Origin of the sequence: Pseudomonas sp. SMN5 (genome assembly GCF_052041925.1) — a bacterium.
In the GTDB taxonomy this organism is placed as follows: domain Bacteria; phylum Pseudomonadota; class Gammaproteobacteria; order Pseudomonadales; family Pseudomonadaceae; genus Aquipseudomonas.
In genome coordinates this window covers 1-43,807 of record NZ_JBKGGX010000037.1, presented here as the reverse complement: position 1 = coordinate 43,807, position 43,807 = coordinate 1, and the positions used below count along the sequence as shown (strand labels likewise).

Sequence of the window (43,807 nt, the reverse complement as noted above, 5' to 3'; positions counted from 1 at the left end):
GGAGATGTGTAGAAGAGACGGGGGTCAGGCAATGACCAGTTGCCTGACCGGGCCTCATCGCGAGCAGGCTCGCTCCCACAGTGGATAGGTGGCGTTCCTGAGACCGAGACAAGACGCGGACCCTGTGGGAGCGAGCTTGCTCGCGATAGCGGTCTGTCAGTTGATATCGATATGACTGATCTGAAACCATCGCGAGCAAGCTCGCTCCCACAATGGTGGAATCCAGCGCTGCTTAGAGCGGCGCAGGCTGGATGATTTCGACCCAGTAGCCATCCGGGTCCTTGATGAAGGCCAGGCTCTTCATGCGTCCGTCGCTCAGGCGTTTCTGGAAATCGCAGCCCAGCGCTTCAAAGCGCTCGCAGGCGGCGACGACATCCGGTACGGAGATGCAGATGTGACCGAATCCGCGTGGGTCGGTGTTGCCGTTGTGGTAGGCAAACGCCGGATCGCTTTCAGTCCCGTGGTTGTGGGTCAATTCGAGGATGCCCGGGATCGATTTCATCCATTCGGTACGAGCTGCTGCATCCGCCGGGATCTGCTTCTTGTCCACCAGGGCCAGGAAATACAGGCTGAATTCGGCTTCCGGGAAGTCGCGTTTTTCCACCAGAGAAAAACCCAGCACGCGAGTGTAGAAGTCCAGGGACCGGTTGATGTCCTTGACCCGCAACATGGTGTGGTTGAAGACGAATTGCGCGGTTGCAGCATCAGGTTGAGCAGTGACGCCAGGGACAGTGTCGAGTTCGTGCAGGCTCATGGGCCCTCCGGAAAATAAGTGGGGCAAACGGCGTCGCAGCCAAGTGCGACGGTTCCTGGGCTTGCGTAAACGGCTTCCTTGCAGCTGCGCCCATGATACGCAAGGGGCGCGGCATCGCCAAACCGTGTGTGGCTATTGCCTGGTGCTGCCCGGGGCTTCAGACTTTACGATTCATCCTTGAGTGCCCGTGCAATGATTCGACCGTTCCTTTGGCTGTTTGTCTCGTCGTTTGCCGCAGTCGCCAGTGTTGGCGCCTGGGCAGATGAGCCGCAGGTTGCCTGGCCGCAGGGTTGGTTCGTCGAGGCGCTGCCTTCCGGCGTGTCGGTCTCGACGCCAGCGACAGCGACCCAGCGCCAGCGCGCGACCAAGAACGACCCGGCGGGCAACGCGCTGATGGTCATGGAACTGACGACGACAACGGTCGAGCCCGATCACCAGGTCAACTTGCAAGGTGTGTTGCTGGAGATGCGTAAATCAATCCAGAAGGATTTTTTCCAGAGCGGTTACCAGAGTGTCTGCAATAAGATTCATGCATCCATGTTGGGCGGGGTAACTGCACTGGAAACCACTTGCACGATCACGCAAAACGGAAGGCATGTTCTGTCGCAGACACTGGTCGCGGCACTAAATGGCGGCAAGGCCTACGTGCTGTCCTATGCCGGACAGGCACAGGTGTATGTTGAAAGCCAGAATGAAATACAGTCGGTACGAAACAGCCTGAAACTTTAAGGCCTTCGGCGTAATACCTTCGGACTAATCCTGAAGTTCAGCCCATAAAAAAGCCCTGATCCAGTCAGGGCTTTTGTTTCATCGAAGTGACGTCGGCTCAGCCGCGCAGCCAGGAATCAACAGTCTTCGCGCCGTATTGTTCTTTCCAGGCTTTGAGGCCGCGGTGGTTGCCGCCCTTGGTCTCGATCAATTCACCGGTGTGCGGGTTCTGGTAGACCTTCACCACGCGCGCGCGGCGGGTTTTGACAGGCTTGCCCGACTGCTGGCCAGCCTTGGACGGGGTCGGCTCGAGGATCGCGACGATGTCGCGCAGGCTCTTGCCGTAGCTTTTCATCAGGCCCAGCAGCTTTTCTTCGAATTCGATTTCTTTCTTGAGCCCGGCATCATTCTTCAACGATTCCAGCTGCTTGAGCTGTTCTTGAAGGGCCTTTTCGGCTGCGCGAAATTCAGCGAGTCTGGACAAAATCGTTACTCCAATCAGATTATTTGGCTGATATCACCGCTAACAAAGCAATAAGCCAAGCGCCTTGAAGCGACTCGGTGATAATGAATCACCTGCTATCCAGCACAGGTAAAAAAATTGTAGTAGTTAAAGCGAAAAGTGTAAATCGTAACTTTTGCGTTATGTAACAACAGCGACTGTTCTTAACAGCGCAGCTGTGATCGTCAATTGGCCGGCGACGGGTAATTGCCATTAGTGCGGATCAGCAGCTGTATGAAGTACGAACCGCTATTGCGGTAGAACAAGTAGAAAACTCGCTGGAAAGTTCAGCGCTTTGACTGGCAGGCCAGTTCAATAAACGCTCGGGTGGCGGGGGAGGCCTGACGGCTGTCCAGCACCGCGAGGCCAATCTGGCGCGGCACCGGCGGCGCCAAGGGCCGGGTGATGAAGCCCGGATGATCATTTTCCGGCAGCGAACCCTCGGAAACGACGCTCACCGCTTCGCCGCGTCGGACCACATCCAGTGTGCTGAGCAATTGTGAGCAACGATAGCGCACGTTGGGTGTGAGCCTGGCGGCGTTGAACAGGCGCGTGACCAGTTCCGACGATCCGGCCTCGGTGAGCACGAAAGGGTCGTTGCACAGTTCCGCGAGGCTCAAACTGGCCTGGTCTGCGAGGGGATGACGTTCGGGCAACAGGGCGACCATTTGGTCTTCCATCAGTGCGAACGTATCGAAACGGTCCTCGGGCAATACCACGAAGCCAACGTCAATCCGCCGTTCATCCAGCCATTGGACCACCTGCCTGTCCGGTCCTTCGTCGATGTGCACTTCGATGCCTGGATGCAGGGCGCGGTAGCGTTGCAGGATGGCGGGTAGCAGTTTCATCGACGACGTCGGCCCGAACGAGCCGATGCGCAAGGTGCCACGGCGCATGCCCCGGGCATCGGCGGCTTCCTGGCGCAAGGTGTTGGCCAATCCGAGCATGGCCCTGGCCCGCAGCAGCAGGCGTTCACCGATGTCGCTGAGCTCCACCTGGGCCTGATGCCGGCGAAGCAACTCGACGCCGAGCTCCTGCTCCAGGGACCTGATGGCATGGGATACCGCCGACTGGCCGATGCCCAGTCGCGTTGCCGCGGCGGTGAACCCGCGTAGCTCGGCGACCAGGGAAAAGATTTCCAGTTGGGTCAGGGTCATGAGTGTTTGCTCATTTTACGATGAATGATCATGAGGCAAACAATACGCCAACCCAACCCTACGCGATACCGTGGCAGGGGAGCTTGCTCCCGCTGGGTGCGAAGTAGCCCCTCGATTGTCGGGCCCGCTGCGCGGTCCAGCGGGAGCAAGCTCCCTCGCCACGTCCCATTGACCTTCAGGTGAACCATGAACGCTTTGGAACAAACCGCACCAACCCCATCCGACCTGCCGGTCTACCTGAAGCTCGCCATGGTCACCATGATCTGGGGCGGGACCTTCGTGGCCGGCAGGATGCTGGCCGACGCCCTGACGCCGTTGTTCGCCGCCAGCCTGCGGTTCCTGCTGGCCAGCCTCGCGCTGCTGTTGTTCCTGACCATGGTCAGGATTCCCCTGGTCAGGCCCAGCCTGAAGCAGGGCTTGCAACTGGCCGCGCTGGGGTTCTTCGGCATCTTTTTCTACAACCTGTGTTTCTTCTACGGTCTGCAGCACATCAGCGCGTCACGGGCCTCATTGATCGTGGCGCTGAACCCGGCGGTGATCGGGCTGGCATCCTGGTGTCTGTTCAAGGAGCGCCTGGGCCGGCTGAAAGTGGCGGGCATCGTGCTGTGCATTGGCGGGGCGGGGCTGGTGATCGTCAGTCGCGACCCATCCCTGTTGCACGATGCCCCGCAGAGTTGGATCGGCGATCTGTTGATATTCGGATGCGTGCTGGGCTGGGGCATCTATTCGCTGTTTTCCAAAGGCCTGAACGCAAGCCTTGGCCCCTTGCAGACGGTGACCTGGTCGATCCTGCTGGGCACCTTGATGTTGTGGCTGGCCTGCGCGGTCTCGGGTGAGGTGCGCGTCGAAGCATTGCGCGGCCTGGACCTGCGGCAGTGGCTGAGCCTGGGGTATCTCGGCGTGCTCGGTTCGGCCCTGGCCTACATCGCCTGGTACGACGGCATCCGCCGGATTGGCGCGACGCGTTCCGGGGTGTTCATCGCGCTCAATCCACTGACAGCGGTATTGCTGGGGGCACTGTTATTGGACGAACGGTTCACCGCGCTGATGTGCGTGGGCGGCGGGCTGATCCTGACGGGTATTTTCCTCTGCAACAAACCTCTTGCGCGGGCCCCAGGAAGGGCGGTTTGATACAGAAGGCGGACAAATCCGGTTACGCTGTGTAGAATCGATTTACGCATATAAGAATAACGTCTTCTGGCAGCAGAAGCCTCGCCCGCAAGAGCCTTGGGTCGACAATGAAGATACTTGGGTTTCAACTGATCTACGGCGATTACCTCGCCCGCAGCGTTCGCGGTATTTCCTGCGCGCCACCCTGTGCCTCCAGCATCGCCAGCAACTAACGTTTCCTGTTAATTGATACGCATGATGAGGCGCCGACATGGCAGATCTATACGAAAATCCCATGGGCCTGATGGGCTTTGAATTCATCGAATTCGCATCCCCGACCCCTAATACCCTGGAGCCGATCTTCGAGATCATGGGCTTCACCAAGGTGGCGACCCACCGCTCCAAGGACGTGCACCTGTATCGCCAGGGCGCGATCAACCTGATTCTCAACAACGAGCCCCACAGCGTGGCTTCGTACTTTGCCGCCGAGCACGGTCCGTCGGTCTGCGGCATGGCGTTCCGAGTCAAGGATTCGCAGCGGGCCTACAAGCGTGCCCTGGAACTCGGCGCGCAACCGATCCACATCGAGACCGGTCCGATGGAGTTGAACCTGCCGGCGATCAAAGGCATCGGCGGCGCGCCGCTGTACCTGATCGACCGCTTTGGTGAGGGCAGCTCGATCTATGACATCGATTTCGTGTTCCTCGAAGGCGTCGACCGCCACCCGGTGGGTGCCGGCCTGAAAATCATCGACCACCTGACCCACAACGTGTACCGCGGCCGCATGGCCTACTGGGCGGGCTTCTACGAGAAGCTGTTCAACTTCCGCGAGATCCGTTACTTCGACATCAAGGGCGAATACACCGGCCTGACGTCCAAGGCCATGACCGCCCCGGATGGCATGATCCGCATCCCGCTCAATGAGGAGTCGTCCAAGGGCGCCGGGCAGATCGAAGAGTTCCTGATGCAGTTCAACGGCGAAGGCATCCAGCACGTGGCCTTTCTCACCGATGACCTGGTCAAGACTTGGGACGCGTTGAAGAAGATCGGCATGCGCTTCATGACCGCCCCGCCAGACACCTACTACGAAATGCTCGAAGGCCGCCTGCCGAACCACGGTGAACCAGTGGCCGAGCTGCAATCGCGCGGCATCCTGCTGGACGGCGCTTCCGAGCAGGGCGACAAGCGATTGCTGCTGCAGATCTTCTCGGAGACCCTGATGGGACCGGTGTTCTTCGAGTTCATCCAGCGCAAGGGTGACGATGGTTTTGGCGAAGGCAACTTCAAGGCGCTGTTCGAATCCATCGAGCGCGATCAGGTGCGTCGGGGTGTGCTCACCACCGAGTGATCGTCGAATGATGAAAAAGCCCGCCCGGCAGTGATGCCGGGCGGGCTTTTTATTGCCGACGTTTTCAAGACCCTGTGGGAGCGAGCCTGCTCGCTCCCACAGGGGAAAGGGTGCTGTTCAGGTGCGGCGCTGTTGCCGCATCAGGTGCTTGAACCCTTCGAACACCAATACCGCCACGGCCAGCCAGATCGGGATGCAGGTCAACCACTCGCCGGCCTTGATGCTTTCACCCAGCAACAGCGCCACACCCAGCAGCAACACCGGTTCGACATAACTCAACAACCCGAACAGACTGAACGGCAGCAGACGGCTGGCGATGATGTAGGACACCAGCGCCGAAGCACTGATCACCCCGAGCAACGGGATCAGCAGCGCCAGCCATGGGTGCTGGTCGAATACATTGAAACCTTGTTCGCCGCTCTGCACGAACCAGAGCGCCACCGGCAGCATCAGCATCATGTCGAGCCAGAGCCCGCCCAGGTTGTCGGTCTTGATGCGTTTGCGCAGGATGAAATAGATCGGGTAACCGATCACCACCAGCAAGGTTGCCCAGGAAAAACCCCCGACCTGGTACAGCTCGTTGAATACCCCCAGGGTGGCGAGGAACACTGCGATCTTTTGCAGGTATGACAGGCGTTCGCGGTAGACGATGCGCCCGGTCAGGACCATCGACAGCGGCAGCAGGAAATACCCCAGCGATACATCCAGGCTATAGCCATTGAGCGGCGCCCACATGAACAGCCACAGTTGCGCGCCCATCAGCGCCGACGAAGCGATCGCCGCGAGCAACAGCCAAGGCGTGGCGAGCAGGCGCCCGAGTAGCTGGGTGACGAGTTTCCATTCGCGGGTCACCAGCATGAACACGGTCATGCAGGGCATGGTCAACAGCATGCGCCAGCCAAAGATTTCCACGCCGGTCAGCGGTGAAAGCAGCGAGGTGTAGTAGTACATGACAGCGAACAGCGCAGAGGCCGAGACTGATAGAGCGATGCCTTTGGACACTGAGGCCTCTTATTAGCAGGGTTGATGCACGATGGGGCAAGGTATTACCTGTGGCGAGGGAGCTTGCTCCCGCTCGGCTGCGAAGCGGCCGCCAATGAGGTCCGCTACGCGACCCGGCGGAAGCAAGCTCCCTCACCACAGGATTTGCACTTCAATGAGGCTTATGACGTACGCGGCACGCGTCCCGGCACGAAGTGGCTCACATCATTGAACCCTGGCGTCGAGGCGTGTCCCGGTGTCACCAGCGAATCGATGAAAGCTTCATCCTGCGCCGTGATCTCCACCGCCTGCGCTTTGGTATAAGTGTCCCACTGTTGCTCGGTGCGCGGGCCGACGATGGCCGAAGTCACGGCGCTGTTGTTCAGGACCCAGGCGATGGCGAATTCGACGATGCCCACGCCCCGACCCTGGGTGTACTGCTGGATCTGCTGGGCGATGCGCAGCGACTCGACCCGCCATTCGGTTTCCAGGATGCGCTTGTCCTGCCGTCCGGCGCGGCTGTTGGCATCCGGTGCGACGTCGGGCGCGTACTTGCCGCTGAGCACGCCACGGGCGAGGGGGCTGAAGGGCACCACGCCGAGGCCATAGTTCTGCGCGGCAGTGATCTGCTCGGTTTCGGCCTGGCGGTTGACGATGTTGTACAACGGTTGGCTGATCACCGGCCGGTCGATGCCCAGGCTGTCGGCGATCCGGATCACCTCGGCGATGCGCCAGCCACGGTAGTTCGACAAGCCCCAGTAGCGGATCTTGCCCTGGCGAATCAGATCGCCGATGGCCGACACGGTCACGTGCAATGGGGTGCTGTGGTCTTCGCGGTGCAGGTAATAGATGTCCAGGTAATCGGTGCCCAAGCGCGTCAGGCTGGCCTCGATGCCGTTGAACAGATGCTTGCGGCTCAGGCCGCTGCGGTTGGGCATGCCGTCCGGCGGGCCGAAGCCGACCTTGGTGGCGAGCACCCATTCGTGACGATGGCGGGCGATGGCCTCGCCGACGATTTCTTCGGAGCGACCACCGGTGTAGACGTCCGCGGTGTCGATGAAATTGATGCCCTGGTCCCAGGCCTTGTCGATGATCCGCAGCGATTCCTCGGTGCTGGTCTGTTCGCCAAACATCATCGTGCCCAGGGTCAGTGTCGAGACGTGCAACCCGGAATGGCCTAGCGTGCGGTAGCTCATGACAAGATCCTTTTCATCGAGGGGAAAGGCCAATCAAACCCCAGAACCACCGCATGGATCAAACAGATTTATCAAACACCCTTAATCCCTGTGGGAGCGAGCTTGCTCGCGATGACGGCAGGTCAACCGACATTGATACCGACTGGTCGAACGCTATCGCGAGCAAGCTCGCACCCACAAAAAGCTTTCCATAGGGAATCGGCGTCAGGCCCTTAGGGTACGCGTCATGCGCAACGCCAGCAGGCTGCCGGCCACGATCACCCCGGCCAGTACGTACAGCGCGGCGTCGGTAGAACCGCTGGCATCCTTGACCCAGCCCACCAGGTACGGACTGAGAAAACCGGCCATCTGTCCCATGGAATTGATCAGCGCCAAGCCGCCGGCTGCGGCGCCGGCGCTGAGCAGGGCGGTGGGCACCGGCCAGAACATCGGCAGGCCGGTGAGGGCGCCCATGGTGGCGATGGACAGGCCGATAATCGCGACGCTCGGGGTGCTGGCGAAATTGACCGCGATCAGCAGCCCGGCCGCGCCCATCAGCATCGGCACTACCAAGTGCCAGCGACGCTCCTTGCGCAGGTCCGCCGAGCGGCCCACCAGCAACATGAACAGCGCCGCCAACAGGTATGGAATTGCGCTCAGCCAGCCGATCACCAGGTTATCGGCAAAGCCCAGGCTCTTGATGATCGACGGCAGCCAGAAGTTGATCGCGTACACGCCGCTCTGGATACAGAAATACACCAGGCCAAACGCCCAGATCGCCGGGTTCCTGAACACCGCAAGCAAGGAATCGCTGCTGGTCTTCGGTTTGTTCGCCAAGTCTTCGGCATGGTCGGCGGTGAGCACGGCGCGTTCGTGGTCGGTCAGCCACTTGGCGTTGGCGAAGGTGTCGCTGAGCAGGAAAAACGCCAGCGCCCCAAGCAGCACCGTCGGCAGGCCTTGCAGCAGGAACATCCACTGCCAGCCCGCCAGGCCGCCCTGGCCCGCGCCGAAGTGGTTGAGGATCCAGCCGGAAAACGGGCTGCCCAACAGGCCCGAGACCGGAATGGCGGACATGAACAGCGCCATGATCCGGCCCCGGCGAAACGTCGGAAACCATTGCGAGAGGTACAACACCACGCCCGGGAAGAACCCGGCCTCGGCTGCGCCGGTGAGCAGCCGCAGGGTGTAGAACCCGGTGGGCGTGGTGACGAACAGCAGGCAGGTCGACAATGTGCCCCAGGTGATCATCATCAGCGCGATCCAGCGCCGTGGGCCGAACTTGTTCAGGGCCAGGTTGCTCGGTACGCCGCACAGCACGTAGCCGATGAAGAATATCCCGGCACCGAGGCCGTACACGGTTTCGCTGAACTTCAGCGCATCGAGCATCTGCAACTTGGCGAAGCCAACGTTGACCCGGTCAAGGTAGTTGAACAGGTAGCAGATGAAGATGAAGGGGATCAGACGCAGGGTGATGCGTCTGTAGACGCTGCTTTTTTCGTCGGGAGTAGCCAGGAGGGCTGTTGCGCTCTGGGACATGGCGGGTCTCTCTTTATTATGATTTTTGCGAGCCAGGGGGTAACGTTGACCGCCCCTTGAGTCTCGGCCAGCCCAAGGGTCCGTGTCTTTGTGCCGGCGCACAGGGTTTGGTCGAAGAGCCTGTGCGTCTGACCAACGTTCGGGCATGACGCTCAAAAATAACCATCAACGCCGCTGCAAGGAACCCGCTGATGTTCGAACTCGATCACGACCTGGCGCAGGACATCGTCGACCGGGCGATGGCGATCCTGCCGTTTAACGTCAACGTCATGGACAACCAGGGCCTGATCCTCGGCAGTGGCGAGCGTGAACGGGTCAATACCCGGCATGAGGGCGCGCAACTGGTGCTGGCCAACGGTCGGGTGGTGGAGATCGACGAACACACGGCGCAGCACCTCAAGGGCGTGCAACCGGGAATCAATCTGCCGCTGATGCTCGATCAAAGGCTGATCGGCGTGTTGGGCATCACCGGCCAGCCTGAGCAGCTGCGCACCTACGCCGAACTGGTGCGCATGACCGCCGAGATGCTGCTGGCTCAGCGCAACCAGCAGGCCGAGCAGCAATGGCGCCGCCAGCGCTGCGATGATTTGCTGGCGTTGTTGCTGGGCGATGCCGGTGACTCGCCGCGGCTGTTGGACGAAGCGCGGCAGATGGGCCTCAAGCCACAATTGTCGCGGGTGCCGTATCTGTTCGAACTGGGCCTGGAACACGGACCAGGGCAGACCGTCGAGACCTTGAGCGCCTGGTTGATGTCCCGCTACCCGGACAGCTGGTGCCTGACCTCGTCGAAATCCTCGTTGCTCTGGTGCCGGCCGGTCAGCGCTTCGGTGGAGAACGAGCGGTTGCTGAGCAAGCTCGATGGGTTGGGTTGGAGCATTCTGCGCATAGCGGTAGGTGGGCAGGCTGAGGGACTGGCGGGGCTGCGCCGGTGCTATCGGCGGGTGGCCGACCTGCTGGCCTACGGACGCGATGTATTGCCGCAATCACGGCTGCTGGCCCTCAGCCGTTATCGCTTGCCGGTGCTGCTCTGGCGCCATCGCAGCGACGATGCCCTCGATGAACTGCTGACACCGTTGCGCAAGGTCATCGCCAAGGACAGCAACGGCCAGTTGCTCGCGACCCTGCGCTGCTGGTGCGACCACGACGGCCAGAGCCAGGCCTGCGCCGAAGCCCTGGGTATCCATCGCAACAGCCTGCGTTATCGCATGGAACGCATCGCCGAACTCAGCGGCGTCGACCCGTTGCGGCTGGATGGAATGCTGGCGTTGTACCTGGGGGTGCAGTTGTTGCCGCAAACCGAAAGCCCACCGCTATGACCCTGTGGGGGCGAGCCTGCTCGCGACGGCGGAGGTCCATTCAACCGGGGAGTGCCAGCCATACCGCTATCGCGAGCAGGCTCGCTCCCACAGTGGATCGGCGTTGCACGCAGGACCGGAGTTCACAACAGTTCCCCTGTGGGAGCGAGGCTGCTCGCGATGAGGCCTTCGGCAGCACAACGACTCCCGCGACCGAACCCACCCTTTGTAAAATTGAACAATAATCCCCCCAGTCTTTTGTGCGGCAGACCGGCGTCACGGTGGCGGTCAGCTGGCAGCATGCTGTGCATCGGAACCGGAGAATAAAATGAAGATAATCATCGCCCCCGACTCGTTCAAGGACAGCCTCAGCGCCCAGGGCGTGGCCGATGCGATTGCCCGGGGGCTGGCCCAGGTCTGGCCCGATGCGCGGTTGGTCAAGTGCCCGATGGCTGACGGCGGGGAAGGGACGGTGGAATCGGTACTGGCTGCCTGCAACGGCCAGTGGCGACGCAACCGGGTCCAAGGTCCGCTGGGTGTCGCCGTCGAGGCGCGCTGGGGCTGGTTGTCCGAGAGTCGCACCGCGATCATCGAAATGGCCGAGGCCAGCGGTTTGCAGTTGGTGCCGCCGGGGCAGCGGGATGCTTGCATCAGCAGCACCTACGGCACGGGTGAGCTGATTCGCGCCGCGTTGGACGCGGGCGCCGGGCGGGTGATCCTGGCCATCGGCGGCAGCGCCACCAACGACGGCGGAGCCGGTGCAATGCAGGCGCTCGGCGTGGCGTTGCTCGATGAACAGGACAACCCGCTGCCACCCGGCGGCCTGGCCCTGGCAAAACTGTCGCGCATCGACCTGAGTGGCCTTGACCCGCGCCTGGCCCAGGTCAGTTTCGAGATCGCCGCCGATGTCGATAACCCGCTGTGCGGGCCCCACGGTGCCTCCGCGGTCTTCGGTCCGCAGAAAGGTGCTTCGGTCGAGCAGGTGCGGCAACTGGATCAGGCCTTGGGCCACTTTGCCGAACATTGTGCCCAGGCGTTGAACAAGGATGTCCGCGACGAACCGGGCAGTGGCGCCGCCGGTGGCCTGGGCTTCGCGGCCAAGGCTTTCCTGGGGGCGCAATTTCGCACCGGCGTCGATGTGGTTGCACAACTGACCGGCCTGGCCGAAGCGATCAACGGCGCCGACCTGGTGATCACCGGTGAGGGCCGTTTCGACGCCCAGACCCTGCGTGGCAAGACTCCCTTTGGCGTGGCCCGCATTGCCCGTGAGCACGGCGTACCGGTGGTGGTCATCGCCGGCACGCTGGGAGAGGGCTATAACGCACTGTATGAACACGGCATCGACGCGGCCTTTGCCTTGACCAGCGGGCCGATGACCTTGCAAGACGCCTGCGCCGAGGCCCCACGTCTGCTAGCCGAGCGCGCCCGGGATATTGCCCGGCTCTGGCGGATCGCGGCGCAATAGCCCGCCTGGCGCAAATCCCCGTGGCGAGGGAGCTTGCTCCCGCTTGGTTGCGCAGCGACCGCAAGGATGGGACTGCTGCGCAGTCCAGCGGGAGCAAGCTCCCTCGCCACAAAAAACGTCTGTGAAATATATTTTTAGAGCCCCCTGCAAAAACGTGAAGCCCAGCCGATAACGGGTTAAGCGCACAAACAAATATTTCAACCAACGCGCCTTCCTGCATGGATGCTCGACCCCAACGCCCGAGGTCTCCCATGTCCCTACGTAGCCTGAACATCGCGCCCCGAGCCTTTCTCGGCTTCACCGTCATCGCCCTGCTGGTGATCCTCCTCGGCGTGTTCGCCGCCAATCGCATGTCGGTCATCCGCCAGGCCTCGGTGGACATGGAACACACTCAGGTGCCCAGCATCGGCTACCTCGCCAATGTGATGGAAAACGTGCTGCGCATGCGTATCCTCTCGTTCCGGATCCTGGTCAACCGCGACCCGGCCAGCCTTGCCGAAGCCGAGACCCGCATTGGCGTGCTGACGGAAAAATTGAACAAGGCCAACAGCAGCTACGCCGCGTTGCCAACCACTGCGCAAGAGGCCGAACTGTATAAGACCTTTTCCGCCACCCTGGAAAAGTACCTGCAGGCCCAGCGGGACATGCTCGACCTGTCGCGCCAGAACAAGGTCGACGAGCTGCGTGCCCACATCAACACCAAAATCAAGGAAGGCACCGATCTGATGGGTGAGCAGCTCAACAAGCTCATCGCGATCAATGTGGACGGCGCGGGCGAGGCAGCGGCCAATGCCGGCGAACACTACGACAGCGCCATCACCGGCATCGTTATCGTCTCGGTCATTGCCGCCCTGGCCACCGTGGCATTGGCCTTGCTGCTGACCCGCAGCATCGTCACCCCCCTCAACCGCGCGCTGGAGGCCGCTCGCACCATTGCCGGCGGCAACCTGGTCCAGGTCATCACCGATGACGGCAAGGACGAACCCGGCCGCTTGCTCAAGGCGCTGGCCGATATGCAAGCCAGCCTGCGCAAGACCATCGAACAGATTGCCGGTTCTGCCACTCAGTTGGGGGCAGCAGCCGAAGAGCTCAGCGCGGTGACCCAGGAATCCTCACGGGGCCTGCAACAGCAGCACAACGAAATCGAACAGGCCGCCACCGCCGTCAACGAAATGACCGCGGCGGTGGAAGAGGTGGCCCGCAATGCCGTGTCCACTTCCGAGGCCTCGAACCAGTCGACCCAGGCGGCTCGCGAAGGCCGCACCCGTGTAGTGGAAACCGTCGATGCGATCCAGACCATGACCCATGACGTGCAAGCCACCGCTTCGATGATCGAAGGCCTGGCGGTCCAGGGGCGAGACATTGGCAAGGTGCTGGACGTGATTCGCGCCATCGCCGAACAGACCAACCTGCTGGCGCTCAACGCCGCCATCGAAGCCGCCCGCGCTGGCGAGGCCGGGCGCGGTTTCGCGGTGGTGGCCGACGAGGTCCGGGCGTTGGCCCACCGTACTGCGCAATCGACCCAGGAAATCGAAAAAATGGTTGCCGGCATCCAGAACGGCACCGGCGAGGCCGTGCAATCGATGCAGCAAAGCAACCAGCGTACCCAGAGTACCCTGGAGTTGGCTCGGGCCGCCGGCGTGGCCTTGGAGCAGATTACCCAGTCGATCCACCAGATCAATGAACGCAACCTGGTGATCGCCAGCGCTTCGGAGGAACAGGCCCAGGTTTCCCGCGAGGTGGACCGCAACTTGGTCAACATCCGTGACCTCGCCACCCAGTCGGCCAGTGGCGCGCAGCAGACCAGCGACGCCACTCATGAGCTGTCGCGTCTGGCGGTGGGTTTGAATGCGATGGTGGCGCGGTTTGTGATTTGAGATAGGGTTGAGGCTGGACCCCGCGCAATCAGGAGACGTACATGCGCTTTTCAGCCTTGACCCAACGCATCACCGGCGATGGCGCCGCCGCCTGGCAGATTCACGACCGGGCACTGGCCATGCGCGAGCAGGGCATGGACGTGCTGCTGTTGTCGGTGGGCGATCCGGATTTCGACACGCCGCGGGCCATCGTCGATGCGGCGGTGGGCAGTTTGCGGGCCGGGGAGACGCATTATTCCGACGTTCGCGGCCTGCACGGGCTGCGCCAGAGCATTGCCCGGCGCCACCGCGAGCGATGCGGCCAATGGGTCGAGGCCAGTCACGTGACGGTGCTGCCGGGGGCACAGTGCGGGGTATTCGCGGTTGCGCAATGCCTGCTCGATCCCGGCGACGAAGTGATCGTCGCCGAGCCGATGTATGTCACCTACGAAGCCGTGTTCGGTGCCTGTGGAGCGAAGGTGGTGCCAGTGCCGGTGCGCCCGGAAAACGGCTTTCGGGTCGAGCCGGCGGATGTGGCGCGGCTGATCACCTCGCGCACCCGGGCGATGTTGCTCAACAGCCCGAACAATCCGTCCGGTGCCAGTCTGCCGTTGCCAACCTGGCAAGGGTTGGCGCGGCTATGCATCGAACATGATTTGTGGATGATCAGCGACGAGGTCTACAGCGACCTGCTGTACGAAGGCGAGCACATCAGTCCGGCCAGCCTGCCGGGCATGGCCGAGCGCACCGCGACCATCAACAGCCTGTCCAAGTCCCATGCCATGACCGGTTGGCGGATCGGCTGGGTGATCGGGCCGCAATCGCTGGCCGGACATCTGGCGAACCTGTCGCTGTGCATGCTGTTCGGTTTGCCGGATTTCGTGCAACGTGCGGCGCAGGTGGCGTTGGATACGGATCTGCCCGAGGTGGCGCATATGTGCGAAGAGTACCGTCGGCGCCGGGACCTGGTGTGTGCCGCGCTGGGTGAGTGCTCCGGGCTCAAGCCGGTGCGGCCCGATGGCGGGATGTTCGTGATGGTGGACGTGCGCCCGACCGGCCTCGACGCACAGGCCTTTGCCGAACACCTGCTGGAGGGTTATGGCGTGTCGGTGCTGGCCGGCGAAGCCTTTGGTCCCAGTGCGGCGGGGCATATCCGCATCGGGTTGGTGGTCGATCAGCTGAAACTGGCGGATGCCTGCCAGCGGATCGTCTCGTGCGCGGAGGGCTTGTTGCAGGAGCGGCGGGCCTGAGGGGCGATGTGGGGGCTCGATGGCCTCATCGCGAGCAGGCTCGCTCCCACAGGGGATTTGTGACGAACGCAGGATTTGTGAACAGCCTCACCGGCTGTGGGAGTCGAGCTTTCTCCGCTCCCACAGCGCTTCAGGCATGCCTGCAAGACTTGAGCACACCACCGGCCCCCTGTGGGAGCGAGCCTGCTCGCGACAGCGGTGCATCAGTCAGCCTCAGGATCGACTGACCTGGCACCGGACCTACCCACCAGCCTCATCACCCCAACGAAAAACACCGGCACAAATATGACCGCCAAGGTAGCGCTGATCATCCCGCCAATCACCCCCGTCCCGATGGCCTGCTGGCTTGCCGAACTGGCTCCCGTCGCGATTGCCAGCGGCACCACGCCAAGGATGAAGGCCAGGGACGTCATGATGATCGGCCGCAGGCGCAGGCGTGCGGCCTGGAGCGTGGCGTCGATCAGGTCGTGGCCTTCATCGTAGAGGCTCTTGGCGAATTCGATGATCAGGATCGCGTTCTTCGCCGACAGGCCAATGATGGTCACCAGCCCGACCTTGAAGAACACATCGTTGGGCATGCCGCGCAACGACACCGCCAGTACTGCGCCAAGCACGCCCAGCGGGACCACCAGCAACACCGATGTGGGGATGGACCAGCTCTCGTACAGCGCCGCCAGGCACAGGAACACCACCAGCAACGACAAACCGAGCAGGATCGGTGCCTGGCTGCCGGACAGGCGTTCCTGCAAGGACAGCCCGGTCCATTCCTGGCCCAGGCCGAGCGGACCGAGGGCTACCAGCCGCTCGATCTCGGCCATGGCCTCGCCAGTGCTGTGGCCGGGCGCCGGTTCGCCGGAAATGGCGATGGCCGGGTAGCCATTGTAGCGAGTCAATTGCGCCGGGCCCTGGGTCCACTTGGCTCGGACAAACGCCGACAGCGGGACCATTTTCCCGGCGTCGTTGCGCACATGGATCTTCAGCAGATCCTCGACCTGGCTACGCTGGTCACCCTCGGCCTGGACCACCACCCGTTGCATCCGCCCCTGATTGGGGAAGTCGTTGATGTAGGCCGAACCGACCGCCGTCGCCAGCACATTGCCGACATCGGCAAAGGACACGCCCAACGCGTTGGCCTGTTTGCGATCCACCTCCAACTGCACTTGCGGTGCTTCGGCCAGGGCGCTCTCGCGGACGTTCGCCAGCACCGGGCTTTTTTCCGCAGCTGCGAGCAGTTCGTCGCGGGCCTGCATCAGCGTGGCGTGGCCGAGGCCGCCACGATCCTGCAAGCGGAACTCGAAGCCACTGGAAGTACCCAGGCCATCCACCGGCGGCGGCAGCACCGCGAAGACCATGGCATCCTTGATGTTGCCGAAGGCCATGTTGGCGCGCTCGGCAATCGAGCCGGCCGAGTCGTCGCTGCCACGCTCCGCCCAGTCCTTGAGCGTGGTAAAGGCCAGCGCGGCGTTCTGCCCGCTGCCGGAAAAACTGAAGCCCAGGATCACCGTGCTGTCACCCACGCCCGGTTCGCCGGCGTTGTGCGCCTCGATCTGCTCGACCACCTGCACCGTGCGGTTCTTGCTGGCGCCGGGCGGCAGCTGGATGTCAGTGATGGTATAGCCCTGGTCCTCCACCGGCAGGAACGAGGAGGGCAGGCGACTGAACAACAGGCCCATGCCCACCAGCAGCACGCCGTAGATCAACAGGTAGCGCCCGGTACGCTTGAGCGCATAGGTCACCCAGCCCTGATAGCGATCACCCAGTTGCTCGAAACGTCGGTTGAACCAGCCGAAGAATCCGCCCTTGGCGTGGTGCTCGCCCTGGCTGATGGGCTTGAGCAAGGTCGCGCAAAGGGCTGGGGTCAAGGTCAGCGCGAGGAAGGCTGAAAACAGGATCGAGGTCGCCATGGACAGCGAGAACTGCCGGTAGATCACGCCCACCGAGCCTTGCATGAACGCCATCGGGATGAACACCGCCACCAGCACCAGCGTAATGCCGATGATCGCACCGGTGATCTGGCGCATCGCCTTGCGTGTGGCTTGCTTGGGCGTCAGGCCTTCGCTGGCCATGATCCGCTCGACGTTTTCCACCACGACGATGGCATCGTCCACCAGGATGCCGATGGCCAGCACCATGCCGAACATGGTCAGCACGTTGATGGAAAAACCCAGAGCCAGCATGGTGGCAAAGGTGCCCATCAGCGCCACCGGCACCACCAGCGTCGGGATCAGGGTGTAGCGGATGTTCTGCAGGAACAGAAACATCACCGCGAACACCAGCAGCATCGCCTCGCCGAGGGTGTAGACCACCTTGGTGATCGAGACCTTGACGAAGGGCGAGGTGTCGTACGGGATCTTGTATTGCACGCCGGCCGGGAAATACCGCGCCAGCTCGTCCATTTTGGCCCGCACCAGCGTGGCGGTGTTCAGGGCATTGGCCCCCGGCGACAATTGCACGCCCACAGCGGTGGAGGGCTTGCCGTTGAGGCGGGTGGAGAATTGATATTCCTGGCTGCCGATTTCGACCCGAGCCACATCGCCGATGCGCACGGTGGAGCCGTCGGGATTGGCCTTGAGCACAATGTCGGCAAATTCCTCAGGCGTCGACAGCTGCCCCTTGACCATGATCGTCGCGGTGATTTCCTGGGTGGTACGGCTCGGCAGGTCGCCGATACTGCCCGCCGACACCTGGGCGTTCTGGGCGACGATGGCCGCGTTGACGTCCGCCGGCGTCAGGTTGAAGCTCAACAGTTTCTGCGGATCGACCCAGATCCGCATCGCCCGCTCGGCACCGTACAACTGCGCCTTGCCGACGCCATCCAGGCGCTTGATCTCGTTCATCACGTTACGCGCCAGGTAATCGCTGAGGGCCACGTCGTCGAGCTTGCCGTCGCTGGAGGTGAGGGTGATCAGCAACAGGAAACCGGCCGAGACCTTTTCCACCTGCAAGCCTTGCTGGGTGACTGACTGGGGCAGGCGCGACTCCACGGCCTTGAGGCGGTTCTGCACATCGACCTGAGCCAGTTCCGGATTCGTACCAGGTTGAAAGGTCGCGGTGATCGTGGCGCTGCCGAGGCTGCTCTGGGAGCCGAAGTACAGCAGGTGGTCGGCACCGTTGAGCTCTTCCTCGATCAGGCTGACCACGCTTTCGTCCACGGTCTGCGCCGAAGCGCCCGGGTAGGTGGCGGAGATCTCGATCTGCGGCGGCGCGACGTCCGGGTACTGCGCCACTGGCAGCTTTGGAATGGCAAGGGCACCGGCCAGGAGAATGAACAACGCAACCACCCAGGCGAACACCGGGCGGTCGATAAAGAACTGCGGCATAGGACGTTTCCTGGTTACTGGGCCGGTGCCTGGGCGAGTGGAGCGTCGTCGATCCGGACTTTTTCACCGGGACGGGCGTGTTGCAGACCTTCTACGACGATGCGGTCACCGGGCTTGAGGCCGTGAGTGACGATCCAGCGGTCGTCATGCACGGGGCCCAGTTCCACCGCTTGCAGGCTGATTTGTTGCTGGGCGTCTACCAGCAACACTTGGGCGATGCCCGCGCTGTCGCGCTGGATGGCCCGTTGCGGCACGCTGATGCCTTGGCGGTCTACGGCCTGCTCCAGGCGTACACGCACGAAACTGCCCGGCAGCAAATCCAGATCCGGGTTGGGAAATTCGCTGCGCAGGGTGATCTGGCCGGTGCCCGGATCGACGCTGATGTCGGTGAACAGCAGCTTGCCCGGCAGCGGATAGAGGCTGCCGTCATCCTGAATCAGCGTCGCCTTGGCCTGGCCCTGGCCGACCTGTTGCAACTGGCCGGAGCGCAGGGCCCGACGCAGTTCGTTGAGCTCACGGGTCGATTGGGTGAGGTCGGCGTGGATCGGGTCCAATTGCTGGATCAGCGCCAGTGGCGTGGTTTCGTTCTGCCCTACCAGAGCGCCTTCAGTCACCAGGGCGCGGCCGATGCGCCCGGCAATCGGCGCGGTCACCGTGGCATAGCCCAGGTTCAGCCGCGCCCGCTCCACGGCGGCCTTGTTGGCTGCGACGTCAGCGGCGGTCTGGCGTGCTGCGGCGCGGGCATTGTCGTAGTCCTGGGCGCTGATGGCGTTGTCTTCGGTCAAGCGCGCGTAGCGCTGTTCCTGCAAGCGGGCCTGGAACGCATTGGCCTCGGCCTTGCGCAGCGCGGCTTCGGCGCTGCCCAGGTCAGCCTTGAGCGGCGCCGGGTCGATGCGGAACAGCACGTCGCCTTTCTTCACATCGCTGCCTTCGCGAAAGACGCGCTGCAAGACCACGCCGGGCACCCGTGCGCGCACCTCGGCGATCCGCGGCGCGGCGATGCGCCCGCTCAGTTCGCTGCTGATGGACAGTGGTCGGGCCTCGATGGTCTCGACCGCCACAGTCGCCAGTGGCGCGGCGTCCTCTGGAGCCGACGGGCCATCGCAGCCGCTCAGCAGCAGGGCGCCGAGCAACAGGCCCAGGGTGGCGAAAGGGTTCTTTGGCATGGTGCTTCCCCAATAATGAACCGTGCCATGCTACGGGGGCGGGGCGGGGGGATCGGTAAAGCTTTGTAGGGGGTATGTGAAATTGTGTAAGGGGTTTGCTCGGGGGCGGGTGGGGGCGTATATCCTTGGCAGCTTGAGACTTCTGCGCCGGGTAGCGCCTCATCGCGAGCAGGCTCGCTCCCACAAGTCGTACGCAGATCAAATGTGGGAGCGAGCCTGCTCGCGATAGCGGTATCTCTGGCGCCACCGTACTTTCTGGAAACACCTATGCCCAACATCCTCCTGGTCGAAGACGACCCCGCCCTCTGCGAACTGATCGCCAGTTACCTGGAGCGCAACGGCTATCAGGTCAGCGTGCTCAGCCGTGGCGATCAGGTGCGCGAGCGGGCCCGGGTCGATCCGCCGGACCTGGTCATCCTCGACTTGATGCTGCCGGGCCTGGACGGCCTGCAGGTCTGCCGGTTGCTGCGGGCCGATTCGGCGACGCTGCCGATCCTGATGCTCACCGCCCGGGACGACAGCCACGACCAGGTGCTCGGTCTGGAAATGGGCGCCGACGACTATGTCACCAAGCCCTGCGAGCCTCGCGTCTTGCTGGCGCGGGTGCGGACCTTGTTGCGACGCAGCAGCCTCACCGAGCCGCAGACGGCCAGCGACCGCATATTGATTGGCAACCTGTGCATCGATTTGTCCGAGCGCACCGTGACCTGGCGCGGGCAAGCGGTGGACCTGTCCAGTGGCGAGTACAACCTGTTGGTGGTGCTGGCCCGCCATGCCGGCGAGGTGCTGAGCCGCGACCAGATCCTGCAACGTCTGCGCGGCATCGAGTTCAACGGCACTGACCGCTCGGTGGACGTGGCGATTTCCAAGTTGCGGCGCAAGTTCGACGACAACGCCGACGAAGCGCGCAAGATCAAGACCGTCTGGGGCAAAGGCTATCTTTTCAGTCGTTCCGAGTGGGAATGCTGAGCAGATGTGGAAGCTGCTGATCCGACTTTACCTGGTCACTATCGTCTCCTACAGCGCGGCGATGTATTTGATGCCGGAGCTGGTGATCCGCCTGTTCCAGGACCGTTTTGTAACCTACAACCTCGATTATTCCCGTGGCTTGCAAACCTTGTTGGTCAAGCAGTTCCACGCTGTGCCCAGCGAACAGTGGCCGGCGTTGGCGGCGCAGATGGACAAGGACTTCGAGCCACTGCGCATCGAGCTGGCGCCCATCGACGATCAAGGCTTCACGGCCAATGAGCAGGCGCGTCTCAAGCGTGGCGAGAACGTGGTGCGCCTCGGCGACTGGGCCTGGCGAACCCTGGCAGTTTCGCCGTTGGACGGTCAGACGGCGGTCAAGATGATCGTTCCGCCAGATCCGACCGACGTCAACTGGTTGTACTGGAGCATCAACGTGCTGATCGGCGCGACGATGCTGGCCTGCCTGCTGCTGTGGCTGCGGCCGCACTGGCGCGATCTGGAGCGGCTCAGGCGTACTGCCGAGCGCTTCGGTAAAGGGCATTTGAGCGAGCGCACGCACATCGCCTCCAGTTCGAATATCGGCAGTCTGGCCCACGTGTTCGATACCATGGCCGGAGACATCGAGAAGCTGCTCAACCAGCAACGGGACCTGCTCAACGCGGTGTCCCACGAGCTGCGCACGCCCCTGACCCGGCTCGACTTCGGCCTGGCGCTGGCACTGTCCGATGAGTTGCCGCCGGCCAGCCGGGAGCGCCTGCAAGGCTTGGTCGCGCACATCCGCGAGCTGGATGAGCTGGTGCTGGAATTGTTGTCCTACAGCCGTCTGCAGAACCCTGAGCGGCTGCCCGAGCGGGTCGATGTGGCGCTGGACGAATTCATCGACAGCATCCTGGGCAGCGTCGACGAGGACCTGGCGGCGCCGGACGTAGTGATCGATGTGTTGCTGCATGGCACGCTGGAGCGTTTCGTGCTGGACCCGCGTCTGACCGCCCGGGCCTTGCAGAACCTGTTGCGCAATGCCATGCGCTATTGCGAGAAACGGATCCAGGTAGGGGTGCTGGTCAGCGACCAGGGCTGTGAAATCTGGGTCGACGATGACGGTATCGGCATCCCCGACGACGAGCGCGAACGGGTGTTCGAGCCGTTCTACCGTCTGGACCGCAGCCGCGACCGCGCCACCGGTGGCTTCGGCCTCGGCCTGGCAATCAGCCGTCGCGCCCTGGAGGCCCAAGGCGGCACACTGACTGCTGAAACCTCGCCACTGGGCGGCGCCCGTTTCAGGCTGTGGCTGCCCACTCGCTTTTGACCTTGTGGCGAGGGGGCTCGCTCCCGCGGGGCCGAGAGTCGGCCTCCGTCACCCAAACAACCCTGCCGCAATATTGATCGAAAACCCTAGGATCGCCGTGTTGAACACAAACCCGATCAATGATTGCGCCAGCACGATCTTGCGCAACTGCCGTGTCGCGACCCCCACGTCGGAGGTCTGTACTGCGACGCCGATGGTGAACGAGAAATACAGGAAGTCCCAATAGTTGGGGCTGCTCAGCCCTTCGGCAAAGCGCAGCGCCGGTTCCTTGCCGTTCCAGGTGTAATACAGCTTCGCGTAATGGACGCTGAAGATCACCCCGATCAGCAGCCATGAGCCGATGACAGTCATGGCCGTGAAGCCGTAATGCAGCAATCTGGCGCTGGCATCCAGGTCGCGACTGCCGGCCAGTTCGAAAGTGATCGTCGCCAGGCTGGCCAACGCCGCGATGCAGACGGTCAGCAGTACCAGCCCGGCGTTCTCATCTTCGATTTCGGCGATGCGCCTGACATCGGGTGCCTTGGCCCGCACGGTCAGCCAGAACATCAGTGCCAGGTAACTCCAGACCCCGACGTTCCAGCCGATAAGGATTTTACTGAGGATGGAATCTGCCGGAGCCAGGACACCGACTGCCAGGCCGAGAACCGTGGCGATGGACAGGCGCGGATGGGTGCGGGTGAGCAAGGGCATCGGGATTAGTCAGCCAGGGCGGTGGTTGGAGCCGGCATGGGGAGATCCTGCCGGGCGCGATCGCCAGATAGTAGCCGAACAGCTGCAAGTGCGGAGATCTTCATGGCGGGTCCACCGCAATCGCGAGCAGGCTCGCTCCCCCAAAGGTATTGGGGGCCCATGGGCATGCAAGCCGGCTTCTGCAAGGACGCAAAAGTGTCTTTCGTCGTAAATATTCGCGCTTTGATGGCTTTTTGACATTTACCCCGTGATTCCATGACACGATTCAGTACAATCGCCGGCCCTCAGCCGGGCATGGAAGCAGTTCGGCTTTTCAGTTACGAGAAAAATTCCATGCTCATCGGCAGTTATTCCCCCGCCCTTGTTTCCATTTCCCTGTTCGTTGCTGTGCTGGCGTCCTACACGGCGCTGGACCTGGCCGGACGTATCGCCACGGCCCAGGGACGAGCCGCGCATTGGTGGATGGCCGGCGGGGCGTTGGCAATGGGGGTGGGCGTCTGGTCCATGCATTTCATCGGCATGCTGGCGTTCACTTTGCCAGTGGAGTTGGGCTACGACATTTCCATCACCGCACTGTCCTTGCTGATCGCCGTGCTTTCCTGCGGCTTTGCCCTGTGGCTGGTCAGCCAGCCGAAGCTCCCGGCCTGGCAGTTGGCCTTTGGCGCGTTGATCATGGGCGCCGGCATCAGCGCCATGCACTACACCGGCATGGCAGCGTTGCAGATGCAGCCGGGCATCGATTACGACCCGACCCTGTTCGGCGCCTCGCTGGTGATTGCTGTCGCAGCCAGCGCGGCGGCGTTATGGATCGCCTTTCGCCTGCGACAGAACACGCCCCACGTGCGACTCGCCCGCGCCGGGGCTGCGGTGCTCATGGGCATCGCAATTGTCGGCATGCATTACACCGGGATGGCCGGGGCGCAGTTCCGGGACGGTAGTTTCTGCGGCGCGCTGGACGGCTTGAGCGGCAAGGGCCTGGACAATCTGGTGTTGATCACCACCCTGGCGGTGCTGGCGATTGCCTTGCTGACGTCGATCCTCGATGCGCGCCTGGAAGCCCGTACCGCCGAGCTGGCCCAATCCCTGACCCTGGCCAACCGTGAGCTGACCCAACTGGCCCTGCACGATCCCCTCACAGGTTTGCCCAACCGCGTGCTGCTGGCTGACCGTATCGGCCAGGCCATGCACCGGGTGCAGGAGCAGGGCGGTTGCTTTGCATTGATGTTCATCGACCTGGACGGTTTCAAGCCGGTCAACGATGCCTTCGGTCACCACATGGGCGATCTGTTGCTGCGCGACGTGGCCCTGCGCCTGCGCGAAGACCTGCGCAGCCAGGACACCCTGGCACGGATCGGCGGCGATGAATTCGTGCTGTTGGTGCAACTGGCCGAGCCCGACGACGCCTTGCGGCTGGCCGCGCGGCAGGTCAGCCTGATCGCCCGTACGTTCCGGGTGGCCGAGCATGACTTGCAGATCTCCGCCAGCATCGGCATCTCGCTGTACCCGGGCAACGGTCACAGTGCCGAAGAACTGCTGATGAACGCGGACGCGGCGATGTACCACGCCAAAGGCGCGGGCAAGAACGGCCACCGGTTCTTCGATGTGTCGATGAACAACAATGCCCGTAAGCAACTGCAACTGCTGCAAGACCTGCGCATCGCCGTCGAGCAGCGGCAATTCAGCCTGCACTACCAACCCAAGTTCGATGCCGCCAAAGGCCGTCCGGTCGGCGCCGAAGCCCTGTTGCGCTGGACCCATCCGACCCAGGGCCTGCTGATGCCCGACACCTTCATTGACCTGGCGGAGAAGACCGGCCTGATCATCCCCATCGGCGAATGGGTGCTGAACGAAGCCTGCCGCCAGATGCGCGAGTGGTATGTGCTCGGCTATACCGACTGGCGCATCGCGGTGAACCTGTCGGCGTTGCAGTTCTGCCACGCGGGGCTGGTGCAGAGCGTGGCCAGGGCGCTGGAGACCCACCGTCTGCCTCCCAACAGCCTGACCCTGGAAATCACCGAAACCACCGCCATGAGCGATGCCGATGCGAGCATGAACGTATTGCAGCAACTGTCGGACATGGGCGTGGACCTGTCCATCGACGACTTCGGTACCGGCTACTCAAGCCTGATGTACCTCAAGCGCCTGCCGGCCAATGAGCTGAAGATTGACCGTGGTTTCGTCCGAGACCTGGAGCATGACAGCGATGACGCGGCCATCGTGTCGGCCATCGTCGCCCTCGGCCAGGCCTTGGGCCTGCGGATCGTCGCCGAAGGGGTGGAAACCAATGTGCAACAGAGCTTCCTGACGCAGTTGGGCTGCGATTCGTTGCAAGGCTATCTGTTGGGCCATCCGCTGCCCGCCGAGGGCTTTCTGCACAATATTCGCAAGGCTCATCGGGTGGAGATGGCTTGAGGGTGGCGATGCACAGGGAGTGCAGGGGTCCAGTAAACACTGATGCATTGCCCAGACACTAAAAGGAATGTTTCGCCGCCGCCGAAGTCCCAACTTCAGTACCTTGAATAACTGGAGTCTTCCCATGCGCAAACCAACCCTGATCGCCAGCCTGTTCCTGACTGCCGGTCTCGTCGCCCTCGGCCCTGTGGCGCAGGCAGCTCAAGCCACCGGCGATGCGGTGGAGCACTCGCCCAACAATGGTCGCCGGCTGGTCGAAGCTGACCGTACGCCAGCCGAATATCAGCGCGCGGACAAAGCGATCAAGAACTGGAAGGAAAAGGGCCTCGAAGCACCGGATGAGGGGTCGCAGTGGGTGCAGATCCATGACAAATACGTGATGGTGGTGATCGCTTCCGGCCGGATCCTCAAAATCACCCCTGCGACGCGCTGAGCTTCAGAGCACTTCACCTTTGTCCCACAGATGAACCAGTTCGCCAGGTGCCTGGTCCTCGGGCACCTGCAGCACCATTTCGTCATCCTGATCGTTGGCGCGGTAGCGTACTTCGATCCGGAAGAATCGCTGGTCGCCTCGACCCGAGGGGGCCGAGGCCAACGGCAGGCAACCTTCCAGCACTGAACAGATCCGCGAGCGCTGCGTGATATCGCACTGGGCGAATTCGATTTCCCGGGGGCGGGTCAGGGCGTGGATGGCTGCCACGCCGCCCTGGCGTGACAGGCGTACCACGGCGTTGTCGTCGAGGTCTGGAAGGGTTTTCATCAGCTCTCCTGTGTCAGGTCGACGCCCACTTTGCTCCAGGCACCTTGCACCGCTTGCACCTCTGGCGTTCCAAAGCGATGGCGGGCATGCTCGACCGTCAGGCGGGCGAAATCACTGAAGGACGCGTCGTTGGCCAATCTGCGGTCGCACAAGGTTTCATACCAGATCCGTCCGGCCTTTTCCCAGGCAAATCCGCCCAGCGTGGTGGCGACCAGATAAAAGGCTCGGTTGGGGATCCCGGAGTTGATGTGCACACCGCCATTGTCTTCGCGGGTGATGACGAATTCGCGCATGTGCGCCGGTTGCGGGTCCTTGCCCAGCAGCGGGTCATCGTAGGCCGTGCCGGGGTTGGACATGCTGCGCAGGCCATCGCCCTTGATCTTGTCCGTGAGCAGGTCGGCGCCGATCAGCCAGTCGGCCTGGTCGGCGGTCTGCTCGAGCACGAACTGCTTGACCAGCACGCCGAACACATCGGAGATGGATTCGTTCAACGCGCCGGACTGGTTGGCGTAGACCAGCCCGGCTTCGCTTTCGGTCACGCCATGGGCCAATTCGTGGGCCACCACATCCAGGGAGCGGGTGAAGCGCTGGAAGATTTCTCCATCGCCGTCGCCGAACACCATCTGCGCGCCGTTCCAGAAGGCGTTTTCATAACCCTGGCCATAATGCACGCTGCCCACCAGAGCCAGGCCTTTATTGTCGATGGAGTCGCGTCCCAGGACTTTCCAGAAAAAATCATAGGTGGCGCCAAGGGCATCGTAGGCTTCGTCCACGGCCGGGTCGCCGCTGGCCGACTGGCCCTCCACGCGTATCGGCTGGCCGGGCAGCTCCATGGTGTTCTGCGCGTCATGCACGCTGCGTTGCGGATGTCCGGCCTTGCCGCGCTTGGGCAGTCTGGCGGCGGCAGGTACGTTGTCGGGCGGACCGGGATTGTGCCGCAGGCTGCGCACATGGGTCAGGGTGCCGAGTGCGCTGGAACGCTGTTGTTCGGAGCCGTGGGCGATGATTCGGTTGAGGATATAAGGCGGGATGAAACCTGGGAGCGGGCGAGAGTCGAACATCAGAAAATCCTTATCTGAACGGCTGGGGACTATACCCATGTGAACCGAAACGCTCGCGCCGGTTCCATCCTGCAAAGACGCCTCGCAACAAGGCGGGACCGATCCCTTTGCTGAAGGATTGCCAGACGCTCGCAATTCTGCGAAAACCCCGCGCCTGGACCACAAGGAAATGCCCCATGAACGAAGAACTGCAAATCATCGACCTGGAACAGGGCGACGGTAAAAGCGTAGTCAAAGGTGCGCTGATCACCACTCAATATCGTGGCACCCTTGAAGACGGGACTGAATTCGACTCGTCCTACAGTCGCGGCAAACCCTTCCAGTGTGTGATCGGCACCGGTCGCGTGATCAAGGGTTGGGACATCGGGCTGATGGGCATGCGGGTCGGTGGCAAGCGCAAGCTGCTGGTGCCGGCTCACTTGGCCTACGGTGAGCGATCCATGGGCGCGCATATCAAGCCCAATGCCAATCTGATCTTTGAAATCGAACTGCTTGAAGTGCTGACTCGTGATGATTGAGCGGCATGCGGTGCAGCTTTGTCCATGAGGAAGAAAGTATTGCTACGCTCTGCATTCGATGCAGGGCTTGATTCGTCGGGAGCGAACCGTGGACGCAGAACAACATGACCTGGGCGTGTCCCAAGTGGCCGCGGCCATTGCCGAGCCGGCTCGCACCCGGATGCTCTGCTCATTGATGGACGGCCACGCCCGGACCAGTACGGAGCTGGCGAGTATCGCCGAGGTCAGTGCCTCTACCGCCAGCGCCCATCTGGCCAAGCTCAAGGAATTGGCCCTGGTACGGCTGCATGTCCAGGGTCGGCATCGCTATTACAGCCTGGCGAGCCCGCAGGTGGCACAGGCGTTGGAAGCCTTGATGGTCATCGGCCAGAACGCCGCGCCGACCTTCACTCCACGCACCCCGGATCGCCTGCAGTTTGCCCGCACCTGCTACGACCACATGGCCGGCACCCTGGCGGTGCGCCTGCATGATCGCATGATCGAAGCGGGGTGGCTGGTGGAGGAAGAAGGGCGGGGCTATCGGCCGAGCGAAGCGGGCGAGGCGTTGTTCGTGAGGCTGGGCATCGACGTGCAGATCCTGGCCGCCCAACGACGCCGGTTCGCCTGCCCATGCCTGGACTGGAGCATGCGCCGACCGCACCTGGGCGGCTCCTTGGGCGCGGCGTTGTTGCAAGTGGCGATCAAGCGTCAATGGGTGCTCCAGGACCTGGACAGCCGGGCGTTGGGCTTGACGGCTGTCGGACGCAAGGAGCTGGCCGCGTGGTTTGGTATAAGCGCAGCCCCTCATACGCCGGTGGCTGCCGCGCTTGCCCGCGACGGCGTCAGTCCATCCAACACCATCGCCAACTGAACTGCCGCCATCGCGAGCGGGCTCGCTCCCACATGATGACTGGTTGGCTGCCGATTCAGTGTTCAGCGCAACTCTGCCGTGGGAGCGAGCCTGCTCGCGATGGCAACCGGTTTTCATGGTGGGGCTTACGGCGGGGGATTCTGACGGATTGCGCACATTAATGTGGCGAGGGAGCTTGCTCCCGCTGGGCTGCGAAGCAGCCCCAAACCAGGCAATGCGATCATTGCGTTCTATCGTGTTGACCGGGTTGCGACTGCTGCGCAGTCGAGCGGGAGCAAGCTCCCTCGCCACAAAAAGCTTCATGGCGCTATAGACGGGCTTGGATCAAACCTTGACGATCCAACCCGCTGGCGCTTCCACATCGCCGGTCTGCACACCGGTCAGCTCCTTGTAGAGCTTCTGGGTGATCGGGCCGACTTCGGTTTCGCTGTGGAAGACGTGCAGCTTGTCCTTGTAGTTGATCCCACCGATTGGCGTGATCACAGCGGCGGTACCGCAGGCGCCGGCTTCCTTGAAGTCCGACAGCTTGTCGATGAACACGTCGCCTTCGACCACTTCCAGGCCCAGGCGCGATTTCGCCAGTTCGATCAGCGACAGGCGGGTGATGCCCGGCAGGACCGAAGGGGAGTTGGGGGTGACGAATTTGTTGTCGTGGGTGATGCCGAAGAAGTTCGCCGAGCCGACTTCTTCGATCTTCGAATGGGTCAGCGGGTCGAGGTAGATGCAATCGGCGAAGCTCGCCTTCTTGGCTTGGGAACCCGGCATCAGGCTGGCGGCGTAGTTGCCACCGACCTTGGCCGCGCCGGTGCCCTGCGGGGCGGCACGGTCGAAGCTGGAAATCAGGAAGTTGTGCGGGGTCAGGCCGCCCTTGAAGTAGGCGCCGACCGGAATGCAGAAGATCGAGAAGATGAACTCGGGCGCGGTGCGCACGCCGATGTTGTCACCCACGCCTATCACGAACGGACGCAGGTACAGCGCGCCGCCGGTGCCGTAGGGCGGGATGAAGCGCTCGTTGGCGCGGACCACTTGCTTGCAGGCCTCGACGAACTGCTCGGTCTCGACGAATGGCATCAGCAGCCGGGCGCAGCTGCGTTGCATGCGGGCGGCGTTCTGGTCCGGGCGGAACAGGTTGATCGAACCGTCCTTGCAACGGTAGGCCTTCAGGCCTTCGAAGCATTGCTGGCCGTAGTGCAGGGCCGTGGAGCCTTCGCTGATGTGCAGCACATTGTCGTCGGTCAGGGTGCCGGCGTCCCAGGCGCCATCGCGCCAGTGCGACAGGTAGCGCTTGTCGGTCTTGATGTAGTCAAAGCCCAGTTTGTCCCAATTGATGCTCTCGTTACCCATGACACCCTCTATTGCTTAACGACCGTCGAAACGGTTCAAGGCTTCTGACGTTTTTGGATGGGGACAACAATACTTCATTCCAGAGGTGTTTCGCAGCCCGCATGACGGGCGCCCGGTGATTTTTCCGGCGCCGCGCACCCGTGGCGAGGGAGCTTGCTCCCGCTCGAGTGCGAAGCACTCGCAATTGCAATCTTTGGGTAGAGCCTGATTGCAGGATTTGGGGCCGCTTCGCGGCCCAGCGGGAGCACGCTCCCTCGCCACAGAGCAATGCGATCACACATCCAGAGAGATGCAATCACACATGCAACGCATGCCCCAGCGCACGCAACGCCGCTTCCTGCACCGCCTCACCCAGTGTCGGGTGGGCGTGGATGGTGCCGGCGATGTCTTCCAGCCGGGCGCCCATTTCCAGGGACTGGCCGAACGCGGTGGACAGCTCCGAGACGCCGACACCGACCGCCTGCCAACCGACGATCAGGTGGTTGTCCCGGCGCGCCACGACCCGCACGAAACCGCTTTTCGATTCCAGCGTCATCGCCCGGCCATTGGCCGCGAACGGGAAGCTGGACACGATGCAGTCCAGCCCGGCCGCCTTGGCTTCGTCCGGGGTCTTGCCGACCACCACCAGCTCCGGATCGGTGAAGCACACCGCTGCAATGGCCGCAGGGTTGAACTCTCGGTGCTGACCGGCGATCAGCTCGGCGACCATCTCGCCCTGGGCCATGGCCCGATGGGCAAGCATCGGCTCGCCGCTCAGGTCACCGATGGCCCAGACGTTGCGCATGCTGGTCTGGCAGCGATCATCGATTTTCACCGCCGGACCGTTCATCGCCAGGTCCAGCGCTTCGAGGTTCCAGCCCTGGGTATTGGGCTTGCGTCCGACCGCCACCAGCACGCGGTCGGTGTCCAGGTTGAGCGTGTCGCCATTTGGATCGCGCACTTGCAAGGTGCTCGCCTGGGCATCGAAACCCTCGACGCTGTGCTTGAGGTACAGCTTGACGCCCAATTGTTTGAGCGCTTCGTGCACGGGTTGCGTCAGCTCGCCGTCGTAGGCCGGCAGGATCCGCTCCTGGGCTTCGACCACGCTGACCTCGGCGCCGAGCTTGCGATAAGCGATGCCCAGCTCCAGGCCGATATAGCCGCCGCCGACCACCACCAGGTGCTTGGGCACCGAGGTCGGGGCGAGGGCTTCAGTGGACGAAATGATCGGCCCGCCAATCGGCAGCATTGGCAGGTCGACGCTTTTCGAGCCGGTGGCCAGCAGCAAGTGCTCGCACTGGATGCGGGTGTCGCCGACTTCCACGGTCTTGCCGTCGACCACCTTGGCCCAGCCATGGATGACCTGGACCTTGTGTTTCTTCAGCAGCGCCGCGACGCCGGTGGTCAGGCGGTCCACGATGCCGTCCTTCCATTCCACGCTCTTGCCGATGTCCAGGCTTGGCGCCGACACCGTGATGCCCAGGGCCGAGCCCTGGCTGTGGTGCCGGGTCTGATGGAACTGCTCGGCCACATGGATCAAGGCCTTGGACGGAATGCAGCCGATGTTCAGGCAGGTCCCGCCCAGCGCCTGGCCTTCTACCAGGATGGTCGCAATGCCCAGTTGACCGGCGCGAATCGCCGCCACGTAGCCGCCGGGGCCGCCGCCGATGATCAGCAGCGTGGTGTTCAGAGTCTGTTGCATGCCTGCTCCCAATTAGTCGACGAACAAGGTGGCGGGTTGTTCGAGCAAGCCGCGCAGGGCCTGGATGAATTGCGCCGCGTCCATGCCATCGACCACCCGGTGATCGAAGGAGCTGGAGAGGTTCATCATCTTGCGCACGACGATCTGGCCTTTGATCACCACCGGCCGCTCGACGATCTTGTTGACGCCGACGATTGCCACTTCCGGCAGGTTCAGCACCGGCGTGCTGACGATGCCGCCCAGCGCGCCGAGGCTGGTCAGAGTGATGGTCGAGCCGGACAGTTCATCGCGGCTGGCCTTGCCATTACGGGCAGCGGTTGCCAAACGAGAGATTTCTGTCGCGCTGTCCCACAGGCTACGGGCCTCGGCGTGACGCATCACCGGCACCATCAGGCCGACGTCGCTCTGGGTGGCGACGCCCACATGCACCGCTCCCGAGCGGTGGATGACCTGGGCTTCGTCGTCATAGCGGGCGTTCATCTGCGGGAAGTCGCGCAGGGCCACCACCAGCGCCCGCACCAGGAACGGCAACAGGGTCAGCTTGCCGCGAGAGGCGCCATGTTTTTCATTCAGATGGACCCGCAATTCTTCCAATGCAGTGACGTCGATTTCCTCGACGTAGCTGAAATGCGCCGCGCGCTGAGTCGCTTCCTGCATGCGCTGGGCGATCTTGCGGCGCATGCCGATCACCGGGATCTGCTCTTCGTCGTGGCGTTCGGCGTAGCTTGAGCCGCCCTTGGCCTGGGGCGACGAGCCCTGGGCCAGATAAGCTTCCAGGTCTTCGTGCAACACCCGTCCGGCCGGGCCGGTGCCCTGGACCAGACGCAACTGAATGCCGAGGTCCAAGGCATGCTTGCGTACGGCCGGGGAGGCCAGCGGACGCTCGTCGGGTGCGCGGGCTACCGGCGCCTGTGGGGCTGGGGCTGGACGCGGCGCGGCGGTTTTTTCCACGACCGGTTCAGGCGCGGCCACCGGCGCCGGTTTTGCAGGCTGGGCAGGTGCAGTCGGCTGTGCCGACTCCTTCAGGTTGCCCGCGCCTTCGACTTCGATGCGGATCAGTTCGCTGCCCACCGCCATGACTTCGCCCGGCTCGCCACCCAGGGCGATGACTCGACCGTGGACTGGCGAGGGAATATCCACCATCGCCTTGTCCGTCATGACATCGGCCAGCACCTGGTCCTCGACGACCATGTCGCCGACCTTGACGTGCCACACCGACAGCTCGACTTCCGCGATGCCTTCGCCGATGTCCGGCATCTTGATAACGTGCGTGCCCATTCAGACCTCCATGACCCGTTTCAACGCCGCGCCCACACGGGACGGCCCTGGGAAATACGCCCACTCCTGCGCATGCGGGTAGGGAGTGTCCCAACCAGTGACGCGCTCGATAGGCGCTTCCAGGTGGTGGAAGCAGTGTTCTTGCACCAGCGACACCAGCTCGGCGCCGAAACCGCAGGTGCGGGTGGCTTCGTGGACGATCACGCAGCGGCCGGTCTTTTTCACTGACTTGACGATGGTGTCCAGGTCCAGCGGCCACAGGCTGCGCAGGTCGATGACTTCGGCATCGACGCCGCTTTCCTCGGCCGCGACCTGGGACACATACACAGTGGTGCCGTAGGTGAGGATGGTCACGTCCTTACCGGGACGGGTGATGGCGGCCACGTCCAGCGGCACCGTGTAGTAGCCGTCCGGAACCTGGGCCGACGGGTGCTTGGACCACGGCGTTACCGGGCGGTCGTGGTGGCCGTCGAACGGGCCGTTATACAGGCGCTTGGGTTCGAGGAAGATCACCGGGTCATCGTTCTCGATGGAGGCGATCAGCAGGCCCTTGGCGTCGTAGGGGTTCGATGGCATCACCGTGCGCAGGCCGCAGACCTGGGTGAACATCGCCTCGATACTCTGGCTGTGGGTCTGGCCGCCATAGATCCCGCCGCCGCAGGGCATGCGCAGGGTCATCGGTGCGGTGAACTCGCCGGCCGAGCGATAGCGCAGGCGCGCCGCTTCGGAGATGATCTGGTCCGAGGCCGGGTAGACGTAGTCAGCGAACTGGATCTCGGCCACCGGACGCAAGCCATAGGCGCCCATGCCCACCGCAACGCCGACGATGCCGCTTTCGGAAATCGGTGCGTCGAACACCCGTGAGGTGCCGTATTTGTTCTGCAGGCCTTCGGTGCAGCGGAACACGCCGCCGAAGTAACCCACGTCCTGGCCGAACACCACGACGTTGTCGTCGCGTTCGAGCATCACGTCCATCGCCGAGCGCAGGGCCTGGATCATGGTCATGGTGGTAGTGGTCATGGCGGTGTCCAGCGCAATATTGTTGTTGTGATCGTTCATGTCAGATCCCCAACTGCTGACGCTGGCGCTTCAAGTGCTCCGGCATCTCTTTGTAGACGTCTTCGAACATGGTCGCGGCGCTTGGAATCTGCCCGCCGGCGAGGGTGCCGTACTGCTCGGCTTCCTTCTGCGCGGCGATCACCTCGGCTTCGAGCTCGGCGGTGACGGCGGCATGTTCTTCCTCCGACCACTGGCCGATACGGATCATGTGCTGCTTGAGGCGGGCAATCGGATCGCCCAGCGGGAAGTGGCTCCAGTCATCGGCGGGGCGGTACTTGGACGGATCGTCGGAGGTCGAGTGCGGGCCGGCGCGGTAGGTGACCCATTCGATCAGCGCCGGGCCGAAGTTGCGCCGGGCGCGCTCGGCGGCCCAGCGCGAAGCCGCGTAGACCGCCATGAAGTCGTTGCCATCGACCCGCAGCGAAGCGATGCCGCAGCCGACGCCGCGTCCGGCGAAGGTGGTGGCTTCACCGCCGGCAATGGCCTGGAAGGTGGAGATCGCCCACTGGTTGTTGACCACGTTGAGAATCACCGGCGCCCGGTAGACGTGGGCGAAGGTCAGGGCGGTGTGGAAGTCCGATTCGGCGGTGGCGCCGTCGCCGATCCAGGCCGAGGCGATCTTGGTATCGCCCTTGATCGCCGAAGCCATGCCCCAGCCCACGCCCTGGATGAATTGCGTGGCCAGGTTGCCGGAAATGGTGAAGAAACCGGCGTCTTTGACCGAGTACATGATCGGCAACTGCCGGCCCTTGAGCGGATCGCGCTCGTTGGACAGCAACTGGCAGATCAGGTCGACCAGCGGGACGTCGCGGGCCATCAGGATGCTTTGCTGGCGGTAGGTGGGAAAGCACATGTCGTCGATGTTCAACGCCAGGGCCTGGGCGCTGCCGATGGCTTCCTCGCCGAGGCTCTGCATGTAGAACGACATCTTCTTCTGCCGCTGGGCGACCACCATGCGGTTGTCGTAGATCCGTGTCTTGAGCATGGCGCGCATGCCTTTGCGCAGGATCTCGACGGGGATGTCATCGGCCCATTCGCCCAGGGCATTGCCTTGGTCGTCGAGCACGCGGATCAGGCTGCGGGCCAGGTCGATGGTGTCGGCCGGTTCTACGTCGACGGCAGGTTTGCGCACCGTACCGGCGTCGCTCAGATGCAGGTAGGAGAAGTCGGTCTTGCAGCCGGGACGGCCGGAGGGTTCCGGGACGTGCAGGCGTAGCGGTTCATACGCTGGGTTCATGGCTTTCTACGCTCGATCTTGTGAATTTCTTGTAGTGGGCGCGCTAGCTGACAAGTCCCCTGGGTAAGTGGGAAATTGTCCTACAACAATCATAGGCTCGGCGTAGAAGAATATTTTTCTCTGTTGGCTTGCTGTTCCGGTTATTTGCAGATAAAAAATCTGCACAACGATAAAAATCAGGAATATCTGTCTCATGCGCAAATTGGATCGCACCGACATCGGCATTCTCAACAGCCTCCAGGAAAATGCCCGCATCACCAACGCCGATCTCGCCCGCTCGGTGAACCTGTCGCCAACACCGTGCTTCAACCGGGTCCGGGCCATGGAGGAACTGGGGGTAATTCGCGAGCAGGTCACTTTGCTCGATGCCGACCTGCTGGGGTTGCACGTGAACGTGTTCATTCACGTCAGCCTGGAGAAACAGGTGGAAGAGGCGTTGCAGCACTTCGAAGAAGCGATCTCCGACCGGCCGGAAGTCATGGAGTGCTACTTGATGGCGGGAGATCCGGACTACCTGATCCGGGTGTTGGTGCCGACGATCCAGTCCCTGGAGCGGTTCATGATGGATTTTTTGACCAAGGTCCCCGGCGTGGCGAACATCCGTTCCAGCTTTGCCCTCAAGCAGGTGCGCTACAAGACGGCGTTGCCGTTGCCGGCGAATGGGTTGACGCTGGGCGCCTGAGGTTCACGGATAATCACATTCCCCTGTGGGAGCGAGCTTGCTCGCGATGAGGCCGGCACATTCAACATCAATGCAAGCAGCCCAATTGCCATCGCGAGCAAGCTCGCTCCCACAGGGTGTCCTGTGGTGAGTTTCTGAGCTTCTTAGAGCTGATTGATCGGAATCTTCAGGTACGTCACACCATTATCTTCAGCCGGCGGCAGATTCCCCGCCCGCACGTTCACCTGCACCGCAGGCAACAACAGCGTCGGCATGCCCAGCGTCGAATCCCGTTGGGTACGCATGGCCACGAACGTGGCTTCGTCGATGCCGTCGCGAACATGGATATTGTGCTGGCGCTGCTCACCCACGCTGCTCATGCACTGGGGCTCGCGATGCTCTGGCGGATAGTCGTGGCATACATAGAGCCGCACGCCAGCGGGGAAGGCCAGCAGCTTGCGGATCGACGCGTAGAGTTGTCGGGCGTCGCCGCCGGGGAAGTCGCAACGGGCCGTGCCGACGTCCGGCATGAACAACGTGTCGCCCACCAGAATCACCTCGCCGTCGATCAGGTAGGCCATGTCCGCCGGGGTGTGGCCGGGTACATGCAGCGCGGTGGCCTTCAGGTTACCAATGCAGAAAGATTCGTCGGCGGCGAACAGGTGATCGAACTGTGAGCCATCCACGGCGAACTGCGGCTCAAGGTTGAACAACGTCTTGAAGACCCGCTGGACCTGATCGATGGCCCGGCCGATGGCGATCTTGCCGCCCAAGGCGCGACGCAGATACGGCGCGGCGGACAAGTGATCGGCGTGGGCGTGGGTCTCCAACAGCCATTGCACGGTCAACCGGTGTTCGGCAACGAACGCGATGATGCGGTCGGCCTGGGTGGTGCTGCTGCGCCCCGAGGCCGGGTCGTAGTCGAGCACCGGGTCGACCACCGCACATTGTCCTCCATCCTGTTCGTAGACGACGTAGGTGTAGGTCTTGGAGGAGGGGTCGAGAAAGCTTTGAATCTGCGCGGGCATGCCAACGAACCTGTGCGGGAGGAACCGGTTGCACCCTGGCGGGTTACAACATATGGTCCGCAGCTTAGTGAGGGCCAAGGCGTCCTGCAAATGCGATCGCACCTGCCAACAGGTGTGCGCGGCTTGAGAGAACCTTATGTTGCTGGCGAGTCTTTTTGGTGTGGTCATGGGCCTGATCCTTGGCCTGACGGGGGCGGGCGGCGGGATTTTGGCCGTGCCGGCACTGGTGCTGGGCCTGGGCTGGAGCATGACCCAGGCCGCGCCGGTGGCATTGTTCGCGGTAGGCAGTGCGGCGGCGGTGGGCGCTATCGACGGACTGCGCCATGGCCTGGTGCGTTACCGCGCGGCGTTGCTGATCGCGCTGCTCGGCGCGGTGTTTTCGCCGCTGGGCATTTATGCGGCCCATCAGCTTTCGGAAAAGATCCTGATGATCCTGTTCAGCCTGCTGATGGTACTGGTGGCGGCGCGCATGCTGCGCCGCGAACCCAAGCAGCCGGGGCCCAGCGACCACGGTGCCGCCAGTTGGGGGCAGAAAAACTGCATGCTCGACCACAAGACCGGGCGCCTGGCCTGGACCCCGCGCTGTACCGCGACCCTGTCGGCACTGGGCGCGGTGACCGGCCTGGTTTCGGGGCTGCTGGGCGTGGGCGGCGGCTTCCTGATCGTGCCGGCCTTCAAGCAACTGACGGATGTGCAGATGCGCGGGATCGTCGCCACGTCGTTGATGGTCATCAGCCTGATTTCAGTGATCGGCGTGGTGGGCGCGTTTCATGCCGGGGTGAGCATCGACCGGGTGGGAGCAGTGTTCATCGCGGCGAGCATTGTCGGGATGGTGTTGGGCCGGCGATTATCCGCCAGAGTCCCGGCCCGTGCGTTGCAGGTGGGGTTTGCCGGGGTGTGCCTGGTGGTGGCGGTGTTCATGGTGGTGCGGGCGTAATTCCAGTCGGACGCAATCGTTGTGGCGAGGGAGCTTGCTCCCGCTCGGCTGCGAAGCAGACGCCGTGGATCAAAACCGTATGGGCCTGCTTCGCAGTCCAGCGGGAGCAAGCTCCCTCGCCACGGGAGGGCTTGTCTGGTCCGGGGACTGGGTGCTACAGCAACCGACACCGCATGGAGAACCCCAACGCCACCGACTGGCCTTGCTCCAGCAGGCGCAACCCCGGTTGCCCTGGCAGGTGGTGGGCGTTGACCGGATGGCTGACCGGTTCGATGCAGAAAAAGTCCAGGCCCACGGGGCAGTACAGCAGGAAATAATCGCTGCCGCTGGCCCGGCATTCCAGTTCGTAACCCAGGTCCGGTTGCTGGATCAGGCATTGTCCATCCCAACCGCCGAAACCATTGTCGACCAGGCTGTCCGGCAGCAATCGCAATTGCTGGAAATCCCATTGCGGCGGAACGTCCACCCGCTCGGTCGGCAACTTCGTGGCATCGCACAACCACACCTCACTGGCGCGGGTTTGCAGGCGCGTGCCGGCGGTGCGCGGGAAGTACGGATGCAAACCGAGCCCATGCCACGCCGCCTGTTCGGCGATGTGAGTGACGAGCATTGCGACTTGCAACTGGCCCCCGTTCAAGCGGATCCGCAGGCTGGCGCAGTAGGCGAAGGGGTGTCGGCTGTCGAGTTGCAACAGCACTTCCCGGGCGCTCTGCTCGGTCACCTGCCACGGCTGTTGCCAGGCGCTGCCGTGGATCGGGAATGGATCGTTGGGGCTGTTGGCTTCCAGGGCCAGCCAGCCCGACGGGCAATCGAAACCGCCCTGGGCGATCCGGTTCGACCAGGGGATCAACGGGAAACAACCGAGCTTGCCGGGCAGGCCGTTCTCCACGGCCTGCGGTGCCGGCGGGCGTAGCAGCGGCGCACCGTTGCTGCGCAGGGTCCATTCGACGAAGCTGGCGCCCAAGTGAGGGGCGAGGGTGAGACGGGTCAGTTCGTCTTCGAGGTGCAGAAGAGGTGGGGTCATGGAGCCTTGTCTGCCGGAGTCAAATAGTTAGGACGGTCTTGTGCAAATGCGTTTGTGGCGAGGGAGCTTGCTCCCGCTCGGCTGCGCAGCGGACGCCCTGGTTGAATACCGTAGGGGTCTGCTGCGCAGTCCAGCGGGAGCAAGCTCCCTCGCCACAGAAGCTAAAAAATCACAAACCATGCAAGGGGTTTGCGAATGACCAGGGTTACAACACCAAATGCGGCAACCACAGCGACAGGGCCGGCACATAGGTGACGAGCAGCAGCACCAGGAACAGCACCGCGTAGAACGGCAGCAGCGCCTTGACGGTGCTTTCGATGCTGACCTTGCCCACCGCCGAGCCGACGAACAGCACCGCGCCCACGGGCGGCGTTATCAGACCGATCCCCAGGTTGACCAGCATGATCATGCCGAACTGCACCGGATCCACGCCGATGCCCATGATCACCGGCATCAGGATCGGCGTCAGGATCAGGATCAGCGGCGCCATGTCCATCACGGTGCCCAGCAGCAGCAACATCACGTTGATGCACATCAGGATCACGTAGCGGTTGTCCGACAGGGTCAGGAACATCGTGGTGATCTTCGCCGGGATCTGCATCAGCGTCATGATGTAGCCGAAACTGGCGGCGAAGCCGATCAGGATCATCACAATGGAGATGGTGCGAACCGTGCGGTGCATCAGCTTCGGCAGTTCACGCCACTTGTAGTCGCGGTAGATGAACATGGTCACGAAGAACGACCACAGCACCGCGATGGCCGCCGATTCAGTGGCGGTGAAGATGCCCGACAGGATCCCGCCGAGGATGATCACCATCGCCATCAGGCCCCACAGGGCTTCGCCGACGATCTTCAGCGCTTCGCGCATCGGGATGACGTCGCCCTTTGGATAGTCGCGCTTCTTCGCGAAGATCAGGCACAGCACCATCAGGCACGCGCTCATCAGCAGGCCCGGGACGATACCCGCCATGAACAGCGAGGCAATCGAAACCGTGCCGCCGGCGGCCAGGGAGTAGAGCACCGAGTTATGGCTTGGCGGGGTCAGCAACGCTTGCACCGAACCGCTGACGGTCACGGCGGTGGAGAATTCCCGTGGATAGCCCTTGCGCTCCATTTCCGGAATCAGCACCGAACCCACCGAAGCGGTGTCGGCCACGGAAGAGCCGGAGATTGCGCCGAAGAAGGTCGAGGCCACGATGTTGACCAGCGATAGGCCACCGCGCACGAAACCCACCAGCACACCGGCACACGCCACCAGTCGGCGGGACATGCCGCCCTCGGCCATGATCGCGCCGGCCAGCACGAAGAACGGGATCGCCAGCAACGAGAATTTGTTCACGCCCCCCGCGACCTGGATCATCACGGCCTGGAACGGGATGTCGATCCACCACGCACCGATCAGCGCGGCGGCGCCGAGGGCGTAGGCGACCGGCATGCCGATCAGGATCAATACGATAAAACTGCCCAGCAGAATCAGAGCGTCCATTAAGCGGCACCTTCGTTTTCTTCGACCAGGTCGAACTGCACGACCCGACGCTTGCTCTGGTCACCGAGCAGGAGTTTTTCCAGGACAAAAATCAGCGTCAGCAGGCCGCCCACGGGAATCGGCAGATAAGTGACGCCCACGCGCAGATCGGGCAGGGCGCTCATGAACTGGTTCCAGGTCGACATGCACAGTTTGGCGCCCCAGATGGTCATGAAAATGCAGATCATCGCCATCAACAGCTGAGAGAAGATCGACGCGACGGCCTTCAGGTGCGGCGGCATGCGGTCGGTCAGCATCGCCACGGCCATGTGCGCGCCGGCGCGGTAGCTGGCTGCCGCGCCAATGAAGGTGAACACCATCATCAACAGAATCGCGGTGGGCTCGGGCCAGCTCGAGCCGGAACCCAGTACGTAGCGGGCGAACACGCCCCAGGGAATCATCAGGGAAATCGCCAGGACGGCAAGGCCGGCGACCCAGATGCAGGTCATGTAGATCTTATCGTTGATACGCAGCAGCAGATTCTTCATCGGGTTCCACCGTGAACCGGGCGCGCCTTGGGCATCAGGCGCGCCGGGCCTTTTCAGGAGTACAGAGCGAGGGCGTTACTGGACGGCTTCGATTTTCTTGATCAGGTCGGCATAAGGTGCGCCGTATTTGGCTCGTACTTGTGCGGTGGCGTCGTAGAACGGTTTCTTGTCGACGGTGATGAACTCGACACCGGCGGCCTTGAGTTTCTCTTCACTGGCGGCCGACTTCTTGTCCCACAGCGCGCGCTCATCGAGCTGGGCGGCCTTGGCGGCTTTCCTCACCATCTCCTGTTGGGCCGGGGTAAGTTTTTCCCAGGTGATTTTCGACATCACGATCGGTTCGGGCAGGATCAGGTGACCGGTCAGGCTGTAGAACTTGGCGTTCTGGTAGTGGTTGTGTTCGAGCATGGTCGGCGGGTTGTTTTCCGCGCCGTCGATCACGCCGGTCTGCAGGGCGCTGAAGATCTCGCCGGTGTCCATGGCGATGCCGTTGCCGCCCATGGCGTTGATGGTCTCGATGAACATCGGGTTGCCCTGCACGCGGATCTTCATGCCCTTGAGGTCTTCGAGCTTGCGCACCGGTTTCTTGGTATAGAGGTTGCGCGTGCCGCCGTCCATCCAGGCCAGGGCCACCAGGCCGAACTCAGAGTTGGTGATGCGATCGAGGATCTCATCGCCGACAGGACCATCGATCACGTTACGCATGTGCTGCGTGTCACGGAAGATGAACGGCATGTTGAACACATTCACGTCCGGCACCACCGGGCCGACGATGCCGAGGCTGACGCGGGTCATCTGGATGGCGCCGACCTGGGCCTGCTCGACGACTTCCTTTTCCGAACCCAGCACACCGCCAGGGAAATACTTGAAAGTCAGTTCGCCGTTGGTTTCCTTGGTCAGGGCCTTGCCCATGTTTTCCTCGGCGACCACGGTGGGGTAACCGGCGGGGTGGATGTCGGCGAACTTGATTTCCAGGGCGTGCGCCGCCTGGGCCAGGAAGGCCAGGGGCAGGAAGGCCAGGGGCAGGGCTGCGATCAGAAGCGTGCGTTTGAAATTCATGGTCAATCTCCAGTCTTGTTTTTTTTATGGGTCATCCAGTGAAGCGGCATTGCTGATCAGTTCGCGGAGTGCTTCGGTCCTCCAAACGCGGGTTCGGCGAGGCCCTTGACCCCGGGATTGAGGGCGAAAACGCCACCGGCCAGCGATTGCGGATCGGTGTCGTCGCCGGGGCGAATCGAGGTGACGAACAACGTGTCCAGGCCACTGTCGCCAAAGGCGCACATCGTTGGCTTCTTCACCGGCACCGCCAGCGAACGATCGAGCCTGCCTTCCGGGGTGAAGCGGTGGATGAGCCCGGCATCGTTGGCGCAGATCCAGTAGCAACCCTCGGCATCGACCGCCGCGCCATCCGGGCGCCCGGCCAGGGGCAGCATGTCGACGAACAACCGGCGATTGCTCGGGGTGCCGCTGTCGATGTCGTAATCGAAAGCCCAGATCTGTTGCACCAATGGATGGGAATCAGAGAGGTACATGGTCCGCCCGTCTGGGCTGAAGCCCAGGCCGTTGGGCACGATGAAGCCGCTCAACTGCGTTTGCACCGGGCCGCGTTGCCCGGCCTCGAAGCGGTACATCCGGCCCTCGTCGGCGTTGGCACCCATGTTCAGCACCATGCTGCCGGCCCAGAAACGTCCCTGGCGGTCGCAGCGGCCATCGTTGAGGCGCATGTCGCTGCGGCTGTGCTCGACACCGGCGCAGAGCTCGCTGTCCAGGCTACCGTCATCGTTGGGGTGCAGGCGAAAGAAACCGCTTTCCATGCCGGCGATCCAGCCACCGTCCTGGTGCCGCGCAATGCAGGCGAGCATCTCGGGTGCTTCCCAGCCCTTGAGCTGGCCGGTGCCGGCGTTCCAGCACTGCAGGCCGCCGCTGGGAATGTCCACCCAGTACAGGGCGTTTTCCTCGGGGACCCAGACCGGGCTCTCCCCGACGGCGTTACGTGCATCGACAATCAATTCGGCTTGCATGGCGATTCCTTGGTTCGTTTCGTGTCCCATGAGTGACAGGCGAATCAGTCGTCGAACGGGCCGGCGGCCACGAAGGCACCGCCCTGGTAGATCCGGGCCGGGTCATCGGCGGCCGGCATCGGTTGCGCTTCGACCTTGGCGCGGAAAATCTCGGAGGTGTCCTTGGGTTGGTAACCCAGGTGTGCGGCGTGGCTGTTGTCCCACCAGACGTCGCGGTTGGCAGAAACGCCGTAGACGATGGTGTGACCGACGTTCGGGGTATAGAGCGAGCATTCGATCAGCTGGGTCAGGTCGTCGAAGCTCAGCCAGGTGCTCATCATCCGACGGTTCTGCGGCTCGGGGAATGAAGAGCCGATGCGGATGCTTACGGTCTCGATGCCGTAGCGGTCGAAGTAGAAACTTGCCACGTCTTCGCCATAGGACTTGGACAGGCCGTAGTAGCCATCCGGACGACGCGGGGAGAGGGCATCGAGGGTTTCGTCCTGCTTGTAGAAGCCGATGACGTGGTTGGAGCTGGCGAAGATCACTCGCTTGACGCCGTGTTTGCGGGCCGCTTCATAAATATGGAACACGCCGCTGATGTTGGCCCCCAGAATCTCCTCGAACGGTCGTTCAACCGAGACGCCGCCAAAATGCAGGATCGCGTCGACGCCTTCCACCAGTTGATGCACGGCCTGTTTATCGGACAGGTCGCAAAGCACCACCTCTTCGCTTTCATCGATGGCCGGGGCCATGGTGACGATGTCCGACAGGCGAATGTGGCGGGCGAAAGGCTTGAGGCGCTCGCGCAGGACTTTGCCGAGGCCGCCGGCGGCACCGGTCAGCAGCAGGCGATTGAGGGGATGGCGGATCGGTGTCGTGGTCATGAAATTACCTGAGCAAACGGTGAGAGGTATCTGTTGTTATAGGTTGTCGTACGACCGTGGCGAAATATCCTTATCCTTACGCTACCTTGTCAACGTTTCATCGACGAAGCGCTCTGGGCCGGCGTCCTGCCGTTATGGTGTCGATGCCATGGTCAACCGCTCTTGTGGCGAGGGAGCTTGCTCCCGCTCGGCTGCGAAGCAGACGCCCTGCTTCCTGTCCCGCAACCGTATAGTCCTGCTTCGCAGTCCAGCGGGAGCAAGCTCCCTCGCCACATTGACTGCTTACAACAACGAAATCGGATAGCTGATGAAAATCCGGTTCTCATCGAATTCGTTGGTGCTGAAATCCCGGCGCATCGTCGAGTTCCGCCATTTCACATTGAGGCTTTTCAGCGCGCCGCTCTGCACGGTGTACGCCAGCTCGGTTTCACGCCCCCATTCCTTACCATCGTCGACCGTCGCGGTGTGC

Annotated in this window: 39 protein-coding genes and 1 pseudogene; 16 read left to right on the top strand and 24 right to left on the bottom strand. The window is 62.7% G+C overall.

Annotation, left to right across the window (positions count from 1 at the left end; genetic code table 11):
- Positions 1–232 precede the first annotated feature (232 nt).
- Positions 233–754: a lactoylglutathione lyase gene (gloA, locus tag ACLEJR_RS25420; protein ID WP_440817366.1), complete on the bottom strand. Its 522-nt coding sequence runs from the start codon at positions 752–754 to the stop codon at positions 233–235.
- Between the two features lie 192 nt (positions 755–946).
- Between gloA and ACLEJR_RS25415 the strand changes: the two genes are divergently transcribed.
- Entirely contained in the window at positions 947–1,483 is a 537-nt protein-coding gene (locus tag ACLEJR_RS25415) for a DUF4946 domain-containing protein (protein ID WP_440799072.1), read from the top strand.
- 97 nt (positions 1,484–1,580) lie between these two features.
- Here the strand turns inward: ACLEJR_RS25415 and ACLEJR_RS25410 are convergent, their stop codons facing one another.
- Both ACLEJR_RS25410 and ACLEJR_RS25405 read right to left on the bottom strand, forming a co-directional pair.
- Complete coding sequence (locus tag ACLEJR_RS25410) at positions 1,581–1,946, bottom strand: histone-like nucleoid-structuring protein, MvaT/MvaU family (protein WP_440799074.1); 366 nt, start codon at positions 1,944–1,946, stop codon at positions 1,581–1,583.
- Between the two features lie 305 nt (positions 1,947–2,251).
- On the bottom strand, positions 2,252–3,121 hold the full coding sequence (locus tag ACLEJR_RS25405) for a LysR family transcriptional regulator (protein ID WP_440799076.1): 870 nt from the start codon (positions 3,119–3,121) through the stop codon (positions 2,252–2,254).
- 186 nt (positions 3,122–3,307) lie between these two features.
- On the opposite strand from ACLEJR_RS25405, the gene ACLEJR_RS25400 reads away from it, so the two are divergent.
- Both ACLEJR_RS25400 and hppD read left to right on the top strand, forming a co-directional pair.
- Entirely contained in the window at positions 3,308–4,252 is a 945-nt protein-coding gene (locus ACLEJR_RS25400; protein ID WP_440817364.1) for a DMT family transporter, read from the top strand.
- A gap of 250 nt (positions 4,253–4,502) precedes the next feature.
- Entirely contained in the window at positions 4,503–5,579 is a 1,077-nt protein-coding gene (gene hppD, locus ACLEJR_RS25395) for a 4-hydroxyphenylpyruvate dioxygenase (protein WP_440799081.1), read from the top strand.
- Between the two features lie 117 nt (positions 5,580–5,696).
- Here the strand turns inward: hppD and rarD are convergent, their stop codons facing one another.
- The 3 genes from rarD to ACLEJR_RS25380 all read right to left on the bottom strand — a co-directional run bounded on the left by rarD (position 5,697) and on the right by ACLEJR_RS25380 (position 9,271).
- The gene (gene rarD / locus ACLEJR_RS25390; protein ID WP_440817361.1) at positions 5,697–6,581 is read right to left on the bottom strand and encodes an EamA family transporter RarD; all 885 of its coding nucleotides are present in this window, start codon (positions 6,579–6,581) and stop codon (positions 5,697–5,699) included.
- A gap of 161 nt (positions 6,582–6,742) precedes the next feature.
- Entirely contained in the window at positions 6,743–7,756 is a 1,014-nt protein-coding gene (locus tag ACLEJR_RS25385) for an aldo/keto reductase (protein WP_440799085.1), read from the bottom strand.
- A 204-nt stretch (positions 7,757–7,960) separates the two neighbouring features.
- Positions 7,961–9,271 carry an MFS transporter gene (locus tag ACLEJR_RS25380; RefSeq protein WP_440799087.1) on the bottom strand — a complete coding sequence of 437 codons (1,311 nt, stop codon included), beginning with the start codon at positions 9,269–9,271 and terminating at the stop codon, positions 7,961–7,963.
- A gap of 191 nt (positions 9,272–9,462) precedes the next feature.
- On the opposite strand from ACLEJR_RS25380, the gene ACLEJR_RS25375 reads away from it, so the two are divergent.
- The 5 genes and pseudogenes from ACLEJR_RS25375 (at position 9,463) to ACLEJR_RS25355 (ending at position 15,137) form a co-directional block, all read left to right on the top strand.
- Positions 9,463–10,587 (top strand): sugar diacid recognition domain-containing protein, encoded by a 1,125-nt coding sequence (locus tag ACLEJR_RS25375; protein WP_440817359.1) that lies wholly within the window; start codon positions 9,463–9,465, stop codon positions 10,585–10,587.
- Positions 10,588–10,894: 307 nt separating this feature from the next.
- Positions 10,895–12,031: a glycerate kinase gene (locus ACLEJR_RS25370; RefSeq protein ID WP_440817356.1), complete on the top strand. Its 1,137-nt coding sequence runs from the start codon at positions 10,895–10,897 to the stop codon at positions 12,029–12,031.
- 218 nt (positions 12,032–12,249) lie between these two features.
- Positions 12,250–13,050: pseudogene (locus tag ACLEJR_RS25365) on the top strand (MCP four helix bundle domain-containing protein); the annotation flags it as partial.
- Positions 13,045–13,908, top strand: coding sequence for a methyl-accepting chemotaxis protein (locus tag ACLEJR_RS25360; protein ID WP_440799142.1), 864 nt, complete (start codon positions 13,045–13,047; stop codon positions 13,906–13,908). The pseudogene ACLEJR_RS25365 and the gene ACLEJR_RS25360, both read left to right, overlap by 6 nt.
- Positions 13,909–13,949: 41 nt before the next feature.
- Entirely contained in the window at positions 13,950–15,137 is a 1,188-nt protein-coding gene (locus ACLEJR_RS25355; RefSeq protein ID WP_440817353.1) for a pyridoxal phosphate-dependent aminotransferase, read from the top strand.
- Positions 15,138–15,340: 203 nt separating this feature from the next.
- Here the strand turns inward: ACLEJR_RS25355 and ACLEJR_RS25350 are convergent, their stop codons facing one another.
- Together ACLEJR_RS25350 and ACLEJR_RS25345 are read right to left on the bottom strand one after the other, a co-directional pair.
- Positions 15,341–18,457: a multidrug efflux RND transporter permease subunit gene (locus tag ACLEJR_RS25350; RefSeq protein ID WP_440799095.1), complete on the bottom strand. Its 3,117-nt coding sequence runs from the start codon at positions 18,455–18,457 to the stop codon at positions 15,341–15,343.
- Between the two features lie 14 nt (positions 18,458–18,471).
- Positions 18,472–19,623 carry an efflux RND transporter periplasmic adaptor subunit gene (locus ACLEJR_RS25345; RefSeq protein ID WP_440799097.1) on the bottom strand — a complete coding sequence of 384 codons (1,152 nt, stop codon included), beginning with the start codon at positions 19,621–19,623 and terminating at the stop codon, positions 18,472–18,474.
- Positions 19,624–19,890: 267 nt separating this feature from the next.
- Here ACLEJR_RS25345 and ACLEJR_RS25340 point away from each other — a divergent pair, with 267 nt between their 5' ends.
- A complete protein-coding gene (locus tag ACLEJR_RS25340; RefSeq protein WP_440799099.1) occupies positions 19,891–20,592 on the top strand; it encodes a response regulator in 702 nt (233 codons plus the stop codon).
- 4 nt (positions 20,593–20,596) lie between these two features.
- The gene (locus tag ACLEJR_RS25335; protein ID WP_440817351.1) at positions 20,597–21,898 is read left to right on the top strand and encodes an ATP-binding protein; all 1,302 of its coding nucleotides are present in this window, start codon (positions 20,597–20,599) and stop codon (positions 21,896–21,898) included.
- Positions 21,899–21,946: 48 nt separating this feature from the next.
- Here ACLEJR_RS25335 and ACLEJR_RS25330 read toward each other — a convergent pair whose 3' ends face one another.
- Positions 21,947–22,588 (bottom strand): DUF1345 domain-containing protein, encoded by a 642-nt coding sequence (locus tag ACLEJR_RS25330; RefSeq protein WP_440799103.1) that lies wholly within the window; start codon positions 22,586–22,588, stop codon positions 21,947–21,949.
- 333 nt (positions 22,589–22,921) lie between these two features.
- Between ACLEJR_RS25330 and ACLEJR_RS25325 the strand changes: the two genes are divergently transcribed.
- Together ACLEJR_RS25325 and ACLEJR_RS25320 are read left to right on the top strand one after the other, a co-directional pair.
- Positions 22,922–25,000 carry a putative bifunctional diguanylate cyclase/phosphodiesterase gene (locus ACLEJR_RS25325; protein ID WP_440799105.1) on the top strand — a complete coding sequence of 693 codons (2,079 nt, stop codon included), beginning with the start codon at positions 22,922–22,924 and terminating at the stop codon, positions 24,998–25,000.
- A 124-nt stretch (positions 25,001–25,124) separates the two neighbouring features.
- Positions 25,125–25,433, top strand: a complete 309-nt coding sequence (locus ACLEJR_RS25320) for an RcnB family protein (RefSeq protein WP_440799107.1) — start codon at positions 25,125–25,127, stop codon at positions 25,431–25,433.
- A 3-nt stretch (positions 25,434–25,436) separates the two neighbouring features.
- Here ACLEJR_RS25320 and ACLEJR_RS25315 read toward each other — a convergent pair whose 3' ends face one another.
- Together ACLEJR_RS25315 and ACLEJR_RS25310 are read right to left on the bottom strand one after the other, a co-directional pair.
- Positions 25,437–25,760, bottom strand: a complete 324-nt coding sequence (locus tag ACLEJR_RS25315; RefSeq protein WP_440799109.1) for a protealysin inhibitor emfourin — start codon at positions 25,758–25,760, stop codon at positions 25,437–25,439.
- Positions 25,760–26,821 (bottom strand): M4 family metallopeptidase, encoded by a 1,062-nt coding sequence (locus ACLEJR_RS25310; protein ID WP_440799111.1) that lies wholly within the window; start codon positions 26,819–26,821, stop codon positions 25,760–25,762. The genes ACLEJR_RS25315 and ACLEJR_RS25310 overlap by 1 nt, the downstream gene beginning before the upstream one ends.
- A 176-nt stretch (positions 26,822–26,997) precedes the next feature.
- Between ACLEJR_RS25310 and ACLEJR_RS25305 the strand changes: the two genes are divergently transcribed.
- Both ACLEJR_RS25305 and ACLEJR_RS25300 read left to right on the top strand, forming a co-directional pair.
- Positions 26,998–27,339, top strand: a complete 342-nt coding sequence (locus ACLEJR_RS25305; protein WP_440799113.1) for an FKBP-type peptidyl-prolyl cis-trans isomerase — start codon at positions 26,998–27,000, stop codon at positions 27,337–27,339.
- A gap of 88 nt (positions 27,340–27,427) precedes the next feature.
- Positions 27,428–28,189 carry an ArsR/SmtB family transcription factor gene (locus tag ACLEJR_RS25300; protein ID WP_440817348.1) on the top strand — a complete coding sequence of 254 codons (762 nt, stop codon included), beginning with the start codon at positions 27,428–27,430 and terminating at the stop codon, positions 28,187–28,189.
- 324 nt (positions 28,190–28,513) lie between these two features.
- Here the strand turns inward: ACLEJR_RS25300 and ACLEJR_RS25295 are convergent, their stop codons facing one another.
- The 5 genes from ACLEJR_RS25295 to ACLEJR_RS25275 all read right to left on the bottom strand — a co-directional run bounded on the left by ACLEJR_RS25295 (position 28,514) and on the right by ACLEJR_RS25275 (position 34,788).
- Positions 28,514–29,533 (bottom strand): branched-chain amino acid aminotransferase, encoded by a 1,020-nt coding sequence (locus ACLEJR_RS25295; RefSeq protein WP_440817346.1) that lies wholly within the window; start codon positions 29,531–29,533, stop codon positions 28,514–28,516.
- 295 nt (positions 29,534–29,828) lie between these two features.
- Entirely contained in the window at positions 29,829–31,214 is a 1,386-nt protein-coding gene (lpdA, locus tag ACLEJR_RS25290) for a dihydrolipoyl dehydrogenase (RefSeq protein WP_440799119.1), read from the bottom strand.
- A 12-nt stretch (positions 31,215–31,226) separates the two neighbouring features.
- Positions 31,227–32,492, bottom strand: a complete 1,266-nt coding sequence (locus tag ACLEJR_RS25285) for a dihydrolipoamide acetyltransferase family protein (RefSeq protein WP_440817343.1) — start codon at positions 32,490–32,492, stop codon at positions 31,227–31,229.
- Positions 32,493–33,551, bottom strand: coding sequence for an alpha-ketoacid dehydrogenase subunit beta (locus ACLEJR_RS25280; RefSeq protein ID WP_440799123.1), 1,059 nt, complete (start codon positions 33,549–33,551; stop codon positions 32,493–32,495).
- A gap of 1 nt (position 33,552) precedes the next feature.
- The gene (locus ACLEJR_RS25275) at positions 33,553–34,788 is read right to left on the bottom strand and encodes a 3-methyl-2-oxobutanoate dehydrogenase (2-methylpropanoyl-transferring) subunit alpha (RefSeq protein ID WP_440817339.1); all 1,236 of its coding nucleotides are present in this window, start codon (positions 34,786–34,788) and stop codon (positions 33,553–33,555) included.
- 193 nt (positions 34,789–34,981) lie between these two features.
- On the opposite strand from ACLEJR_RS25275, the gene bkdR reads away from it, so the two are divergent.
- Positions 34,982–35,470 carry a Bkd operon transcriptional regulator BkdR gene (gene bkdR, locus ACLEJR_RS25270; RefSeq protein WP_245139237.1) on the top strand — a complete coding sequence of 163 codons (489 nt, stop codon included), beginning with the start codon at positions 34,982–34,984 and terminating at the stop codon, positions 35,468–35,470.
- A 143-nt stretch (positions 35,471–35,613) separates the two neighbouring features.
- On the opposite strand, the gene ACLEJR_RS25265 is transcribed toward bkdR, so the two are convergent.
- Positions 35,614–36,477 (bottom strand): MBL fold metallo-hydrolase, encoded by an 864-nt coding sequence (locus tag ACLEJR_RS25265; RefSeq protein ID WP_440817337.1) that lies wholly within the window; start codon positions 36,475–36,477, stop codon positions 35,614–35,616.
- A 136-nt stretch (positions 36,478–36,613) separates the two neighbouring features.
- Here ACLEJR_RS25265 and ACLEJR_RS25260 point away from each other — a divergent pair, with 136 nt between their 5' ends.
- The gene (locus ACLEJR_RS25260) at positions 36,614–37,414 is read left to right on the top strand and encodes a sulfite exporter TauE/SafE family protein (RefSeq protein ID WP_440799129.1); all 801 of its coding nucleotides are present in this window, start codon (positions 36,614–36,616) and stop codon (positions 37,412–37,414) included.
- 154 nt (positions 37,415–37,568) lie between these two features.
- Here ACLEJR_RS25260 and ACLEJR_RS25255 read toward each other — a convergent pair whose 3' ends face one another.
- From ACLEJR_RS25255 to ACLEJR_RS25225, 7 genes are all read right to left on the bottom strand, one after another.
- Positions 37,569–38,438: an aldose 1-epimerase gene (locus ACLEJR_RS25255; protein WP_440817335.1), complete on the bottom strand. Its 870-nt coding sequence runs from the start codon at positions 38,436–38,438 to the stop codon at positions 37,569–37,571.
- A 205-nt stretch (positions 38,439–38,643) separates the two neighbouring features.
- Entirely contained in the window at positions 38,644–39,924 is a 1,281-nt protein-coding gene (locus tag ACLEJR_RS25250; protein WP_440817333.1) for a TRAP transporter large permease, read from the bottom strand.
- Positions 39,924–40,451 (bottom strand): TRAP transporter small permease, encoded by a 528-nt coding sequence (locus ACLEJR_RS25245; RefSeq protein WP_440799135.1) that lies wholly within the window; start codon positions 40,449–40,451, stop codon positions 39,924–39,926. Before ACLEJR_RS25245 ends, ACLEJR_RS25250 begins: the two co-directional genes overlap by 1 nt.
- A gap of 75 nt (positions 40,452–40,526) precedes the next feature.
- Positions 40,527–41,510 carry a TRAP transporter substrate-binding protein gene (locus ACLEJR_RS25240; RefSeq protein ID WP_440817330.1) on the bottom strand — a complete coding sequence of 328 codons (984 nt, stop codon included), beginning with the start codon at positions 41,508–41,510 and terminating at the stop codon, positions 40,527–40,529.
- Positions 41,511–41,566: 56 nt separating this feature from the next.
- Positions 41,567–42,472, bottom strand: a complete 906-nt coding sequence (locus ACLEJR_RS25235) for an SMP-30/gluconolactonase/LRE family protein (RefSeq protein ID WP_440817328.1) — start codon at positions 42,470–42,472, stop codon at positions 41,567–41,569.
- A 44-nt stretch (positions 42,473–42,516) separates the two neighbouring features.
- Positions 42,517–43,338, bottom strand: a complete 822-nt coding sequence (locus ACLEJR_RS25230) for an NAD-dependent epimerase/dehydratase family protein (protein WP_440799141.1) — start codon at positions 43,336–43,338, stop codon at positions 42,517–42,519.
- Positions 43,339–43,620: 282 nt separating this feature from the next.
- A partial coding sequence (locus ACLEJR_RS25225) for an OprD family outer membrane porin (RefSeq protein WP_440817326.1) occupies positions 43,621–43,807 on the bottom strand: 187 nt, incomplete at its 5' end.

Excerpts from the sequence above, each read along its gene's own strand:
- ACLEJR_RS25385 (WP_440799085.1), bottom strand. The coding sequence starts at position 7,756 with ATGAGCTACCGCACGCTAGGCCATTCCGGGTTGCACGTCTCGACACTG.
- ACLEJR_RS25230 (WP_440799141.1), bottom strand. The coding sequence starts at position 43,338 with ATGACCACGACACCGATCCGCCATCCCCTCAATCGCCTGCTGCTGACC.
- ACLEJR_RS25235 (WP_440817328.1), bottom strand. The coding sequence starts at position 42,472 with ATGCAAGCCGAATTGATTGTCGATGCACGTAACGCCGTCGGGGAGAGC.
- ACLEJR_RS25250 (WP_440817333.1), bottom strand. The coding sequence starts at position 39,924 with ATGGACGCTCTGATTCTGCTGGGCAGTTTTATCGTATTGATCCTGATC.
- ACLEJR_RS25370 (WP_440817356.1), top strand. The coding sequence starts at position 10,895 with ATGAAGATAATCATCGCCCCCGACTCGTTCAAGGACAGCCTCAGCGCC.
- ACLEJR_RS25340 (WP_440799099.1), top strand. The coding sequence starts at position 19,891 with ATGCCCAACATCCTCCTGGTCGAAGACGACCCCGCCCTCTGCGAACTG.
- ACLEJR_RS25355 (WP_440817353.1), top strand. The coding sequence starts at position 13,950 with ATGCGCTTTTCAGCCTTGACCCAACGCATCACCGGCGATGGCGCCGCC.
- ACLEJR_RS25265 (WP_440817337.1), bottom strand. The coding sequence starts at position 36,477 with ATGCCCGCGCAGATTCAAAGCTTTCTCGACCCCTCCTCCAAGACCTAC.
- ACLEJR_RS25320 (WP_440799107.1), top strand. The coding sequence starts at position 25,125 with ATGCGCAAACCAACCCTGATCGCCAGCCTGTTCCTGACTGCCGGTCTC.
- ACLEJR_RS25310 (WP_440799111.1), bottom strand. The coding sequence starts at position 26,821 with ATGTTCGACTCTCGCCCGCTCCCAGGTTTCATCCCGCCTTATATCCTC.
- ACLEJR_RS25345 (WP_440799097.1), bottom strand. The coding sequence starts at position 19,623 with ATGCCAAAGAACCCTTTCGCCACCCTGGGCCTGTTGCTCGGCGCCCTG.
- ACLEJR_RS25325 (WP_440799105.1), top strand. The coding sequence starts at position 22,922 with ATGCTCATCGGCAGTTATTCCCCCGCCCTTGTTTCCATTTCCCTGTTC.
- gloA (WP_440817366.1), bottom strand. The coding sequence starts at position 754 with ATGAGCCTGCACGAACTCGACACTGTCCCTGGCGTCACTGCTCAACCT.
- ACLEJR_RS25360 (WP_440799142.1), top strand. The coding sequence starts at position 13,045 with ATGCAAGCCAGCCTGCGCAAGACCATCGAACAGATTGCCGGTTCTGCC.
- ACLEJR_RS25305 (WP_440799113.1), top strand. The coding sequence starts at position 26,998 with ATGAACGAAGAACTGCAAATCATCGACCTGGAACAGGGCGACGGTAAA.
- ACLEJR_RS25280 (WP_440799123.1), bottom strand. The coding sequence starts at position 33,551 with ATGAACGATCACAACAACAATATTGCGCTGGACACCGCCATGACCACT.
- ACLEJR_RS25295 (WP_440817346.1), bottom strand. The coding sequence starts at position 29,533 with ATGGGTAACGAGAGCATCAATTGGGACAAACTGGGCTTTGACTACATC.
- ACLEJR_RS25245 (WP_440799135.1), bottom strand. The coding sequence starts at position 40,451 with ATGAAGAATCTGCTGCTGCGTATCAACGATAAGATCTACATGACCTGC.
- ACLEJR_RS25260 (WP_440799129.1), top strand. The coding sequence starts at position 36,614 with ATGTTGCTGGCGAGTCTTTTTGGTGTGGTCATGGGCCTGATCCTTGGC.
- ACLEJR_RS25240 (WP_440817330.1), bottom strand. The coding sequence starts at position 41,510 with ATGAATTTCAAACGCACGCTTCTGATCGCAGCCCTGCCCCTGGCCTTC.
- hppD (WP_440799081.1), top strand. The coding sequence starts at position 4,503 with ATGGCAGATCTATACGAAAATCCCATGGGCCTGATGGGCTTTGAATTC.
- ACLEJR_RS25275 (WP_440817339.1), bottom strand. The coding sequence starts at position 34,788 with ATGAACCCAGCGTATGAACCGCTACGCCTGCACGTCCCGGAACCCTCC.
- ACLEJR_RS25335 (WP_440817351.1), top strand. The coding sequence starts at position 20,597 with ATGTGGAAGCTGCTGATCCGACTTTACCTGGTCACTATCGTCTCCTAC.
- ACLEJR_RS25255 (WP_440817335.1), bottom strand. The coding sequence starts at position 38,438 with ATGACCCCACCTCTTCTGCACCTCGAAGACGAACTGACCCGTCTCACC.
- ACLEJR_RS25375 (WP_440817359.1), top strand. The coding sequence starts at position 9,463 with ATGTTCGAACTCGATCACGACCTGGCGCAGGACATCGTCGACCGGGCG.
- ACLEJR_RS25405 (WP_440799076.1), bottom strand. The coding sequence starts at position 3,121 with ATGACCCTGACCCAACTGGAAATCTTTTCCCTGGTCGCCGAGCTACGC.
- ACLEJR_RS25415 (WP_440799072.1), top strand. The coding sequence starts at position 947 with ATGATTCGACCGTTCCTTTGGCTGTTTGTCTCGTCGTTTGCCGCAGTC.
- bkdR (WP_245139237.1), top strand. The coding sequence starts at position 34,982 with ATGCGCAAATTGGATCGCACCGACATCGGCATTCTCAACAGCCTCCAG.
- ACLEJR_RS25315 (WP_440799109.1), bottom strand. The coding sequence starts at position 25,760 with ATGAAAACCCTTCCAGACCTCGACGACAACGCCGTGGTACGCCTGTCA.
- ACLEJR_RS25285 (WP_440817343.1), bottom strand. The coding sequence starts at position 32,492 with ATGGGCACGCACGTTATCAAGATGCCGGACATCGGCGAAGGCATCGCG.
- ACLEJR_RS25380 (WP_440799087.1), bottom strand. The coding sequence starts at position 9,271 with ATGTCCCAGAGCGCAACAGCCCTCCTGGCTACTCCCGACGAAAAAAGC.
- ACLEJR_RS25400 (WP_440817364.1), top strand. The coding sequence starts at position 3,308 with ATGAACGCTTTGGAACAAACCGCACCAACCCCATCCGACCTGCCGGTC.
- ACLEJR_RS25330 (WP_440799103.1), bottom strand. The coding sequence starts at position 22,588 with ATGCCCTTGCTCACCCGCACCCATCCGCGCCTGTCCATCGCCACGGTT.
- ACLEJR_RS25350 (WP_440799095.1), bottom strand. The coding sequence starts at position 18,457 with ATGCCGCAGTTCTTTATCGACCGCCCGGTGTTCGCCTGGGTGGTTGCG.
- lpdA (WP_440799119.1), bottom strand. The coding sequence starts at position 31,214 with ATGCAACAGACTCTGAACACCACGCTGCTGATCATCGGCGGCGGCCCC.